This window comes from Halorarius halobius, from assembly GCF_024298865.1.
Lineage (GTDB): Archaea > Halobacteriota > Halobacteria > Halobacteriales > Haloarculaceae > Halorarius > Halorarius halobius.
This window is the reverse complement of sequence record NZ_CP101162.1, coordinates 57,672-112,975: the sequence shown is the minus strand read 5'-3', so window position 1 is coordinate 112,975 and position 55,304 is coordinate 57,672. Positions and strand designations below refer to the sequence as shown.

Genomic DNA, 55,304 nt, shown 5'->3' with positions numbered 1-55,304 from the left:
GCCGCGACGAGCGTCAGCTGATCACCGTGGCGCCCCCGCCAGCGTGAACGGCCAGTCTGGGTCGAGCCGCCGCGTGAACGACTGTTCCGCGGCGGCTCTTGGCCTTTGTAGCCAGAACAGACCTCGCCAGATTCGTCTACCTGCGTCGGTCCATCGATGGTCTGGTCGAGTAGGCCCCAAACGACGGGGAAGCCGCGCTGAACCACGGCTTCCACCTCTCGAATCGCGGTGTGAACGGTTCTGTAGGCTCGATCGAGAAACGGCGCGATCTGGTTGATACTGAGCAATGTATCGGCGTAAAGCGTGAACGCGAGAAGCACCTCACCGCAGGAGAGGTGCTTCTCGTGGAACGGCGTCCCATAGGTGTAGACCGGCTTAAAATCGCAGTCACGGCACCAGATACGGTCGAGTTGTTCCCACGTCACGATACTCTGGTGACCGCACCGTGGACAGGATGTATTCTCCCAAAACTCCTTGAGTCGCCGCTCGATGCGGGCATCGAGCGGCTCCGTGTCGATCTTGATGACGCCCAGCTCAATCAACTGGCGAAACAGGCTCCCGAACACTGGCTGAGCAGAAGACATATCGCCCGATTAGCGCCGGCTCAGTGTAACTATACGGTCTTTCCACAGCTTTGCACAAGAGCGTCGAGCGTACACGTCGCCTGCACCGACAGTTACGCCATATGTTCGACGGTCACCGACGCGGAGTGTACTGACAACTTTCCCGTCCGAAAGCGAGAGGACAGTTACTGATGCCGGCACTGGATCGTGACTGTTCGAGGTTCGGACGATTCGCGTCGGGACGTAGAGCCGACTCCGCACGGGATCAATGGCCGGCGTTCCGGATACTTCGACTTCGAGGTCTCGTGACCAGCGTTCACTGCCGTCGGTCGTGACCGCGGTGATCTGCCGGTCAGCGGCGAAGTACACGGCGTTCTCGTGGACGACAGGCGGCGTGTACGGCCAGCCACCCGAGGTGAGGATCTGCTGGTCGTCGGGCTCTGGTGCGCCGCTGGCGACCCGGTTTACGTTCCTCGGGCCATTCCCATACGACCGCCAATCGCCATCGTGGAACGGTGCGGTGTCCGAATCGTTCCGGAGGGTACTGCAGCCGGCGAGTGTGCTCGCGGTCACCGTGCCGACAGCTGCGAGAACAGCTCGACGGGACCAGGGCTGAGATGACTTGGGACGTGGTAATCCGGACTGCGTGGAGGGGGGATCTGCAGGGGACACACTCGGCTGGTCAACTGATTGTGAGAAGTGTCTTGTGTCTTACCGATGCTCGATGGGTTTCGATGAACGATGAACACCAGGTAGTTCGTACTGGAGATACCCGCTTCCACTACAGGCGGCCGCCACCGATGAATGCGAGGCCAAGGCTGCCGAGGAGAATCAAGCCACCAAACACAACATCAGGTAGTGAGAGGATCTGATCTCCGAATACGCCCACAATTACAAGGGTCATAGCTATAGTCGCTGGAATCAAATTCGAAGCAAGTTGCTGCAGAAAGACTCGTATCGACCAGTATCCCATCTCTAGGTGTGACGTGAGAGTCGCTCCCAGTGGCCGATTTCCATCAGGATTCTCAGCTGGAGTGAATCCAGTGAACTCGTCGAGCGAGACAGTCACGACTTCGCCAGTATGGATACGTCGTTCGTTAGCGTCCGCGACGCGGAGAAGGGTCACAGTCCCTTCGTCACTTCCCACAACGCGATAAATGCCGTCGGAAATATCGACGTTCACCGGTTTGAAGTGTTCGTGCGGATCGGGATGGGTCATCCTTGAGATTGGTCTCGCTCAGTGGCGGGTGAGTCTTCTGTCACTCGCGCGTGTTCTCAGACGCAGGTTACGAGTCATGTCGTGTTAGCCGGTGTGTAGGTATATAGCCGATAGATCAGTCGTACGACGGCGAGGAGGATAATCACCTCAAAGACGACGGGAAGATACGATGGGATATCAGTGATGACGATGAGGACACCGAGCGCGATTGCTGCCAATCCAATTCGGAGGACGGTGTTTCCTGCGATGTCAGCGACGACTCCGTCGGGGACTGGCGACGTCTTGTCGTACCCCGCCAAGAGGAACGTCCATCCGCGGAACTTGATTAATGCTCCTGCGGTCAAGAGCAGTACACCGACCCCGAGCCACTGGAGGGCCATGGAGGGCAACCCAAACATATCCGTGATTTGTCTACAACGATACTAAAACTCTCACAGTAGGGAGTCTTTTGCTGATCGGAGTAGAACGGCACTCTATGGCGGCGTCTACACGGTCTGCGCTGGGTCAACCGAACGCTGAACGCCCTGATGGGGAGTACGCGTTCGTCGCAGGCCTCTACGTAGCCGCCCTCGCCGCCCCAGCACTTGTCCTCGCTGTGTCACGGGTCGTCACCGACGCTGCAGTTCTCTACATCGGCTTGCTCGTCGCCGTGACGGGTGTGACCGGTGTCGCTGGCTTGGTCGTATCACGGACGCCCGGGCTGGCTGTCATCCTTGGGCGCCACGATGCCGTCTGGTTGCTCGTCGTGTTGCCGTTCGGTTGGTTTGGTGGCGTATTCGGTGGGGCTGCTCTCGGTGTCGAACCACCTGACATCGCGGCCCCACTCGCGGTGCTCGGGACGGCTGGCGGGATGCTGCTCGGCATCACGCTGGTCGCGATGAGTCGAACACGACACGCGAACGCTGCCCTCGAGGACGTAGTCAAACTCGTGGAGTGGGAAGCGCGGTGGCCACGTCGGTGGCGGCGGATTGCTGGCGGCGTCTCGATCGTGGCGTTCACCGCCAGTACCCTCGGGATCCTTGCTGCCTTCGTGTTCGACTCCGAGTGGGGATGGCGGTTGTACTACTTGCTGTTCGTCGGCGTCGTGCTGATGAACGTGTTGAACCCGCGGACGTTTCGCGTGACGGATGCCGGACTCGTCGTCGAACATCCACTGCAGCGTCAATTCCGACCGTGGTCTGCGTACACGAGTTATGAACTGTCGGACGAGGCACTCGTAATCCGGTCAGCCGTGTGGTGGCGACCGTCACATCGCTGTGATCGAGCTGATATTTCGGATGTCGATGCCGTGCGGGCTGCGCTAAACGAGATGCCCCTAGAGGGCCGTTAATCTACTGTCTAGCAGCGATCACCACAATCGAGTTCCGATAGGAGAATAGTGGTCCAAATGCCCGGTTGGAGAGCAGGAGCTACATGTTCTGTGAACCACCTTGAGTTCGCCACCAGAGGTAGCGCCAAGCGAGTAGACCACCAACCGTTGCGAGGATGTACACGAGGAAGAGAAGTGGTGACCAACTTTCAACCGAAATCAAGGCGATACGGATACGATTAGGTCATCACGGACTAACGATTCGCTGACGAATTCGATTCAGTTGGGCGTGAATCAATTCGAGAGACGACCAGACGGCGTAGATGAAGAGCCCGATAATGAGCCACGCTCGTAGCAAACCAAACCAGTGTTCCGGGCCGTGCATACACCATTTTCAGATGCGGAATATTTGTGTCTTGGGTGATGCTGGATTGGAATCCGGACATAGCTTCTTCCAGAAAGAAATACCGACACAGGACATCGACTCGCTTGCCGGATACCTTACTCACCGAGCAGTCGGACACCGAGGAACACGAGTATAGTGACGGGGAGGAGATAGGCAAGGAAAATTGCCAGAACTCCGATTGTGGTAAGTAACGGCCCAGATCCGCCAGATCCGGTTTGGATGAATACCAAGATGACGAACCAAAGTGTTGTCAATTGAATAATGGTGGAGTCATCCATATCAAGCGACCGGATATGCAACAGATACTGACAAATCTCTTTTGATGAGTTGCAACCACTCTTGGCAGGCAAGACTGGTTGTCCCTCACTAGATATGTTCCCTTTCGCGTATTGAACGGACCCCTTCAAGAGAGGGACGTGGTGAACCCAGACCAGCCACTATCCGCACCGCAGATTTATCTTGGTTTCCGTCCTCGCTCTCAAGCATGGCCCTCCACCCGATGCTCTTCGTACCGCCGATCGTGCTTCTCACGATGGTTGTGGTCTTTGGTGATGCGCATCGACGAGCACTTCCGGTTCGAACGAAGGTTGCGTGGACGCTCGGCATTGGCATCCTGAGTCTCATCGGATTCGTCATCGTGTTCTCGTTCGATAGTACGTTGTATCGTCAGTACCTCCTGCTGTTGGGCAAACCGCTGGTCGTTCGGACGCCGTACGAGTTACTGATGTGGCTACTTACTGTCGGCACCGCGTTCAGCGTAGTGCTTTGTCTCATCTTTGCGGTTGGCACCCGGATTAGTTCGCATCAGACCACGTAGTTTCCTCAATAGGACGACTGCTCTCGGGGTGATTTTTCGTTCAAGCGGGGGTGGCGGATTTGATAGTCGGACGGCCAAGCAACCACCAGGCTACCACGAGAAAGATGATACCCGTCGTGCCAGTGATAGCCAGCGGTGTCGGGTTATCTGTCGGGGAGACGAGGGGGCCGCCGACGAATGCGCCGAAGCCGAGTGAGAAGATACTGATGATGAGACAGACACCGCCGAGTGTCTGCACCCAAGCTGACTGTTCACTATCAGTGGCCCGAAGTTTCCGCGTGAGTCCCGCGCCACCGATAGCGAGCACGTACAGGAACAGCGGGAATGCGATCGGGTAGTACGGGGTAAGAAACGGAAGTGCGACTTCGACGAGATCGTAGGCGACAATCAGGAGATAGGGCGGGATCTGTACGGGCTGGAACGGAATGAATTTCAGGAGGTACAGCGCGACGATGAGCGCGTAGGCGATGGCGACATCACGACCGAGGAGGATGTTTCGGAGGGTGTGACGGGAGACCATAGGTGACCGTAGACACGGAGAGATTGTAAACCTCGGTGACGTTTGAGTTACCCGTACAGTTACACTGCCGGATCGTACACATCTGGGTGGAGCTATGAAGAAGGTCCTTGCAAGCATTGGCATCGGGAATGCCACTGTCGATACCGTCCTGCCCTCCGAAACTGTCCGTCCAGGTGAGACTCTCGACGCCGAGGTCCACATTACTGGCGGGGACGTCGAGCAAGAGGTCGGAACGATCAGATTCGAACTCGAGACGCGGTATCTGACCGACGATGGATACCAGGAGACCGATATCGATCGCTTCACGCTGACGGACGGCCTGACGATCGAGCCGGGGCAAGAAGAGACACGGCCGGTCACGATCGACATCCCGTACAGTACGCCGATAACGCTCGGGCAGATCGACGTATGGGTCGAAACAGAACTCGATATCGACCTTGCCGTCGATCCCGAAGATAAAGACTACCTGGAGGTCAAGCCGACACCGCGTCTGCAGGCAGTCTTTGACGCGATGGACGACCTCGGACTCTCGCTCCGCACGGCGGAGTGTGAAGCGGATCCGTACGGGCGATACGCCTCCAGACAGCGTTTCATCCAGAAATTCGAGTTCCGCGCTAACAGTGGTCCCTTCCACGGATCACTGGATGAGATCGAGCTGGTTGCGCTCCCTGACCGTGAGAGCCTCACCGTGTTCCTCGAAGTCGACCGTCGTGGGGGGCTACTGAGCGAGATGGCGGAAACGGACGAACGAAAGACGAGCCTCACGATCGACTCGACTGACGTTGGCCAGATTCGCGAGGAGCTACAGACGACGATCGAGTCAGCTATCTAATCCACAGGGTCGCCAATACGCATCGGTTACAGTTGATTCCCTCTACTCCGCCCACTGTGACTAGAAATATTCCGCGACGGCGTCTCCTTTCTGGAGTGGCGACAGCGGTCTGTGGGAGCCTTGCCGGGTGTAGCGGACACATACCCGGGACGGAGCCCGATCAGATCGATGCCGAAACAACGGTCGAAAACGAGCGGGTCCTGTGGCGGTATCCGCCACGCGAAGGAGATACGGACGGAATCGGGTACGCAGCTGTCGAGGTTGAACAGGTGATTCAACGCGAATACAGCACGCCACTGTTACGACTCAATTTCAATTCCACGGTAGGAGGACTAGCTTCTAACGAGCCGTACAAGGGGTATCGTCCGGATTGGTTCCGATTTCGTGTGTGGCCGTCGATGTCGTATGAAGGCCCGCTCCAGTACCAGTTTCGCGTGGAACCACCGGGGCAGTGGAAGGAATTCTCTGCGTACTACGATTTGGCGGGGTCGGTTCGACGGTCGATTATCGAACTCCAGGACGTGGAGACGTAGGGAACGATCATCATTCCGGCCGTGTTCGACCCCGGGATACAATCGCTTCCCAATCGGCTCAACTGCTCATTTACTGTCCAGGCGTCTCGTCCAGGACTGGTTGGCAGAACAGTGCGTGTCTCAGATCAAGCGACGCTAGATCTCAAACAGGAGTGAAAAGCTAGTTCGCGTCGTTGATGTAGAGGCCGTATCGGTACAGCGTGTTGTCGTACCAGAGATGGTGTCCGTTCGAGGCAGTCTCGACCTGTTCGAGATCAAGCGCGTCAATTAGATTCGTATACTCCGTCGAGAGCGGAGTCGTTTCTCGATAGGGGTCTCGAGCGATGACCTGTTCGAGTAGCTGTTGAACGGGCGTGTCGAGTTCGGCTGGGTCGAGTCGGGTATCGACTCTGGCGGCGAATGCAATGTCCCGAAACGCGTCTGTCGTGGTAGCGACTTCGATAGCGAGTGCCGTGTATGCTGGTTCGTAGAGGCGTTCAGTCGTAACATTGATTCGGTACGCCCAGTGGTTCTCGGGATCCATCGCGACGATTTGCCCATCGAGGTCGTCCGTTAATCGACTGTTCAGTTCGTACGGCCGCCGCAGCACGTACGCGTCGTCACGGAGGAGCTCGGCACTCCCGCTTTCCCCGTTTGTGACGGTGTAGCTATGGAGGATTTTGATGACGCGGCCGACTGGCTGGGCGAGTGAGTCGACGGTCGGAGCGTCTTCGGGAACTTGATCCTGTGGGATAGCGGTGACACGAACCAATGGTCGTGCCATTCGCTGTTCGCCAGTGACGACGATTTTCGTCTGATAGTACCGGTCCTCGTGAGCGACGTACGCATCCTCGGGAAGTGGTTTGTAGCCGTAGGTCGTGTGCCGACCGTCGGGAAGGATGGCCGATAATGCGCGGTGAGCGGGCTGGTCGTACACGCCGTCTCCCGGTCGATAGAGAACGTATTCGACGAGCGGTTGTTCGATCCGGTCGAGTGAGAGACTGTACTCTTGCGTTGAATTCGCGGAGGAACCCGGTGTGAGCGATGCACAGCCTGCGAGCGCTGTGGCGACCGTTGTTCCGGCGAGGTGGAGGGCCGTTCGCCGATCGAGGACCATATTGCACGTTTCCGAGTCCACGATGTCAATCTGTCGTCTGATTCGTCTTCGATCGACATCATACGTCCGTCACCCCTCTCTGTCCAATCTCGCCAGCTCTGGAAGCTGTAAAGCGTGGATCCCTTACTCTCAACGAAGCTCCCGTAGAGAAGTAGCTCTGAAGGCGTGGAAATGGCTTATCAGGATGGCACAAATCAATAGCCAGTATGTCTGGACAGAGTGTTTCGAACACAGCAACTCGGGCCATGAAAGCGGGTGGTCCCCCAGCCCTTATCACTGCAGGTATTGGTGTCGGCGCAACCGGTATCGCCGGTCATGGGATCGAGACGAAAACTGATCCCATCGCCAGCGGAGCTGCGCAGACGATTGGTGTTGACCCACAGTTTGGGCCGCATCTATTGTTCATCCTCGCCGTTCTGGTCCTGGCCGTCGCGTTCGTCGTTCCCGGCTTGTTCGAGGATCATCGGTACTAGAACTCGAACGCACCGACGATTCTATACCGCTAGTGCCCACGGGACCTGTCGGGTAGGAACTAAATACGTCTTCCTTGTATTCTGCCTATGTCCCTCCAGAATAGTGCCAGTGCTTCCCACCGTTCCAATCATCCGTTCGCAGTAGAGCTCGGAATTATTACCGCACTGTTGATCGGAGTGTATCTGTGGCGGGAACTCGTCCGCGAAGCCCTGACCGCAGTGTTTGGCACGCCACCAGTAATCGGTGGGATGTTTTTCAGCGCGCTCGTGAGCGGCGGAGTCCTCCTACTAGGACTGATCGTATTCACTGGCGCGTACGCCATGTTCCGAGACATCGATATCGGGCTCCGACTCCCGTCGCGAAACGATGCTACTCTGGCCGGAATAGCTGTTCTCGTACCTGTTGTTTGTGTGGCGGTCACCAAACTCGTAGGTACTGTGACCGATGTCCCGTATAATTCACTGACCAAGACCTCGGTCGCCGCTGACGCGCCTGTGTTGCCAGTCCTGCTCATCGCGGGACTCGGATTGATTGTCGGTGTGCCAGCGCTGGTGGTGATCTGTCAGGTGCTAATACAGGGGAGTTTTGAACAGGTCGTCAGTGCCAGCGCAGCGATCGTTCTGACAACTGCAATGACGGGATTCGTGATGGTGAGCAACACTGGAGGACTAGCGACCGTCCCCGAGTTAGGGAAACTCATCGGTGCCGTCGTATTCACGCTCTCACTCGGCGTGGCAGTGTATGCGAACGAACGAGTTGATCGTAGCTGGCTCCGGTATCTCGGGGTCGCTCCTGTTCTATTGGTGACTGCAATCATTATCCTCTCGGGGATTGCTGAGATTGAGACGATCGCTGGCGGGCTGTACGCAGCCACGCAACTCGCTGTCCTCGGTGTCGCGGCCTACACGTACGACGAAACGGAGTCGCTCTTCGTACCGGCTCTGGCGTATGCGAGTCTCCTGCTGGCCAACAGGACCGTTGTGTTCGTCTTTGAGGCAGGTATGCAGAACTGGTGACTGTCTCCCCTAGAAAGGATCAATACGGTAACCGTCGATATCCATGCGAAAGGAATACGCTACACTCGATGTGCTCCGGGGAGCATCCGTTGTCGCAGTTGCGCTCCTAACGATCATCCTTCTTGCTCTTCTCCCCGCCCCCGGCTATCGAACATCCCGCCTCGTATTGTTCATCATCACCATCTGTCTTGGGTGGATTGGGGCAGCTGGTGCGGTATTCAACCGATTTCGTCTCTTGCTGATCGGTGCACTTGGGCAGTTCCTTCTCGGGTTCTGGAATTTCACGATCGGATTGGTGATGCTCCCGACAGGGGCCGTTCTCCTCGTCACTGCTCTCCTCCTCCGTGAAAATGCAGACACCTGAGTCATATCCCCCGATTTATCCACCTCCGTTTCGGTAATGCGATTGTGAACGTGCTACCGTGGCTGCTCAACTGGCCACCCCGCCCCGGCGCTGTCATTGCGTTCCTCTTTGTGACGGCGTTCAGCGTTGGGACTCTGGTGCTGTTCACTCCGGTCACAGACCAGATTAATCCCGACGAGGCCACCGTCGAGGCTTCAAACGTCTCTGTCTACCTGAATGACGAGATCACGATGCCGGATATCGAGAACGGCACCGTCGCAACGTGTGTTGCGAGTGGAACTCCCGGTGACCATCTCACAGTCCGTGCCGATATCCTCGTCGAAACCCCGATGGAAGGCAGTAACACCTCCCCGTACGACATCGAAGTGAGTCTTGGTAACGGTTCGATGACCACTACCGAACCCGTTCAGCAGACAGGTCGGGAGCGAGTGGATGTCTTCTGGGTGGTCAGTGACGACGAATCACTCTCAGTCGGCGATACAGCCGATATCCATATTCGGCTACGTGACTCGGATAGCGTCGTCGCGACCGCGACTCGGGCAGTCACCGTCGAGAAAACCCGTCGTTCGTACGACTGTGAGTCCTGAGTGGGGCACCCACTTGGTGCCTGATCCGCCTACAATTGGCGTGGCTGCTTTTCTGTTCACACAACGCGTCCGTCCACACAGCGATTCGTTCCGGAGAGGATTGAGTCTGTCAACCGGTGAGTATGGTTGCGAAGCGATCATCTAGTCTGTTGATTCAATGGCACCGGTGAACTACTCCGCCCTGCTCGCTCCCTCCACTCGCTCGCTGAGGAAGGGGGCTTAGCGCCTATTTTCAGCTAAAGGCATAACACTCGATGAACCCTACTCTGAGGTATGAGCCTCAGTATCTGGGAGGTATTTCAGACCCTGTTTCGATGGGGCGAGAGTACAGATGAGGAGCCCAGTGAAGAGGCAGACGAGGGTCGCTTTGTTCCATCGCCGTTGGACCTTTCCGTACGAGTCGCCCACGGCGGGTCGGACGATACCGTCGTACGTGAACTCTCCAAGGTAGACGAACAAGCGCGCGAACTCGAGAATACGCACCGCGACAACTAACTCCTCTGTACGTTGTAGTCGGACACAAGATACAGGCCGTTGTGGGGTGTGGTGGCACCTATGGAACAGTCACGCCCTGATAGCGATAGCGAGGAAGACGATGAAAAGAAAATCAACGAACGACTGGATCGCATCGTCAACTTCCTTGCAACGTACCTCCCGTGAGGCTCTTTACACCCCGGACGAGGTGAGTGCTCGATTCTAGTCGCTGCTGTCTGTAACCTCATTCCTCAGTCAGTCGACGGACACGATCGATTCGGTCCCCAAGAGAAACGTTGGCTGAAAGTGGATTCGGAAACCGTCGACGTGTTGGCTCGATCGCGTGAAAATCGGCATATCGAGTGAGAGCGTCAGAGAGCCCGGCTGTATCGACCTTCTCAGCGGCGTAGTCATCGGCTGCCCGGATCTGTCGCCGAGACAGCCAGAACCCGATGAGTACCACGCCGATCGAAAGGCCAAGTAACGGCCAGCGTGGCCCGACGCCGGTCAGAGACGCGATGAGGGCGATGCCGGCAGCGACCACAGTGCTCACCCTGATTTCGAAAACGTGCGTTTCGAGCCGTCCTGCCTCGATCGCCAGGAGTGCAGCTGCAGTCTCATCGTCGAAGATATCCAGAAACGTGCTCGTGAGGAACAGGCGGCGATAGTTCGGTGATCCACGGACGAGTGAGTTGGCTGTTTCTTCGTCGTCTGTGTCGAGGATTCGGACGTCCCGAACGTCGAGGCCGGCTCGAGAACAGAGCGTCGCAATTCGATTCGCAACATCGTCGGTCGGTTCCTGTGTCGATCGGAGCAGGGGAATGAGCCACGGGGAGGCATAGAGGAAGATAACGGCGATAGCCGCGAGTCCCACTACCAGGACAAGGGGCGAGGCTCCAGACGGGATTACTTGGAGCGGTGCGATGACGACCGCAAGGATAGCGCTCAAGCCGATGACGTATCGACTCATCTTCCAGAGCGCCGCGCTCAGTGACAGTTCCACATCGCGCACGTCGCGGACGCCGCGTATCGTGGGTGCGTAGACTGCGAGCCAGACGACACCCGTAGCGAGGAAGCTACTGAAAGTGGCGAGGAGGCGGCTGAGGAACTGCGGCATAGCTGGAAGAAGGGCAACGATTGCGGCACCGATCCCGAGGAACGCTAAAATGCCGTAGGACAGTAACGTGAATGGAAAGAGTACGGCTCCATACAGCAAGCGGTACTTTCCGACGGGATTCGAGAGGCGACGGACGACAGCACTTCCTACTGCTCCGACGAGCCCCCCGACGAGAACGAGAGGGACGAGTGCAGCGACTGGGGGACCGAGTGAAGATGACGTGGTCTGGAGGGCGAGCATACAGATGGGTTCCTGAAACGAGCGCAAAATTGTGTCGAAGAACAGAGCGGTGATGCAGACCGATTCAGGAGCCCAAGGTGGTAGAAAGATGTCCCTAGTGCACGACGCCGCGAATCAACCGTCAAGTACGATTACGGATCGGTCACGTTGCACTTTCCGAGGGGGTGTTTGCAGATACCCCTCCGTATGATATCAACAGATATTCTATCGTAGGAAGCTCCCCTCGAAACGATGCAGCGTCGCACGCTCCTCGGGCTGGCCGCCAGCGCTGGGACAGTTGGCGTCCTGGGGGCTGCGGTTACGGTCGCTGACCAACCCTCCGCACCACCAGCCACGTACGCCGAGGAGCCGGTACCTCCCGTGCAGGAATGGAACAGTCCCGTCGTGACCACCGACGAGACGACAGCGGGGAGCAAGAGGTACGGAACCGTCCGACAGCACGCATCGGTCCTCGATCTCGAACCGACCGGTCGGTACGCCCTCGTCACCAGGTATCGACTCATCCCGGGGTCAAACTACAACGCATCAAGCGGGTGGAAAGCAAACTCGCTGACGGTCGAACACGCCTGGCGCTCGGGAACGCTTGTCGGCCATCCCGGAGACGTCGTTCCCGACAACGAGGGCGACGCCGATTCGAACCTCTATGTAGATACCAGCCGGTCGACGGGACGGTACCGGTGGCACCTGACGTTTGACGCCGCGACGGGAAACTCCCACACCGTTCGCTTCGCGACTGTCGTGGACCGTGACAAGGAACCCGAGGCAGGCGATACTCTCGCTGACGCAACGTTCGGAGCGGGGTTCACGGAAGGATTTCTCAGGGCCTCAGAGCGGGATATCGCGACGACTCGCCTCGTGATGCGAGAAACGAGCGAGTAGAGAAATCGAGAGTACGGAGCGATACAACCATTGAGAGTCAGCAGGACAGACTGCTCGGTGCTAGCTGTTTACCAGGGTGGTTTGCCTGACCGTATGGCAGAGTGACTGGAACGACTGTTAGTTGCGAACGCTTGAACCGATGCACCGAACAGTCGTCCACCCGCCCTCCAGCGGTAACAGTGAGTCAGTCTGACAGCACGACAAGTGTCCCGCCACTGTCGTCAGTACTCCAGTAGACGGGGACGTATAGCCGGCTACCGGCAGCAACAGCGTCAAAGCTGACATTGCCAGGTTGATCAACCGTCCACCGTATCTTGCCGGTTCGACGGTCAACAGCGTAGGTCGTTACACGCTCGTCAAGTTGGGGCTTCTCCGTCGTCACGATGACCGATTGCTCCGTCACGAGGGGACGCGTTCGAAGATACACACCATCGTCGGCAGCGAGGGGTGTGCGCCACGTCTCGGTTCCATCCGTCGCTTGGTAGGCAACGAGATCGCCCGCTGCAGTAGTGACGAACAGTCGGGTACTGTCGGTCGCGACGCCGGACGACGTGGTCACCTCCACCGTCCAGACACCCTCACCGGTCGCGACGTCGACAGCATGGATCTGATTACTGCCCGGAACGTACACCCTCTCATTCGCCACGGTCGGCGTCCCGAAATTACTGTCAGATTGGTATATCCACTCCGAGATGCCACTGCCCTCCCGGGGGTCGATTGCAACGATGCTCCCGAGGACGCCTGTCGTGTAGAGGACGTAACCGCCGCCGACCGCCGGGGGAGAGAAAGAAGCGCGGTCGTCGCCAGTCTGGTAGACCCATTGGTCATGGCCCCGTTCGTCAAACGCCAGTAGTTCGTCGCCAGTGGAAATGGCGACTTTGTTCTGAAAGCCGACAGCGGCTTCGTTGACTGAATTACCCGTCTCGTGTCGCCACCGTGGACTACCGTCCCGCACGGCGAGCACGAATATCCCGCTCTCAGCAGCGTTCCCGACGTACACCGAACCATGATAGATGATCGGCGGACACCCGGAGTAGCCACCGCCGACGCTTGGCAGGTCGCGCCGCCACACCTGGCTCCCGTCGTCCATCTGGAGTGAGAACACCGCGCCGCCAGTGAATCCGTTGGACCCATTCGACTCAGACGTGACTCCTCCATGGACGATGACCCGGTTGCCGACGATAGCCGGTGGCGCCATACTCCCAGTGAGAGTAAACGTCCAGTCTTCGCTCGGGTCGTCAATGCGGATCTCTGGGACGAAGCCGGTATGGCGCGTGTTCCGGCCGTACTGGGGCCAGCCAGCGGCTTCGGAGGATAACGGCTCAGTTGTACCGTCCGCAGTCGACGACCACTCACTGCCGAGCAGGCCGTCAACGGTTGCACAGCCTGCAATCGATACAACACCGACTGTACCGGCTGTGGTGAGAAATTCCCGGCGTGAGTGGAGGGCCATGCGTTAGAATTAATCAATCGACAGTTAAGTACTCGTTCTTGTGGCGTAGATTGGTGGTAGTGAACCTCGAACCGGTCAGGTTGATCGAAGCCTCGGTATCAGTAAGTTCCCGTTCCTCAACGCTGGAGTGATTCCCGCAGCTGTCGGATTCCTGGGTAAGCCTGGTCCGTCACAGCCAAAATCTGATTTGGAAGTCAACGGAACAGACGGGGAGTGATCCTCAATCCACGGTATCCTCGGTGAGTCGCGGATGACGAGTGTTCCGGATCCGCTGACGTTCTTCGAATTGCGTCAGGAGGGCGTCGGGCACGACTCCATCGCGCCAAGGGCGGTGCTGATCTGGTTCGTCTCGATCGTGAAGAAGAGACTGAAGCACTGGTTGGTTCCCCAGTCGTCGACGAACGATTCCGCATCCGCTGTCGAGTACGTCGTCTCAAGGTCACCGTCGGTCAAGGCGACTGAGACCGAATACCGCGTTCGGTCACCCATCCACTCCTCGATAATCGTCGTTCCATCGACGATATTCCCTGTCCGCCCTGCAAGGTCGTGCGTGACATCGTATACTCCTTCACCACGCTTCTCGACCGTCACGTGGATTGACACCGAATTCTGCCGACGGTTCATCACCCCGATCTTCCCAAGCCCGACCTCGGGGCTCTGCTCACCCACGCAGCCAGAAAGCGTGGCCACGCTCACACCGAGTGTCACGAGTAGCGTGCGTCGACGCATACTGACGGACTCAGACCCACTCTCTGATCGGCGGGATGATCTCGAGCGTCGCAGCTGCGAGATAGACGCCAAAAGCGAGCACTCCGATCCCGATAGCGACCGTCCCGAGAGAGATCGACGAAAATACGGCCTGTATTCCTGCGATGACGAGGACGAACGCGATTCCGAGCAGCAACACCGTCCCGATCACGTCGAGGAGGGCATCCTTGACGGCGTCTCGAACCACCCTGTAGAGCGCGGCTTCATCGAATCCGGGGTCGAAGGAGTCGCCCCCGTCCGTCTCCGTTGGTCGTTGTGAATCGGGGACCATATCGAACGTTGTTCTCACGCCAGATGAAAAACCTCCCCTCACTAGGGAGATTCTTAAGAATGGCTTGACTCGATTCTGTACTGAGTGACGTAACGGTGGAGCAATTCGACGGGAGTGCTGGCTTGCGCGTCGTGTTCGTTGCTGCGTTAGTAGGTGGTATCCTGCTTTCGGCAGTCGGAGCTCCTGTCAGTGCTCGACCTCCCCCGCATGCGGTCTGTGGCGTCTGTAGCGACACACTCGTCGATGCTGCCGCCGAGAACGGCGTCGCTATCGATCTCGTCGAGAGTTCGCTTTCCATCAGGATCGATCGGTCCGGAGCCGGACACTGGACTGCACGAGTGACGCTCACCGGGTCCGGCATCGAAACACTCCAGGAGAACCAGTCGTTACGCGACAGGGTTGTCCAGCGGGTGTACGAACGCGGCTACGTCGCGGTAGAGGAGCCGACGTCGCTCACGACGTCGATGAATGGGGAGACACTGGTCGTCGAGTACGAGGTACCCGATATGGCCCATCAGAGTGCGGGTGGCGTCTACGTGGTCGATTTCTTCTACTGGCACGGCGGCGAGGCGCGGTGGTTCTATCTCGCTGCAGACTCGATGACGATGCGGGGCCCGCCGGGAACGGTCGTGTCGCACGCTCCAACTGATTCGACGCCTGACAGTGATGTCGTCACGTGGGACGGAAGCGACCAGCAGTACGACCCACTTGGCGTTCAGAGTCACGTCGTGTTCGCACCGGACGACGGTGTCGTCAGCACTGTTGCGACGACGCTTGGAATCGGCGTTGACGTCGCCCAGCTAAAGGCACAGGACCTCGGCGCTGCCGTCGCTCCCTTCGCACTTCTCGTCGCCGTGATCGCGCTTCTGTGGCGGTTCGGATACCGGCTGGCCGAACTCTCACGATCACAGCTGATCGCGCTCGTGGGGGGACCGCTGGCCGCTGTCGGGCTTATCGCAGCGACCGTCGAGACACTCGTTGGCGTTTCTGGCCCGTTGACCGAGCAGCTGGGAGATTTCCTGTTCTATCTGATCTTCGTCGTCGTGGGGACTGGTGCCGGACCGGCGCTCATTCTGGGCGGACCGCTCGTCGTCGGCCAGATACTGCTAGCGAGACGTCTCCTCGGGGGTGAGGCGGATACGACGGAGGCGATGGAAGCAGTGACGCGCCTGCTTCTGTGGCCGACGGCGACGGTTCTCGCCGCACAGTGGCTGCTCTTTCCTGTGGCCGCGGCGGGCGCAGCCGGATACGACACGACATACGGGCTGGTGAGCCTGGTGTTGCCGCCGCTGTACTTCCTCCCACTTGCAGTGACACGCCAGTGGGGGATGCCACTTCGTGTCGCGCTCGCCACCGGCCTCCTTTTCTCGCCTCTTCTAGTCGTATTCGCACTTGCACCACATACGGGGATGAATCTCGTGAGCGTGTCTCTCGTGCTACGATACGTTCCGTGGAGCCTCGTGGTTGCTGCGATCGGGGTACTCGCATACGCGGCAGGCTATCGATTGGTCGCCACCGAGAGGAAACGCGGAGAACGCGTTGGCTGACTGCCTTCTTCGCGGCGTTCAACCGGACGCACGGGCACTACCTCCGGTCTCAGCGGCCTTGTTGAAACCCTCTTGTCGTCGTGCGATTTCGTATAGCGTCCGGTTTCGGCTGGTTCTGTCGAGAACTGTCGGTAGAAGACCTTTCTCCAATGTCATCAGAGAAGGGTTTCAACAGAGCCGTCTCAGCCCCAATCCCAGGCGTCTTCTCGGGACAACAAAGAAGCCAGAAGAGCCCCCATTCGAACGCATGCCCTCCAGACGAGCCGTCGGTTTCAGCCTCGCTATTGGCGTCATTTATGCGGCCGGGGTGCTCCTCGTCGCTCTCAGTCTCGGCTATTCGATCGGGCCATCGCAATATTCGCTCGGTGGCCTCCTGTGGCGATATGGTGGGCTCGTCGTCGTCGCAGCAGTTCCGGTCTGGCTCGCTGTTCGATTCCGGCTCATTACCCCCGTGGTTGCGCTCGTCCTCACAACGGCCTACGTCCTCGGAATGGAACTCACGCCTCCTGGACCAACGTTTCGCGACGTCGCCGAACTGGAACGACTCGCCGAGCCGACCGGCATCCTGGTCGTCGAGAACGGGCTCTACATCGTCCGCTATATGGTCAACGCATCGGTCTGGACGGTCGGGTTCCTGTTCCTCGGACTCGTCGAGTACGTGATTCGAGATATGTGGACACGAGTGCCGTCAGTTTCGGGATCGCTTCCGTGGTTGTCAATTCCAGCTCCACGACGACGAGCAATTGCTATCGCTTCTGTAGGCGGTCTTCTGCACGCCGTTGTTATGGTGTGGTACGCTGCTCGGCTCGGGGTAACGCTTTCTGGTGGCTTCGAATGGCTGTTGTATCTGTTCGGTGCCGTTGGCATGTGGGTGCTCGCGGCGGTTCCACTCTACTTCTTAGTCCGACATCGCCTGATCGCGCCAGCGACGCTACTGACGGTGTTCATCCTGATCGACGTGCAAGCAGAGTTCACGGCGAGTGTGGAGGATCCCCACGCACTCTACTTCGGCGGCTGGTTCCTCTACTTGGGGATACTCCTCATCGTAGCAGGTATCGAATACGGTCTTCGCCGCCTTGACGTGCTTCAGCGATTCGCTTCCGAGGTCTGAAATTGTATTGTGGTTCTATCGGACCATCTCTCATAGGTACTCGACGAGTGTGACCTACCCACCGGTGTCCTACTGATACCGTTTCAAAACCAACAGCCCAGCGAAGAACGCAGCTGCCGCGAACAGCGTCGAAACGAACGCCGTACCCCAGAGCAGTACGCCGCTCACGTCGGCTTGATACGTGACGATTGCGCTGACAACTACAGCGACAAGAATAGCCGAGTACACCTCTAGATCACTGAAGCTCCTCAGCTGCTCTTTCAACACGTACTGAAGGAGAAGACTGTCTGTGAAAAACGTCACTCCCGTTTGATCACAGGTCCGGCTCGTCCTCGCTGAAGAAGTTCGACAGCACGATCATCTTGACGCGCTAGTTCTCGCCGCCGAGAGTCCATCGGCCGACGTCATCGACGATCACCATCGATTCGGATCCAGAGGTCTGGGTCGGCCGGGATTCAAGACGAAACACGAGCCAACCAGCGATGCGGTCTCCCGGTCCGATTGTCCCGTCAGCGGCCGCCTGACGCGTGTCGTAGTTTGTGTACGTGGTTCCGTTCGTCCGGAAGTTTCCGTCGACGTAGACCTGATTGCAGTTGTGCGACGGTTCGCCGAAATTTTGTGCGCTACACGTTGGCGCAATCACTGTGATATCGCCGACGGATGTGCCCGGAAGTTGCCGTCGCGTCTCACCCCGGTTTTCGACGGAGACACGCACCAAGAGGAGCTGCCGGCTGTCGCCACCGTGAACCCTCTCATCCTCAATTTCAGCTATCTCGGGTACAGTCCGAGCGTCTGTGACAGCCACAGCAAGTCCGTTTGCAGTTACTGGTTGACCGATTCCGACGACAGGTAAGGCGATTACGGAGGTGATAGCTAGACTCGCACCGAAGAGGACGCCGAGAACGAGAAGGGACCGTACCGCGGTTTCCGTCAGCGGCGATTCAGAAGGAACCTCGGGTAGCCATCGCTCAGTATCGACCACTCCTGTCGGTCGCACTACCCAGTACCAGAGTGGCGTTCCGATCGCGATAGCGAGGCCAAATGGGACGAACGTCTGTACCAAGAGCCGTGAGGTGGCACTGACAGGAAAGATGAGTGCGACGCCTATCACGGAACCGGCGAGGCCGGGGAGGAATCGAACCTCCCGAAACGGACCCAGAAGGTAGTCGCCTGGGCGGTCAAACCAATCCCAGACTGGGCGTCCGAGCCAGTACCAGATGGGGGATGCAACTCCAAGCCCGGCTGGTATCAAGACGAGGAAGATGGCAACGAGGAGACGATCGTCGCCATACCCGAGCTGCCAATTTCCCCCAAGCAGTATGCTGAGAATGCTGCCAAGGAGGATCACACCGCCGAGTGCTCCAACTGCTCCGCGAAGCACCCGCATTTCGGCGGGCAGGTAGCCTCGGAGGGTGCGGATCGGGGCTGGCCACCTGTCTCTATCCATTCATCTAACTACTCCGAACAATTCGGTAAATCTCTTCGGGCGCTCAGGCGCTGTATGCATACCAGAGTAGCAGCATCCCGAAGAGACCGAACATCGCCCCTGCGTACAATGCAACAGCCTGCCCGTCTCCCGGCGGAAGAATCACCCAGAGAACCGGGCCCAGAGCGATCATGCCGAGACCGAAGAGTCCGGCGACGAGTCGTTCCGTTCGACCAATCGTCGAGCGTGCCCGCCTCGAAGACTCCGTGCCCGTATCAATCAGCTCCGTGACTACATCGACGTAGTTGGAAGGGAGGAATATGAGACGAGGCGCGGTCGGGACACCCCGTGTATACGAGAGCCAGCAGACGGCGAACGTACCTACGGAACCCATCCGAAATCCGCTGACTGCTTCGAGCGGAACCTCGGTGTCGTCGATGACGAGCGTTCCAACCGCTGGCTCAGCGTGACCACTCGTCGGAAACGCTGCGGTAAGGACAAGCGGCACCCAGCTGGCGATGAACACCACGAACGGTGCAGTTGGATGCAGCTGCGCGCTCCCGAGAAGGATGAGTGCGCCACAGACGCTCCCGATGACGAGCCCGCGCCGCGAATATCGGTTCCAGAACGGGTCGGTGAGATTCGTCTCGAGTAGTGCCGGAAGATAGCGACGGGAAAGCAGCGCCAGTATCGCGAAGGCGACGATCCCGACTGCCCGAGCGAGGTCACCATCCAGCACCGCCGAAACGACAAGCCAGAGTAACAGCCCACCGGCGAGGAGTGCGATGCCACCGAAGATGCTGGGACACACGTACGCGAGGATCTGTAAGAGAAGGGAATCCGTCACGTCAAGTTCCCAGTCAACTGCGACGGCACCCGGATCGGAAGTGGACTGCGCCATCATCTCACCCAGGAGTGGACTTGTGAAACGAAGAGGAAGAACGCAATCATACCCAGAATAACGGCTGCTGCCTCTTGTGTATACCTGAAGCGAACGCTCACAAGCGACGTTCCCACGCAGCGTAATTCATACCTTCCCCCGGTCGATGGTTCCTCACATGCCCTCCATCGAGTCGTTTTCGACGAAACGCGGTACAGCGCGCTTCACCGAGGACGCCGTTCACTTCGACGAGTCGGCTGTCGGGTACATTCGGTCGCTCTACCGGGAGTACTGGAAAATTGACATCCTCCTCGCGCTAAAGCGCGAGGATTCCCACGGTACCGCACCGCTGAGTTGGGGTGTTTACGGTTTGTAGTCGCCTTGGAAGCCAACTACTGGCTGTGCCAACCAGCCGTTACTCCTATCCCGGGAAGGGATTCGGAGATACTTTTGCTACCTGCACCCCGTGTTCCAGCACAGAAAGGGGTGCTTTCTGCGTGGAATCGAGGAATCCCGATATTGTCCGATTAGCAGGGCGGGCAGGCCGCCTCGGTTGATTGTTAATACGGTGACTCATTACGTAAAACATCCGTTCGGGGCGGCCAACGTGGCTTGTGTACGAGTTGTCGGATTCATCCCCGCGCTAAAGCACGGGGCTTTCTCCTTGTACTTCTGTAACACGAATTTGTGGTCACGCTCTGTACTGCTGAAATTCAATCCAGCACAGTGAAACGAGCCCAGCTAGGCCGAACGCTGTCGCAAAGAACACGACCTGGTTATCCAGAAACCGAGACAACCCGAAGAAACCAGTCCTATTGATGTATCCGAGCCCAAAGAAAAGTCCCACAACGACAGCGGCAGCGCCTATCCGCAACCCCAATTCTCGCAGGAAATTCTCGAAGGACAGATCGTGTGCCATACAGTACGTCCGTAACTGCTGATATTTTGGTGTGTTGCATCTCAGATGCCCCGACGTGGGGGATTCGGTCGGTACGCTCCAAAACGGCCCTGATCTCGCTGACTGAGTCCGGAACGATTTTTGACGGCCGTGCCAGTCCCGACGAAGAGCAGTCCGAGCGCACCGAGAGCGTATATGGTGGTCTCGGCAGGTGAGCCCGTTACGAGCATCGCGGCACCACCGACGAAACAGAGGAGGCCGGCGATAAGTAGCCCATTACCGAGTTTTCGAGCCGTATCTTCGTTCATTGAGTATCTAATGAGAGTACGGGACAAGTCACGGTAGTCGTTTCTAAGATAATCTCACAGGCCTCTGTCGAAACCGTCAATGGCTGACGATACCGTCGTGCGAGATACAGCGCGTGAATGCAGCACAGACCCACCTCATTACAATCTATCTGTCTCAGTTACGGGAGCGTTCCGTCCTCCGCGTAGCAATTGAACCGGAGACTCGCGGTCGCGATTTGCTCGCCTTCCGAACTAATCAATGAGGCCGTGTACTCACCATGAACCGGTGGAGGACCTAACGGTACCGCATATAGTTCGCCACTGCTGGATCCGAATACCGAGTAATCTTCGGGGTCAAGACTGCTCATCCCACGATCATTCATGAGCGGAACCGAAGCAACGAGGGTGTCGTCACTATCTCGTATCCGTACTGTGTGATACAGCTCACCGGAAATAGCCTGCTCGGAGACCAGTATCCCGAGAGCGATCTGTTCGTCACCTTGTATTGGGGCAATCTCACGGAGGTGTTGCGAGCCGCTACCCACTCCTTGACTGGAACACCGAGCGACGGTGTCGTCGTTACCGAGACAGCCAGCGGTCACGCTCAAGATGCCAGCTACACCCGCAATCAGTTCACGTCTGGAGGGCACAAAGCGTGCTGTGTTCCCACGAGTTGTAATACTACGGGTACTACGGCACTCGTGCGCTGGATTTGCCACGGTGGTCGAACATTGTCCGGCCCCGTTGAAATACTCTGATGACGACAGAAATGGCGTACTACATAGAGAGCGTATAGTTAGCAGTCTGCATACTACGGAGACGCCAACCGGCAGACGGTCACCCGCGTAACGATCCTCATCACACTCATTTACGGCGTTTTTACTCTCCAACTACCCATTGCTGTCATCGCAGCCTGCGTCGTCTACCTCACCGCGTGGCTCACCGGCTCGGACAGCCCACTCAACGCACCTGACACGCAGGTCTTCCCGGTCGAATCGACGGCTACCAACGAATTCGACTATAGCGAGTGATTCGGCAACCTACGGGCTCTTAGAGGTTCTCAATCGCCGGATGTGGTACGTGGTTTGTTCAGTGATTCCCCTGTATTGAGCACTCAGTGTAGTCCAAACTAAGTAATTCCTCGGTGCTGACTATGCGCCCTGTATGCAGCAAGGCCTCGATAAACTATCATACGCCGAGAGTTTTAACAGCGCCTCTCACAGTGAGTTTGTCGAGTCCGGATCTGAGTCTCGCTCAAGCTGCTCGTACACGTAGTACGAGTAGACAACAGTGATTCCCGCGGTGAGGAGCGCCGGCACGATGAGGAAATAGACAGCATAGTCACCGAAGAAGAGGCCGATGAGCGCGATGAGCGCAGTCAGTTTAAACAAGCGACCACCGAGGTGATGTGTTCGAGCCCAGACTTCGTCGCTCGAGAGCGTCCATGGCGTCCGGATGCCGACGAACCAGTTGCGTTCGGCGTGAGTGAGGAGCACTCCAACGTAGTAGAACAGGCCCGCGACGGCCGCAAGGACGAGGAGCGTGAAGTTGAATTCGTAGCCGAGATTGAACGCGATGACACCGCCGTGGATGACAGTCATAAACACGACGAACACGACGACGAACCAGTCATACACCGGGCGGAATGAGACGATGTTCTCCCGAAGCGGGCCGATGCGCGGGATGGCCGCGAAGACGACGAGAAGGACAGCGGAGATCGCTGGAAAGAGTGCGAGTGCTGCTGGCTTCGACATCGTTCCATCCGGTTGTCCAGCGGCGTTCCAGTGTGTCGCCATCCGTGTGGGGAGTTCTGGTGCGGCGAGCACACTCATCACACCGGAGATGACGACGACTGCCGCCGCGATCAGAAACCGTCGACGAGAATTCATAGCCGATGATAGACGCTCGACTCTGATGAAGCGGTCGGTTCAACGGCTCTCTACCCACTCTTCGTACACCTGACCGTCCACGTACACCGACTGAATCGGGTTTCCCGCATGGTATTACGAGAATCCGCTCTGAATACGCGGTATGGTTACCACAGTAGAACAATACGGCACTGGTGGGGGAATCCCGATTGGAGCAGGAATCGGTGGAACTGCGGCGATGATCACCGGACTCCAATCTGAGTTCGCGGTCCTAGCTGGATTCGGTGCCGCAGGCGGGCTCGTAATCGGTGGCTTTGCAGGCCGATTCGCTGACGCAAATCTGGATCAGACAAACTGGCAGTATCGCCTGATTGGGTTCACTCTGTTTGTCAGTATCGTCGTTGGAGCACTTCTCGGGGGGCTCTCGGCGTGGATGGTTGATCGATCACTTACTACGGGATTGTTCGCTGGAGGCGCGACGGGAGGTGTGTTCAGCATCTTCATGAGCGTGATCCTCATCTCTGCGGGTCGCAAATAATCCGCGTCTGCGTCATCGGCACGCCCACCGTAGGCTGACGATCAAACTCTTGACTTCGCAGGAGAGTGGGTTTAGATGAGTTGTCGCATGACCACCTATATCTGCTGAGCAATCGACATCCTCCCTAATTGGATCAATGCCCGCTATCGAGACCTCCGCCCTGACCAAACAGTACGGTTCGACGATAGCCGTTGATCAACTCAACCTCTCTGTCCCCGATGGCACGGTGTATGGCTTCCTCGGCCCGAATGGGGCCGGGAAGACGACGACGATGCGGATGCTTACCGGCCTCACGACGCCGACTAGTGGGTCAGCCACCGTCGCCGATGTCCCAGTCACGGATCGGGATGCCCTCCGGCCGCATATCGGGTATCTGCCCGAAGAACCTCCGCTGTACGAGCAGGCCACTGCCTACGAACAACTGGAGTACGTCGCTGGACTCCGTGACCTCCCCGAGCAACAGACGAAGGAACGAATCGACGAACTACTCGGCCGTCTCGACCTCTCGCCGGATGACGCGGCGACCCGCATCGCGGATTACTCGAAAGGAATGCGACAGAAAGTGGCGTACATACAGGCAATCCTCCACGACCCTGACGTCGCATTCCTCGACGAACCCACGTCCGGACTTGACCCGCGAGCCGCACGGACCATTCGCGAACTCATCGGCGAGCTCACCGACCAGGGCACCACGGTCTTTCTCTCGACGCACATCCTCCCCGTCGTCGAAGCAGTCGCCGACACCGTCGGGATCCTCTACGATGGCCGGCTCGTCGCTGAAGATGCCCCCGACCAACTGACGCAGCGTGCCGAGACTGGCGAGACGCGGACGCTCGAAGAGGCCTTCCTGGAAATCACGAGTTCCGATCCCGCCGAGGACGACGCGGAGGCGACACATGGCTGAGTCGAAGTGGCCGCAGCACGCACTCCGGGTCGGCGTCTTCGAATTCCGTCGTTCAGTCAGAGCAATCTGGCAGGATAAAGCGAGAGCGTTCCTCATGGCAGCGGGACTCGTCTTCCCGTCGCTCATGCTCGTCGGGTTCATCTACCTCTTTTCGGGAGCGATTCGAAACGTCGGAACAGTTTCACTCCCGCCGGTCGCCCGTGGAACAGTCGCGCTTCTGTGGCTGTTTGGCGTGTTTATCGCCACCCAGCGTGTCGTTTCTGCCCGGCCACGCATCGACGCCGAACCGCTCATGCTCACGACCGTCTCTGCCAGAACGGTCGTTGGCGGACTACTGGTCGCCGAGACACTCCGCGTCCTCGCGTATCTCGGGCTTCCAGTCCTGGTCCTGACGGGCGGCGTCGTCTACCTGTTCGGCTCACTGGTGAGTATTCTCCTGATACCACTCGCCGCCCTCCTCCTCGGTCTCACTGCTGTCCTCGTTGGGATGGCTCTTGGCTACGCGATCGCGCTAGTGATCGCCACCTTCCCGTTCGTCGCCCGCCACAAAACGGCCTTGGGCGGGATTGCCGTCGTCGTTGCGATGGGAGGCTACCTACTCGTGACACTGCCACAGTTCGGCGCGGTCGGACAGGAGTCGCTCGCCATTCTCCCGGTCGGATGGTTCGTCGATCTCGCCGTCATCGGCAGCCCCGTTCGAGGATCGATGACGCGAGCGGGCGTCGCTGTGGGCGGAAGCCTACTCGTCGTAGTCGGCGGAATCGTACTTGTCGAACGTGAGGCGACTCGACTCTGGTTCACAGACCCTGTCAGCGGTGAGAAAGAGACAGACGTAGACCCCGAACATACCACGCCCAAGCAAGATGGGACTCGAACGGCGTTGGCAGACGCGATCGCACCGCTTGGGATTCCGCGGGGAATCTCCCAGCCCACCCGCCGGGTCGCCCAGTGGACTCTCTTACGAACGCGACGCGATCCCCGGCGGCTCAACTTCCTGCTGTTGCCCGTCGTGATGGTGGGCAGTGGCTTGGTTAGCTCGGGAATGCAGGCCGTATCCCCCTGGATGGTCTTCGCGCCTGCCGCTGCCGTCCTCTTGCCCTGGATGGCAGGCGCGACGTTTGCCATGAATCCACTCGGAGACGAAGGCACAGTTCTCCCCGTCACGCTCATCTCGGTATCGGGGACTGCCTACGTCCGCGGACTGATGCTTCCCGGCCTGTTGTTCGGGGTTCCGGTCGTTGTACTCGTGACCGGGGGTACGGCACTCGTCGGATCGTTCGAACTGCCGGTCACGATTGGACTCTTGGGAGTGAGTCTCCTGACGACCCTCGTCGCCGTCACAACAGCGCCAGCTGTCGGGCTGTGGTTTCCGCGGTTCAGCGCGATCAGTATCGGACAGAGTCGTGAAGTGATCCCGCCACGGTTGCTGACGACCGCATTCCATTTCCTGGGTGTGACGATTCCAGGAGCGCTTCTGGCGGTACTCCTCCTCGAACCACAACTCGCTCGAACGCTCATCGCGGGCCTCATCGGCTTCCTCCCGGCTGCGCTCCTGCAGCTAGCTACTGGTGGGGGGAGCGGAGTCCTCTCGGACGTGGGGGCGTGGTTTCACGGCATCGGAACGGCTATCCAGTCCATCGGGACCGACTCGTTCCGACTCACCACTGGCAGTCTCCTCGTCGTCGGTGCTGTTACCGTCGCCATCCTCTCATACTGGGTCGCGTTGCGACGATTCGATAGCTACTCGCCACCGATGTGACTGGAACCTCTCGGATTTGCTGTGAACGTTCAGTCGTTGAGACTGGCCGTCGCAATACATACTGTCTTCGACTTCCTCGCGGGCGAGCCTCGCGGTAGGCATCGCATCATCTACTATCAGACGGATGGCTGTTCGATCACATAGCCACACCTACGGACCAGTCGTTTTGGAACGAAGCGGAAAGCGTCCCGTCCGTCGGACGCTCGGACAGGATATATAATCAAGATGGTCGAAGCATCGACCGTGACCGACAATGGGACTCGAGGGGCGGGGTGACGCCGAGACGACGGGTGGATCCGTCAGTCCAGTCCGACTCTTCGGTGCAGGTGTTGGCGCGAGCCTTGTCGGCATCGTCGCGACGATCGTCGTGGCCGCGAGCGCGTCGAACGTTCTTTCGGACGCGATAGTTGACGCCGGAACACTCACCGCCGTCGCTGTCGTTGCACTCCCGGTCGGCCTCGCTCTCGGTGTCCGGTATCGCAGGCAGTGGCCCTGGCCAGCACTCGTCGCGGGCGGGCTCACTGGAGTGTTCCTGTTCGTCCGCGGCCAGGTCTTTCTCGCTCAGGGAGACCCGGTCTCGTATCCGCTACTGTTTGGCCTTCCGGGCACTGCCGTCGCGGTCGGAGTCACGCTCGGGGCTGGCTGGATCGGTGCCCGGCCGCGAGTCAGCCGTGCGTTATCGCCGTCACAGCTTTCACCGCTCGCTCGTGCGGGACTGATTGTCGCCGGTGGCTGGACGGTGATCGAACTCCTGTTCGGGGTGGGTCTCGGGGCGACGGTCGGGACCACCCTCGATAACACGTTCGTCGGAGCCCTCGTGGCGACGGTCGTCGGCTTCCCGGTCGCCGCGCTGTTCGCGGTCCGGGCCGGCCGTCGCGTCGGCATCGACCGCGAGAAGTGGGATTACCGGACGACCGGCCGTATCGTGGGCGCGGGGATAGCAGCGGGAGTGGTGACGACTCTCGCCGTGCAGGGTGTCGGCCTCCTCGTCGCGTCACTCACCGGGACGGATACGACAGTCGCGGCGTTCGGATTCCTGCTCACCGACCTCGAAGCCGGGTTGTGGGTGTTCGCACTGTTCGCGTTCGCCCATGGGATCGTTGCGCCGGTGACGGAGGAACTGGCCTGGCGCAGCGTCGTCCAGTCGGCACTGGTCGAGGCGTGGGAGCCGGCGGTCGGCATCGCCGTCACAGCGATACTGTTCACGGCCAAACACGCGGTGCTCGACGCGTCGCTCGCACGGGTGCCGACGGTGCTGGTACTCGCGGCCGCCCTCGGACTCGTCCGACACCGATGGGGAACGACCGCGAGTACGGTCGTCCACGCGGTCGTCAACCTCGCGAGCGTCGCCGGACTCGCGCTCCTCGTGTACGGGTGATGCGGTTGCTGCCGTGGTGGCTGTTTCCAGTATCGGGTTGTCGTTCGGTGCCGTCTGCCGAAGGGGTTTCCCAAACGCCTACCTGACTCGCGGCGGTCGTGTCGTCCATGTCGAACGTCGACACCCGTCGCGCTGGCCTCGTTCGTCCAGTCGCGGAACTGGTGGGGCTCACTATCGTCGCGTTTCTCATCTCGGTGGTCGCCGGTGTCGCGTTCATCGTCCCGATGCTCGTGCTGGGATACGGGATCGAAACGACGATAGTCCTCATCGGGTCCACGGCTGCGGGCCAGGTCGCATTCCTCGTCGTCGGATACGCCTACTGCAGGCTCCGTGGCGTCTCGGTCACCATCGCACGCCCGTCAGGCCGACAGCTCCTCGTCGTACTCGGCGGAACCGTCGCCGCGCTGGTGGTCGCGACCGTGCTGTCGGTCTTGCTGACCGTTCTCGACCTACTGCCACAGTCAGTCATCGGCGACATCGCCACGCGGAATCCGACGTTCCTACTCGGATTGGCTGCGCTCTCGGTGGTCCTCGTCGCACCCGCAGAGGAGTGGCTCTTTCGCGGTGTCATTCAGGGCCGTCTTCGGCAGCGGGTCGGGCCAGTCCCAGCGATCGCAGGGTCGAGTCTCCTGTTCGGGTCGATGCACCTCGCGAATTATTCGGGGGCACTGCTCCCGGTGTTCGCGGGCGCAGCACTCATCGTCGTCGTCGGCTGCGTGTTCGGTGCACTGTACGAATACACCGGCAACCTCACAGTCCCCATCGTGACGCACGCGACGTACAATGTCGTGTTGATGGGACTCTCGTACCTGTCGATCTAGCGGCACAGATGCCGACCAGCGTCAGCATCTCCCCGAAGAAAGCCCACCTAATTTTGTATAACTCACCGTTGAGACGCGTGTATGTACCTTCGACCCTGGATCAGCGGTACTGTAATCGCTGTCTTTACCGGTGGGGCAGCGAACGTCGTCTTCGGTGTCGGTCCGCGACTCGCCGGACTCTGTGGTCTCGTGTGGGGTATCGTCGGGTGGACGGCCATCGGCTATCCAGCAGGCTTTTCGGTCTCGTTCAGGGGACTAGATGGACGTGATCGCTGGCTTGAGGGAATGAGCCTGCTGCTCATCGCCTGTGCCTTCGCAACGATCAGAGTGATTCCGGTACAGGGAGGGACGGCGTCCGTCCTCTACGTCGAAACGCTCGGGTTGAGTATTGGATTAGCGACACTCGGAGCGCTTATCGAGACCCACAATTGAGCCCAGCCAACCGGATCCTAGTTACTCGGATTCCACGGTTGTCGTAACGGGGCGCTTGCCTCGGAGGTAGCTCCGGAGAAACGCATAGCCGAGTCCGAGTGTCGCACCGAGACTTAGTACACCGGGACCGACACCGAAGGAGATCTCGGTTGGCGTATTGGTGAAGGAGAACAGGTACGTGATCGTACCGGGGGTACCGACGGTAAGCGACTCAACACCGAGCAGCGACAAGAGGATCGGGCCGCCAATTGCTAACAGGATTAGGCTCCCAAACACAGCTACAGCAGCACCAGAAAGAGCGTCCCAGACGAGTGTCGTAATCGAGAGTGATCGCGGACGGTCAGCGCTACGCCCGAGAATTCGAACGCCATCTTCGTGATCCACTATTCGGATATGGGAGGGATAGCTCAGTACCATCAACGTCATCCAGATGTCCGCGACCGCTCCCGCAGCGTTCAACGTGAGCGGGACGATCAACCAGCCCCACTCGAAGGCGATCATGAGAGGCACCCCGAGGAGCGTCAGGACGACGAGCGGCGTTAGGAGAACCACCACGAACTGGTTCCGCGAGAATTCGTGATCCGTCGTCGCATACGCGTATGGCAGAATGAAATGCGCGATTCCGACACCATAGCGTGCCTTGCCACCGTAGTACCGAATGGCGAGCCCGTGAAGCCACTCGTGTGGAACGATAAAGACGGTCGCCAGAATCACGATAACCAGCACGTTCAACGCGTCAGTCCACCACCCGATACCCGGCGGCGCAAACTGGAAGCTCGCTGGATGTCCTGTCATAGCCTGGTAGAGAGAACTGAACACTGCCCAGCCGACGATCATCCCGAGCGTGCCGATCGCAGTCATCTGGATCGTGAGTCCTCGCGTTAGTTCGAGATCCGCGAGGACCGTCTCTGAGTCGCCGCTGTTACCGGCAGCCATACTGAACAGTCATGTCAGGTATACTCTTGAAATATGTCGTAGTCGGCTCGAAAGACCAGATAGTACGCAAACGGAATCGAGAGAAGTGTCACACCCCCCACGTAGAACAGGACGGCACTAGGGTCTCGAAGAAAGACACCTGCCACGATTCGAGTCGCGATACTGACCCCGAAGATGATGATGCCGAAACGCACGAACGATTCATCCATACACGAGAGACATATTCGACGAGTCATCGGCTATTGCGACGTCTACCAGAACCCTCCTGTAGGAACGGGTTCGCATAGGTGACCCGTGTGAGTGAATCTACGCGGACGCAGACTCTGCAATCTCGATGTACTGAGACTCCCATTCACGGCGGGCTTCGATTTCACGGCGCCCGCGGCGCGTGAGTGTATATACGTTTGTCCGGCGGTCTTTCTCCCCTTTCTCGACGAGCCCCTTCTCGACGAGGGTATCAAGGTTCGGGTAGAGACGGCCATGATGGATCTCCTTCTCGTAGTAGTCCTCAAGTTCCTCCTTGATAGCGAGACCGTGGGGCTCGTCGAGGCCAGCAATCACATACAGGAGGTCGCGCTGAAATCCCGTCAGGTCGTACATTGTTCCAGCCGTTGATAGCTTGTGTAACGACATACGTCTGTTGCTCGTGAACGGGGCAAGCAGGGCACGTACTCGCAAATCAACACCTGTACGTTTATACAGACGACGGAAGAACAGCCCATGCGTATGGCAGACCTGATCGTCAAATCCGCCGTGAAGGAACAGCTCGACGAGATGAATGTGGCTGCAGATTTCTACGACGCCCTCGATGAGGACGTTGCCGAACTGTTGGACGACGCAGCCCGTCGGGCCGAAGCAAACGACCGGAAGACGGTCCAGCCCCGCGACCTGTAATATCCCAGGTTTCACCGACTGACTCGTTACTTGAAGAGAGCTCTGCAAGGGGTATCCTCAGAGAAGAGTGGGGTGGTTACATCCCAAAGACACCAGCAAAGACGGTGAACAGCAGTCCGCCCATCGAAGCGCCGATCATCGCAAGTCCCCACATGATCCCGTGATAGCCGCGGGTCCACGTCCGTCCTCGAGGCGTCCCTGCGGCCCATAGCGCGGCCCCGAGCGAGAAGCACGCAAGGCCGATGTACGAGAGCATCCCCGACGCAGCCTGAGCGATCGAGAGCAACCCAGCGCTACCGGCCGACCCGTAGGGCCAGCCAGGCGGGAGAAACCCGGAGCCACCCATCACGAACGCGACGAGGTCGTAGAACGCGGACAAGCCGATAATCGCGACCAACGCTGCAGCCGAGCCGGTGATCATCCCACGATATCGAACTGCTCTTCGAGAGTTCGCCCTCGCGGTGAAATAGCCGATGAGCCCGACAACTAGCAGGATGAGTGAAAGGTATCGGGCCGTCACCTCGGCGACTGTGTACAGTCTGAACGCGGGGTCAACGAGGTCGGCAACCGACGGCATCTGAGAGAAGAAAGCGGACTGAACACAAGTACTCTCACAGAGTGCGCGATGCGCACAGTTGCGGCGTGCGACGAGCCGATGGGAACGAACTATAGGAATTAGCAATAGAATCCGTACATTCAATCTGTGTGATCTCTGCTCGCTGTCAGAAACGCTGGGCGAGATACGGCGCGCGAATGCAGTAAGGTCAGCAGTCGCTTATCGAGTCCCTCACACCATTACGACCGAGGGAAATACAGTGTGTTCACCCCACTTCGACTCAATTGGAAACGAAGCGGAAGTTCCGACCAGCTGTACAGTGGTGATGTCCCCGTCGCGAGTCAGGAACGCCACGAAACTATGACGAAAGAGAGGACGGTGAGGGCGACTGTCGTCAGCCAAACTGCCTCTATCTCCGATCTAACCAAATGAGTGATGAACAGCCCGCCGAGAAGATATCCAAAGGGGGCAACCACGATCGGAAGACACATCGCAACGACCGGATCGATGTCAGAGAGCCTGCTAGTGAGGCGGCCCTTGAAGACGCTCATACCACTCGGATCGTCCAGGGGATACTACAATCTTCGTTCTCAGTCCCGGAGGTTCCGGCTATTCGATATGCAGAGTGCGTAGAGGTTGTCTGGGACTTTCGCAGATACTATTGATCGGGTGCTGCATCCACCCTCTGTTTCGGTCACGACGAATACAACACATTTGGAATCAGTCACATTTGAACGTCCAAGGACTCGCACTAATCCCAATAGAGCCGATCACCACAGAGCAACGACCGATGTGGGATTTCCGTGGGAACGGCCTCTCAGACCCCGAGAACGACTATATCGGAGTCACCCAATCTTGGAAGGAGGGTGCCCCGATCAGGACTGGCACCGACCGTACGATGCACAGGGATGGACATCGAGGAATTGCGCTCCTGTTGATGCTCCCACTGACAGGACTGTTCGGAATCGTCGGCTTCGCCATGACGATGGTCGCGGTGGCGGTCTGTCGCCTTCCAGATCTCGACCACGACCACGATTGGCTCCCCCACCGCGGGCCGACGCACACCGTCTGGTTCGCGCTGGGCGTCGGCGCGGTCGCCTGCGCAGGGCTCTACGTCGGCCTGCTGGCGGCGCCGGTCGATCTCCCTGCATGGCCCATTGCGTTGCTCGCCGGGACAACAGTGTTCCTCGGGATCATCTCACATTTGCTGGCGGATGCGCTGACCGTCGGTCGCGGTGATCACACAGTTCGTCCCTTCCGACCAGTGTCCCCGCTTCCGCTTCGGTTCGGACTGTTTAGGGCCGACTCGAGGGTATGGAATGCAGGGTTCTTAGTCGGGGGAATCGTCGGTCAAGTACTCGCATTGTGCTGGTTTTACTTCCCGGCGATACTCTGAGGTTCGCACTACCGCCTGCTCGCCGGCCGCTCCCGCATGAATCGCATCCACAGCAACGCGAAGATCCCGAAGACCAGCCACTCCGCGAATATGGCTGCGTTCGAGATAGCCGCGCTCAGGTAGCCGAATACCCCGGTCGCCCCACCAACGAACGCCGTCTGTGACACGCCATATCCGTGGGCGTCGAGATAGTAGGTCGGACGCGAATCGCGCCAGTGGTCACCAGCGAAATGCGCTCGGACGATCGTCCCTGTCACGTCGACGGTCGCCCGACCATCCGCGCCAGTTGTGACACTGTCTACGGCTGCCCCGTCGAAAGTGATGGTACGCCCGGGAAGCGGGAGGCCGGTCGCGCTCGTGAGGAACACCTCGGCTGTCCCCGCAGACTGGTTGACAGTGACGGTGAGCTCGGATTCCCGATAGCGGGTCACACTCACCGACGTATCCACAGGAAGCCCCCACACGTCACTTGCTTCCGCCGTGACCGATTCGCCGGTCACCTGGTCGGTGCTCTTCAGGACCCCGGCGAACTGGTCGTAGAGGTACGTCGGTTTCGTGTTCTGCGTCGCGACGATCGAACTCGGGAGCGGCGTCGCCGGAACGGACCGATTCCGGGCGACATACGTTCGGTTCCACCAGATGTGCTGGTCGGCAGGCTGGTCGGCGAGTACGCTCACATTCGCCGGACTCATCCGATAGTGAAGCATCGCCGGATACGTGCCCCGATAGGAGTGTGACGCCTCGATTGAGGTGGTGCTACCGCTCGTTCGCTCTTCGACGTGGGTGTTCCGCGAGACCGAATAGAACCGCCACGGAGCGGTCACGTACATCGTCTTCTCGCCGATCTGTACCTCGACGTCCTCCCACGCCGCGGCGCCAGCGGCGAGGCCTTGCTCGCCGGTCCAGTTGACCGAGACCACGTCCCGGCCGGGCCGGTCGTACACCTGAACGTCCACCGAGAGGTCGTCGCTGTTGACCGTCTCGATGGGCACAGTGTACTGGAGCTCGACCGTTCGGTTGGTCACCCGGGTCGAGTCCCACTCCGAACAGCGGGCGCTCGACACGCCGTAGTGTGTCTCCAGTTCGGTTTCGATGTGGAGCGTCGCCGTGAGATCGTACCGTCCCGGTGGGAGATGACGTGGGGCAGAGCTGGTGAGGTTGACCGTCGTCCACATTCCTGGGCGAGCATAATCGAGACTGATGTTCCCGGCGGTGACGTTCACCACCTCTGCATCTGAATCGAGCAGCCGGTAGTCGGCCCATCGAGTAAGCGAGTAAGTGTTGTTCCCGATGGTACAGGACCCGCTTTCGCTGTAGTCCGACGGCACGTCGATCCGGTAGTCCCACGGAACGTAGGTGTACAGCTGCCAGCTCGGGGTGACGTATCGACCGTCGTGCCACACGCCAGGGATGACGTCGATGTTTCCCACGTAGGCATCCCGGACCAGTTCATGGGAGCCGGACCGCCACTGGAGGCCGACACTCGCGCCGTCCGTCGTCGGGAACACGTCGCTCCCGTTGCGGGTCGGGACCGAGGATGTACTTCGAGCGGCTGCCGGACTGGGTGCCATCGCAGAGTGCTGGAGGAGCCCTTCGACGATCTGGATCTTCCGGTCGATCACCGTGCTGTAGTACGACGAGAGGACGAGCGCCTCGTCTGGGTTGGTGACAGTGAGGTTGCCGTCGACGCGCTCGACCTCGGCGTTGTACACCGGATTCCACCAGCCGTTCGGGTGGCGGACCTCGACCGTATAGCGGCCGTCGGTACTCGTCGCCCGGGAGGGGTCAGCCGAGTAGAGCGGGAGGATCCGGAACTCGGTGTTCCACCAGTCCGTGAGCGGCGTCCAGCGGTCGCGATAGGGAACCTGAACGAAACCGTGGAGTCCGCTCTGGTACATGTCGGATTCGTTCGCGATGACCAGAGCATCCCGCGACTGAATATTCGAGTCCCACAGCTGGACTGGCTGGGTGACGACCGTCCTGTTGACGGCTGTGATGCTTCCGTTGTCGGCGTACTCGTAGACGCCGACGGTCTGTGAACTGCGTCCGGGGTCGGGATCGTTGCTCGCGAGGACCCGGAACGTATCGTCGTAGTGTTTCTCGACACCTGGCTCGGGATTGGGAATGACGAGCGCCCCTGCGGCAGCACCGATGACCGCGCTCGAGACGATGATGAGTACCATCCCAAGAACTGCTACGGGAAGGGAGATCAGACGGCCTCGAATCGGATCAACGACAACCCGAATTCGGTCGCAGATACACGGCCACAGCGAAGCTCTCGTCGATGGAGACGTATCACGCACTCGACCGCGACGCCTATCCGAGGACATACTGCAGAAGGTCGACGAAGGTTCCGAACGCAGTCCCGACGACGAACAGGCCACCTCCGGAGAAAGCCATCCGTCGCCCCCACGCCCGGCGGTATCCGCTGTGGCTTCCCAGCCACGCCATCACTCCGAGAACCAGCAGGACGAGGCCGGCCATGGAGAACACGGTGTCCGTCCACGCCGGAAAGTCCAGCATCGAACCGAAATCAACCGCAGCGAGGACGAACGCAGAGAACGGGTACTGGAATACGGTCGTGAAGGTCACGACCACTGAATCGGGCGGCCCCAGCGGCCCGAATATGATTCTTGGCGAGTGACCGAGACCAGCGAGTGGAACCCATCCCTCGATCGGGACGGTGAGCGGTCCCGCGATCGGGAGGAGTCGATCCAGGATGGTCGCGACGAATCGAGTGGCGAACGCCGGGATGGTGAGGAGCAGGAGGAGCGGTGACATGATACTGTTGTCTGGAGCGACGCAGGACCGGCTCAAAAGTTCGCTCAGAATGCGGAAATCGCAGGGTTGCGGCCGACGCAACGTTGCGCACCTCTACAATAAACCAAGATACTACCTCGTTCTGCCGAAATTATCATTAACCGACAGAAATCTCGTACGAGATACAGAGCGTCAGCATTTCGAGATTGCTTCGCGTCCCCGACGCAAGGACAATCAGAATACAATGCACTCTCGTCCAACTGTAAGGCAATCTACGTTATGTGAATCACGAGTCCCCAAGGATTTTCCTAACGTTCGTAAGTAGTCGAATTATGTCAGGGACTGGTGACGCTCCGAGTGATCTGTTACGTGAACGAGCAGGCCAGAGCCGGCTGAAACTGTGGTTCCTCCTCGAAGCCGACCGCTGGCTCGTTACCGGGATTCTCTTGGCGATCGTGTTCGGCACACTGCTCGGCGTGGGGTACCTGTATCCAACTGCTGAGAACGCCATCCGAACCAGCGACTCGGTGGATACGCTGTTTCAGGGACTTCTCACAGCCACGATCACGGGCGTCACGCTCGTGCTCACATTGAACCAGCTCGTCCTTTCTCAGGAACTCGGGGCGGTCAAAGACCAACGCGAGCGTATGGAAGGAGCGATGCAGTTCCGACGGGATGTGGCGGACGTTATCCAAACACCGGTGAGTCCCTCGCGGCCCGCCCAGTTTCTCCGGGCACTTGTTCAGATTTCGGGCGAGCGTGCCGAGGAACTCCGTGACTCAGTGTCGGACACCGCCGATGAGGAACTCGAGATGGAGGTCGAAGACTTCACCGACAGTCTCGTCGAGAACGCCGACCGCGTGTCTGAGGGACTTGACGATGCCCGGTTTGGTGAATTTGACGTGATCTCCTCGGCACTCAATTTCAACTATTCGTGGAAGATCTTCACCGGACGGCGCATCCACGAGCGGTATCATGATACGTTGGATGAGTCGGGAGTCGAGGCTCTCGACCGGTTGATCGAAGTGTTACAACTGTTCGGTCCTGCTCGTGAACATTTCAAGACACTTTACTTCCAGTGGGATCTCATCAACCTTTCACGACGCATCCTCGCAGCATCAATTCCAGCATTACTCGTGTCGGGCGGCATGGTTCTTTTCTTCAATGATGCGACCTACAGTGTGGTGATCTTCGATATCGAGACACTCGTGTTCGTCATTGCGGCCGCAGCGACAATTTCTCTCGTCCCGTTCCTCATTCTTCTGGCGTACGTCGTGCGGATCGCAACGGTTACCAAACATACGCTCTCGATTGGGCCGTTCATCCTTCGTGAAACCGACGACGTGACAGAGGTCGAATGGAACCACTGAGAGTGATGCAATGAAGGATCGTAATTAGCCCCTAGTGACGTACGGGCAGGTCCGAGGATCCGCCATCATGACCGTCAGTCCTGGCGATAACGAACGGTAGTCGTGTCACTCACGTCGCCGAACCGCTGCTATGAGCTGGCTTTTTGGAAGCCATTCATCGGAGAGGCTGGGAAGCCCCTCCCGGTTGCAAATCTGTTGGTGGTAGTCTTCTAGCTGCTTCGCTAATCGCTCGTGGTGGTCAGTATCGGCACCTATATTTTCAATCCCCCTTTCAAGTGAGTGAATCTTGTGTGCAAGCTGCATGAGCGGTTGTGCGGCCGCAGAGTTCTCGAACAGAATCGCGTCGTCCGTTTCGCGGGTGATGGTTCCAACGAACATTATGGCGGTGGTTCTATTCATGGATCCACCCTTCTCGTCGGCCAACCATTCCGGCAGTTGAATGAGAAGCTCATCAGGATCAAGGAGTCCCAACAATTGCCATAGCTGCCGAGAATTCCGTTCGTTGAGAAGTCCACGGTTCCGGGCTTCTTCGAGCGAGCCATCGTCGTCAGTGAGCGTCTCTGAATGCCACTCACGGACGAATGCGTCGTAGTTGGCGTACTCGGTAATCAGATCAGCCACTCTATTACAAGAGAGGGCGCAGCAACATTAATTCACCCACCAACCCCGACGACTGTCTACCTCTAACGGGGCAGTCTGAAGACACCTGAGACTGTCATGTGCCTCTCACGATCCGGGCAGGTAGAGCCGAAGTACCTCCCAGCCGTCAAATTTCTCGTTTCGTGACTCATATACCATCTATAGTGTCTCAAGTGCCTGCAATGCCGGTATCGTAGAGAATGCCACACGCGTCACACCGGACTAGCGTCTCCGAATCTGGTATTGACTTGGGAGAATCACCGAGACTGGCAGTGATGTCGCCGAGATGCAATCCGAGATCGGTATACGCGGCTGCATCACAGTTAGGACAGGTCATAGGGTATGGATCTCGGCGAGAGGACATAGAGATGTGGATTCCTTCCGTGAGACATGAAGGGGAGTTATTCCAGTGGAAAACCAACCACGACCATGCCCCACTACGAGGCTTCCTTCGAGATAGACTCGAAGACCGATGCGTACGCCGCACAACGCCTTCTCGAACAGGTATACGATACAATTCGGGAAGAATCACGAAGCGTTCGAGAAGGGACGGAGGACGCCGATGAACTCCTGCGAGAGTTCCAGACGCTCCGAGACGCAGGGAAGCATCGAACGCCAGGGAGACTGACCATCACCTACGAACAGTACGACGGCAACTTTGAGCACTGATTCGTAGACGCTTCGTTGGGACCAACCTGGCGACCTCTGAGAACCTCAGTGTACCCGTGGTTTGTCGACAGGACGAACACGGCCCCTCTCGTCCGCCGACTTCACCGAGTTTTCACCTTCTGCGGTCGGCCTCGATCTGGACTCACTCTGACTGTTGTCTATTGGTGGAGCGAGGCGGATCAGTATCGGAGATGCGAAAGGCATCGCGTTCGCCCCGCTTAGTGAGTTCCCGCTGCGGGAACGGGATTTTGATATCTTCTCGTTTGAACGCAGATTTGACGCTGTGAATAACGGCTTGAAGCGACTGCCACTTTCGCTGGGGTGTGGGGTTGTCTATCCAGAACCGAAGTTCGAGTACGACCGCCGAATCATCGAATCGAATCGGGAAGACCTGTGGCGCGGGCTGAGTCATAATCTCGTCAAGGTCTGCCATTGCCTCGAGCGCGATCGCTCCCGCGCTCTCTGGGTCCACGCTATAATCGACCCCGATTTCGACACGGTGTCGTAGTTTTCCTTCCACACTTCGGTTGATGATCGTTCGATTCCCGACGGCCTCGTTCGGGAGGACGACGTGCTCGCCGTCGAGGTTTCGAAGCCGGACGTGATTGACCGTGATTTCGGTAATGAAGCCTTCGTGTTCACCGATTCGGACCCAGTGGCCGACATCGAACGGTCGTGAGAGCATCAGAACGAACCCCGCGAGAATCGACGCGAGCGTACTCTGAAACGCCAAGCCAAGAATAATCCCGAGGACGCCAGCCCCCAACAGGAGATTGCTCAGTTGGAATCCCCAAAGTGAGAACGTTCCAAACACCGCCACGGTGTAGAGTACGATCTGACTGACGTAGAAGCTGACACGACGCTGATGCTCCGATATCGCTCGATTCGTGGAGCGAGTTCCGCCCAGAAGTATTCCTTTTAGAATACGTGTGGCGGTGTACGCGGCGACAAAGAGGACGACCGAAAGAAGTGCACGGACACCCGTATCGACACCGACCTGAACGAAGCCCGCGATCTCGAGCGCATCAGTCGTCGCATTCCACCTGTTCAGCAGGACGAAGGCGACGGCGGTGGCCAGTACGAGGAGAAGTCCCGCTCGCGTGATTTCGGCAATCACGGATCGAACACGAGACTGAAGATATTTTCCAAAGTACCAGATCACTCCTCCGAGGACAACTGCGACTGCGATGATCGCCAAGGAGTCATCAAACGGAGGGCTGGACTGGATCAGGACGTGAAATGGCGGGACAAAACATGACGGTACTCCCATGAGAGTTCCAGACGCGGGCTACTTTCATAAAGAGCGGGAACTGCCGTGTTTCGCACCGTAAACATTGTGAGTCTCTACTTTCAACGAGCGGGCAATAGCGAGCGATTTGGAAGGGCTAGTCCATACTCTATCGGCATCGTGGTTGTCCGCGATACCTGAGCAGTCTGGACCGCAGAAGACCAGTGAGGTATCCACCTCCTACAAGTGCCCACACGCCCGTGATTGACTATGGTGGATTTGTTCTCCCTGGGCGGACTGCTTCTCGCGTTCTTTCTCGTCATCATGAACGGGGTTTTCGTGGCTGCGGAGTTCGCGTTCGTCAAAGTCCGGCCGACCCAGGTCAACGCGCTCGTCGAACGCGGCAAACCGGGGGCAGCACTCGTGCAGGACGTCATCCAGAATCTGGACGACTATCTGGCGGTCAGTCAACTCGGTATCACGCTCTCCTCGCTCGGTCTCGGCTGGATCGGCGAGCCGGCTGTGGCAGCGCTCATCGAACCCGCCCTCGGTCAGGTGCTTCCTGCGGGAACGGTCCATCTCGTGGCGTTCGTCCTCGGATTCGGATTCATCACGTTCCTCCACGTGGTGTTCGGCGAACTCGCGCCGAAGACGTTCGCCATTCAGGAAGCCCCACGTATCGCGCTCCTCGTTGCCCCACTCATGAAGTTCTTCTACTACGTGTTCGTGCCCGGCATCATCGTCTTCAACGGGACGGCCAACTACTTCACCCGCCTCGCCGGCGTCTCGCCAGCGTCTGAAAGCGAGGAAACCCACACCGAAGAGGAGATTCGAATGATCCTCACGCGGTCCGAGGAGACGGGACACATCGACCTCGACGAGGTCGAGATGATCGAGAGCGTCTTCGAGCTCGGGGATACGATAGCTCGAGAGGCCATGATTCCACGCCCGGATGTCGAGACCGTACCTGCCTCGATGTCGCTTCCGGACCTTCGATCGGTTGCCGCGACGGGAACCTACACGCGCTATCTCGTACTCGACGAGGACGGCGACCAGCCGCTCGGGTTCGTTCACGCGAAGGACATCCTGAGAGCGAGTGAAACCAAGACGGGTTCGGGCGATTCGATAACCGCACGTGACCTCGCCCGAGCAGTCCTTACGGTCCCGGAAACGCGTCGGATCGACGCGATCCTCGCCGACTTTCAGACGCGTGGGGAAGGTCAGATGGCCGTCGTCGTCGACGAGTGGGGCGTCTTTGAGGGTATCGTGACCATCGAAGATATCCTCGAAGAGGTTGTGGGCGATATTCAGGACGAATTCGATACCGCCGCACAAGAGCCGTCCATCGAGAAGCGAGACGACGGCACGTACGTCGTCGACGGAGGGGCCTCTATTCAGGACGTGAACGATCAGCTTGACACTCGGTTCGAAAGTGACGATGTCGAGACGATCGGTGGACTAGTCTTCAGTCGCCTCGGCAGAGTTCCCGAAGTGGGCGATCAGATCGATACGAACGGGTACGTCCTTCAGGTGGAGGCTGTCGATGATACTCGAATCGAACGGCTCGTGATTCAGGAAGCACAGGCCGTACAGGAAACGGACGACGAGTAGATAACGAGTCTTGTTCGGGACGGGAACGAAACGGAGCCAGCGCGATTCGAACGGTCGTAATCCGGAGTGTCTGATTAATCACTGCGGACAGGATTATCCCCGTTCGACCCCTACTATATCCACTGACCATGCCCGCTCAACAGCCCTCCACGTCCGAAGGTGACTCGCGCCGGAAGACGACTCTCTTCTGTACCAGTTGCGGTCACGAGAGCGATGTCATTGGAGATTGGATCGTTCAAACGGTGAACGGTCGCCAAATATACGACTGCCCAGTCTGTAACACGACTATCACAAAGCGTCTCCGAGAACTCCCGCTAATGGCCCCGAATGACTAATCCAATAAATCATTAGTACGTCGCCATACGCGGGATTCCTTCGAGGGGAACGTGAAATCTAAATCCCGCTGTCTGCGTGTTTCAGGAACCGGGCGTAATGCTTCAAACCGGTACGGTTCTCTCAGCAGCTTCGTAGTCTAATTGCTATTGCTCTGGGTGGATACCAGTTCAGAAATGGAACAAAGTCACACTGTGTCGCCTTTTGGGCGACGACGTGAAACTTGAATTAGGCGCGGACGACGTTCGTTGCGCGGGGGCCCTTGGGGGCCTGTTCGATGTCGAAGTCGATCTCGGTTCCTTCCGTCAGATCTTCACCGCCAACGTCCTCCATGTGGAAGAACACGTCGTCGTCAGCATCCTCAGTCGCGATGAAACCGTAGCCGCCAGTGTCGTTGAAGAAATCAACCTTACCGTTTGCCATTGCAACTATACACAGATCCACCATACGGTTAAGTATTCCGTATTCGTTTTCCTATTGAGATACATTCCAAACAAACATACAGATAATACTCGAATGAGTGGTCGGTCGACTATACGTCTGGTTCTACGAAGAGGGCGCACCTGATTCGTCAGAACGAACGGGGCCTTCCGACGAAGCCAAACATCTCACATTTGGAGATTTGGTCCTCGATGCCTCCGAGGACCACTGGACGCTTCCTTGAACGAAGTGAGTATCTGAACCCCTACTTGTACGCGCTTGAGTCTTCAGGAAAGTCACTCCACTACCGCCGTTGAACGGAGGGCTTCGGCCCCGCATTCCGGGCACTGATCGTGGTTGGAATGAAGCCGTACATCACATGCCTCACACTGGTAGTTTGCATTCTCCTTGGCAGTCTCGGTAGCGGTTTGCTTGAACTGTTCTACCTGCCTCCCGACTCGTCTGAAAAGTCCCATCTGTTCCTGAAACGTACGGCAACAAGGGTGATAAAACGTTCTCGAGGTCGCTGGTTTCCGAGAAGTGTCCTCGCCCTCCCGTCATTTCACAACAGACGATGTCTACAGAATCGATTCCGCAGTGTCCCTCCGGCCCTAAATTGACGACACCACGCACGGTCAGAGAGCGGTACTGAGGCGTCCCTCCACACGACACAAGCGTGCATTCCTCTAAGATTCATACAGTGGTGCGAAATCTTATTCCCGGACAGATGCTCCGTTAGGACATGGACGATGTTTTCGTTGGAAGCCTCATGTCGTCGCCGGTTCACACAGTAGGTGCCGACACGTCACTTCGGGATGCCGGAAGGCTGATGCTCGAACATGGTATTGGCTCGGTCATCGTCGTTGACGAGAACGATCAACTCGAAGGAATTCTCACTGCAACTGATTTCATCAGGATCGTCGCAGAAGGTGACCTCGATCCGAACGCGACCGTCGAGAGATCGATGAGTACGGACGTCACCACAATCACCGCAAACGAACCGATTCGCAGCGTCGCAGATTTGATGCTCGAACATGGCTTTCACCACGTCCCGGTTCTCGATGAGGGGGAAGTCATCGGTGTCATCACGACAACGGACCTGACGGCGTTTATCTCTCGTGGAGAGGAACCAAGTCCGGGCGATATGACTGACCAGTGACCGATATTCTGGGAGTTCCACGCGTTCTGCTGGGCTTCTCGAACTGACAGTCACTCCGTCGTCCACGCAAATACCACTCAGCAGGCTTGGTTAAACGCGCTAATTCAGGCGTATTAGCGGTGGTATTAACGAGACCTCGTTTCGGTCCCGCAGAATGGACCTTGCGGTTGGACCGACCGTGACGCTGAGTCCGACAACTCACCTGTGCTCCCGAGTCTTCTAGTCGGTCACCGTCGCACATCCACACCAATACTCTCACAAGTAACCAATCCCTGGAGACGACAACCACCGTTTGCGCCGCTCTCACGAGCCTCTAAACAAGGCTCCACTCAGCAGTCGGCGGGTACACATACCAGACCTTTTCCCGAGTAAGTGTCTCTATTTGGTGTGTCCTTCTCTACAATTTCGCTGGCGGTCCAAGGCCTTGACTTGACGTCTGTAACGACCGACATGCTCGTCGTTTTCGCCATTATCCTGCTCGCGCTTGTGATGTTTGCCACTGAATGGGTCCCGATCGACGTCACTGCGATTCTGGTGATGGTGTTGTTGATCGTATTCGAGCCATGGACGCAGATTTCTCCGCGAGAGGGAATCTCGGGATTTGCCAATCCAGCTACGATCACTGTCCTGGCCATGCTCATCCTGAGCACGGGAATCAATCGAACCGGCATCGTGCAGTTGATCGGCCGGAAGATGGCTGCATTCGCTGGGGCCGATCAGCGCAAGCAACTCGCCGCGACGGTCGGTGTCTCCGGACCGATCTCGGGGTTCATCAACAATACGCCAGTCGTCGCAATTCTGGTCCCGGTCATTAACGACCTTGCGCACAACGGAAAGACCTCACCGTCGAAGCTGCTCATCCCGCTGTCGTTCGCATCGATGCTCGGCGGCATGTTGACACTCATCGGCACGTCGACGAACATCCTCGCAAGTGACATCGCAGCCCAGCTCGGTGCGGAGTCGCCCGGGCTCGGGTTGCACGCGTTCGGAATGTTCGAGTTCACCAAGCTAGGTGTCATCGTGTTCGCGGTGGGCGCAGTCTATCTGATGACGGTCGGCGTTCGACTGCTCCCCGAACGAATCCCCGCTGACGAGGACCTCCTTGAGGAGTACGCCCTCCAGGAGTACCTCGCAGACGTCGTAGTTCCGGCGAACTCGTCATTTATTGGTAAAACGGTCGAGGAGGCACTGGGAGACGACGAACTCGACATCGACGTGTTACAGCTGATCCGATACGGCGAGCGCTTTTCGGAACCGCTCGCTCGCAAGGAGATCCGCGAGAGCGACACGCTCCGGCTCAGGACGAACCGGGAGACGCTCGAACAGATCATGAGCACGGAAGGCCTCACATTATCGGGCGGCCCTCGGACCGATGACGACCTGTATCCGGATGAGGAAGAACCGGTCCTCGTCGAGGTTGTTATCCCGTCGGGGTCGTTTCTCGCCGGCGAGACGCTTGCGAGTTCGAACTTTCGACAGCGCTACGACGCGAACGTCCTCGCCTTTCGAACCCGCGGTGACGTCGTCCGAGACCGGTTCGAGGAGAGCCGTATCCGGGTCGGTGACACGCTCCTCGTGCAGGCACCGCCCGATAGCCTCACTCGACTCGTCGAGAACGAGGACTTCATCGTCGCCCACGAGTTCGACGAGGTGACCTATCGGAGCGAGAAGATCCCGTTCGCAGTGGGAATCATCGCCGGTGTCGTCGCATTGCCAGCACTAAACCTTCTCCCGATCGTCGTCTCAGCACTTGCCGGCGTAGTGGCAATGGTCTTCACTGGCGTCCTGAAACCGACCGAACTCTACTCGTCCGTCGAGTGGAACGTGATCTTCCTGCTCGCCGGGGTTATCCCGCTCGGTATCGCCCTTCAGCAGACCGGGGCTGCGGCGCTGCTCGGCGATGCAGTCGCCTCAACGGCGACGTTCTTACCAGCAATCGGTGTCCTCTGGGTGTTCTACGTCGCGACTGGATTGTTGACGAGCGTCATCAGTAACAACGCGAGCGTCGTGTTGATGATTCCTGTCGCGGCCAGTGCGGCCCAGTCGATCGGCGCGAACGCGTTCGCGTTCGTCCTCGCCGTGACGTTCGCCGCCTCGACAGCATTTATGACGCCGGTCGGTTACCAGACGAATCTCTTCGTCTACGGGCCTGGTGGCTACAAATTCTCGGACTTCCTGCGGGTTGGGGCCCCGTTGCAGTTGCTGCTGTCGGTCGTCACTGTCCTCGGGATTGCATTCTTCTGGGGTGTCCGTGTTTGACGCGGGTGGTCTGACTCAACAGCGAAATACGACCTGAGAGCGTACGTGGACTCCGATTCCAGAGCGTTCTCTTGACCGTGGGTCTACTCGTCCATTGTGAAAGTGCGGGTCGGTCATCTTCACCGTATAGACACGCTCTCTCAGGATGTACGTGTACTCGTCGTCGCCATGATGAATCTGCCAGTGGTCCTCTCAGTAGTTGAATTTCACATCGTCGATCGCTTCTGAGACAGTGTTATCCACGCCTTGATAGACAATCGTCGCCACAAACAACGGTAGGAGAGGGACGTGTATAACGTGGGGGGTGGAGGGCCAATCACCACCTGAAAGACAGAGTGGTTGACCACCACGACCTTACCCGGCCCGTTGCAGTTTCTCCTGAACGAGATCGGTCCCAAGTGTTAATGCCTCGCGCACCAACCATGCTATATGGTACCGAACATCGAATCAGATTCTGAGCCAACGCTGTACGTCTGTCGCGACTGTGGAGACGGTATCGAAGATCCCGAGGACGCGCTCAGCTGTCCGGAGTGTGGTGGGCGGTTGGTGAACAGCAGCGTTCCACACGACGACTGAGAGGCAGTCGTACCCATCACGCTCCGTGTACGAGCCCGTACCCCAGAAGCCACAGCACGGTACCGACAGTCGAGACCGAGCGAATACGCTCTTCTCGTCTCAGAACCATCACCAGCATGGGTCTCGACCAGAGCGACCGTACGAACGTTGATTGCCCCAGCCGTCCACAGAGGACTATGGCCGAATTTCCAGACGAGCGACAACTCGTGCTACGGGCGCGTTCCCGGTTGGACCAGTGGACGAAACGTGCTCGAATGGAGGCGTACGCCGAACTGTTCGAAGGCGACGACCCCCTCCTCTCCTCTGAAGATGTGCAATTGCTCGATGCGCTCGACTCGGAACTGGAGCGAGAGGGCGGCGATGGTGTCTGGGGGACCGATCAGTACGGAATCCACACGGCGGGGACCTCGAGTTCGGATACCTCACTCGGCGTCGTCTGTGTGTACCACCCGCAGATCACCAAAGACTCCATCCTTCGGGGAGCAGACGAACTCGACGACGAAACCGAAGAACGGCTCAACGCCGCACTCTGGCGATATAGTGAGCGCGTTGCGACGCTCATCGAAGAAGACCTCGACGAGTTTATCCGCAAAACCCAACGTTAAGTCCCGATCAGATCCACCTGCGGGTGATCGTACGCATCTATTTTAATCCGGCGAGAGAATCCCATCGTCGACGGCGCGGCGGAGATCACACGCTGGCGACTGACGTGATCCCGACCACTCAGAAGCAATCACTATTCTGCCTCCGCGACTGGGGGGAAATACCCAGCGGCAGGGAAGCCATCGATAGGTGGACTGGACTTCGTGTATTCACCCGCCGAGCCACCACCCATAGAGCTGTGCCTGCTCATCAGCGTCGGGACGCTTCTTCGACTGTCCGTATGTCTTCCCCTTGAGCAGCTGGCGTTCGACCGCGTTTGCGGCAAGTCGAAGGGCGTGAGAGGCACCGTACCCCTCCCCATCAGCCGTGAAGTAGCCACGGTCGGTTACCAGTCGAATCCGCGCCAGCACCAGCGGGACACCCCGGCTCTGTTCCTTGTGCTCCTGCAGTTCGATGCTAGCCTTGATCACGCTCATCTCACCGTACTTCGAGGTCATGCGCTCGATCAGCGCAGAGACGTCGTCGTAGTCCATCCCCTCCAGTAGGTCGAGGCCGAACACCTGCACGGCGTTCCGGTCATTGCGCTCCCAGGTGAGTGCCTCGATGACGTCCGTCTTCGTGATGATCCCGATCGGTTCACTGGTGTCGTCGGCCGTGACGACGAGCGAGGAGATCTCTCGCTCGAACATCGTCTCGACAACCTCGTCAAGCGGTGCGCTCCGCTCTATCGTTGCGACTGCATCAGACATCAGGTTCCGGACCGGCAGGTCGAGCATCCGGTCGGCGTCGCCCTCGCGCGCGCCGAACCCGCCACGGTTCTGCCCCCCGCCACCGCGGCCACCGAAGCCGCTCGACGAACCGCCCTGGCTCTTGGTGCCGCCCCGCGTCGTGAACTTGATGACGTCGTACAGGCTGAGCATCCCCACGAGGTCGTCCCTGTCGACGACCGGGAGATGGGCGATACCGGCGTCTCGAAGCATATTGAGCGCTTTCCCAATCGTGGTTTCAGGGCTCGCACTGATCAATTCTGCCGTGTAGGCGTCTTCGACAGTCACTGCGGCGAGAAACGGGCGAACGGCCTCGAGGATGGCATCGCCGGTCACCACACCGACGACACGGCCGTCGGCGTCAAGTACAGGGAGCGTTTTGGCGTCGCTGCCGATCATGAGCCGCGCGACGTCGCGGACGTCCTCGGTACGGTCGACAGTCGGGACGTGCTGGACCTGTGAACCGACCTTCGCAGACGGCTGGTTGGACGAGGACGCCAGCTGTCGGCGACTAACGACGCCGCGATACTCGTCGCCATCTGTTACGACGACGGCATCGAGTTCCTGATTCTCGAATGCCCCGGCGACTTTCGAGAGCGGGGTTCCGATGTCGAACTCGATGAACTCCGTTGAAAGAATCTCGGAGATATCCATGGGTAACTCTCTAGTGAGAGGGCCGCTGGACGGTTATGCCTGTCCCACCCCTGATCGTCGGAGGCGATTCTTCGCTGGCTTCCTTCTCGGAGATACTGGAGCAGTTCAGGTGCTTGGCTCCGTTGACATCCTCCCCGACCTGAAGGGCTCTGAGGGCGGGGTGTTAGCCCTGCAACTTCGAGAAACACACAACACACCAGTGAAGCCGAGCGGAATCAGCTCGAAATCCGACGACACGTTACCCTGTCGGCGTCACTCAGTACCTGAATGGATAGTGAAATGTCCGCGGATGACTACTGTGAGCGGGAGTCGGTGTCGGTCAGTCCGCTGAGTCCCGACATCGGCGATGCGCCAGCCATGATCGCGCTTGCGGACAGAATTGCTGCGGACAGCGCTACGAAATCCCCGCTCGGGGAATACCCGGCCAGGCCAGCACCGATCTGCACGATGAACACGGTGACGAAAAAGCTGAGGATGGCGAACACGAGCATGACGATTGCTGCAATGATGCTACTGACCAGAACACCGAACGAATCGAGGAAACCCATCTCTTAGATCACGTCACAGGTAACACCAACCCCATTCAGATATAAGTGTGGTACATCGGTTCGTATACATTCACATTTGACAGATACAGTTAGGTAGCGTCAACTGTACGCTCGAATTTCTGTATGGCGTCGTCGCTGCCTGCGACGAACACCTCGTCCGTTTGGCGAACCCTCGTCTCCTCGTCAGTGAGGATCTTGCCCGCTCGTGCGATACCGACCACTGTCCAGTCGCGGTCCGGATCCTGACGAATCGTCGCCAACTCTTCACCCACGAACGAATCCCCCGATGCCCGGACGAGCCGGATCTGGTTCACGGGAGACATCACACGCTCGCCGTGGGCCTCGGCGGCAACCAATCTGGCACACACGCGCTGGACGGAGAGCGTGTAGTCGGCGCCGGCCCGGACGGCGGCGGTGGCCTTCTCTGCGGCAGTGACCCGAGCGAGGATCTCCACATCCGACGATAGCGCCCGTGCCATCGCCACGGTCAGGAGGGCCGTCGCATCGTCATCGACGGTTACAATAAGTGCAGTCGCCGCTTCGATGCCCGCCTTGCGGAGCGTCTCCGGCTCAGTTGCGTCGCCGACGATATCGGGCGTGACGTCCGGATTCAAATCAATGGTGGTTACGGTCGTCTCCGTGGGGAGGGTTTTCATCGCGGCGGACCCGCCCTCCCCCAATCCGGCGATGACGATGTCGGAATGCGTCGTATCACTCGGGTGCCGCACTCCAGCGACCTCCCTGGTGAGGTCTGCGATCTCCGACACTGGACCGGCTACGAGGAGCACTGTGTTCGGTGTAAGTCGGTCCCCCGGTTCAGGGGGAACGCGTAGTTCTCCGTTGAACCAGCCGGCGACGAGAGTTAGATCCGGATGATCGGCCACCGGGGAGTCGCTGACCCGGACGCCGTGTAACGGGCTGTCGCGACGAACCAAGATCTCTCGGATGCCCATTTCGTCGCTCTCGACGTCCGGATCGACCGCAATAGGTGTGGTCGCCTTCTCGGCCAACTGTTGCCCGATGAGCGCATTGGGAGCGACACTTCTGTCGACGCCAATTTCCATTAGTGCCGCCTTGCGCCGGGTAGAGGCAGTAAAGCTGACGACGTCAAGGGCTTCGTTCGCTTCCAACGCCGTGAGGACGATACTTGCGGTTCGGTCTCCCGCGTCAGTGATGAGCAACTTTGCGTGCTCGATCATGGCCCGATCGAGATCGTCCCGGTCCTCGGGATCGCCGTGGATGACTTGATAGCTATCGTCCGAGAGTCGCTTCGCCTCGTCCTCCTCCGACTCTATGAGGACGTACTGAACGCCCAGCTCTTCGAGCTCGTCGAGCATGACCTCCGTGTTGCGCTGGTACTCCGCGAGGACGATATGGTCGTTCTTGGCGGACAGACGATCATCGAGTTCGAGCGGGGCCCGCTCGAACAAGGGTATGACGAGTATCCGTAGCGTTACGAAGCCGATGCCGACCCCGGTGACCTGCATCGTTATCATCATAAGATTCATCGCGGGCGTCGACCACGGGGAATCAGACCCGTATCCGGTCGTCGTCATCGTCTCGACGACGATCTGGGCCGAGTGGAACAACGACTGCTGGTTGCCCTCGAAGTAGCGCATCCCCACGTTGTAAAGGAGCGTATAAGAGAGGATGACCGTGACGAGACCAACGACGTAGACGAGAAGGAGTCGCTGTCGTCGGGTGAAGCGCTTTGGGGGAAGTTTATCTACTAATTCATAGGGTCGCATAGACCGTCCGTCAGCTTGGCGGGGCCGGTACTAAAAGGTGGACGGACGCCACGGTCACAGCTCGTCCGCTTCCTCGGCGAGGTTGGCGTTTTCCGGACGAATCTCTTCCAGTGCCGTCTTGAAGTACGCCTGGGTAAGCACGATATCCTCGACGGCCGCTGCCACACCCTCGGTCTGGGCTTGGACGTGTTCACGAACTGCTATCGTCGCCGCCTCTCGACACACCGCCGCCAGATCGGCACCCACGAAGCCATCGGTTTCGGCTGCCAGGTGGTCAAGATCGACGTCGTCGGCCAGCGGCCGGGACCGAGTATGGATCGCCAGGATTTCGCGTCTGGTCTCCTCGTCCGGCGCTCCGACCTCAATCGTGCGCTCGATGCGACCCGCACGCGTGATGTCGTCGTCGATTGAAGGGACTAACCACCGTATTCATACGCTTACCAGCGTACGAGTCAGATATGAGTACATACTCGATAGTGGTACCGTCGCTTCTCGCAGTCGTGATTCTGTTATCATTGAGTGCGTTCTTTTCCAGCAGTGAGTCAGCGATCTTTTCGCTCCCAGATGAATGGATACAGACCCCTCCCGAAGACAGTACACGGGAAAGCCGTACACTCCAACAACTCCGCGCGAATCCGCATCGACTCCTTGTCACGCTGCTAGTCGGGAACAACCTCGTCAACATCGCTATCACCAGCATTATCACACTCCTCGTTGCACGGTTTGTTCCCCCTGGTTTCACCGTCGTGATAGCAACGCTCAGCGTGAGCGTGCTCATCCTCGTCTTCGGCGAAATCGTGCCGAAATCCTACGGACTCGGGCATGCGGAGTCGTGGAGTCTCCGCGTCGCTCGCCCGATCTCATACGTCGAACGAGCGTTGGGCCCACTCGTTGCGGTGTTCGATATCGTCACCCGGTGGCTGACGACACTCATCGGGGGTGACCAACACATCGAGAAACCATATCTCGACGACTGAGCGATCGTACCCTCCGCAGATCCTCAATTTCGATTCGTGAATCGATCCCAAGACGTTCCGAACTACCGTCAAATCCCACGTCTGGGGTGAAGCGACGATGACCGGAACCTGATAGAATCGTGTTATTATACTACGAGCTATGTTCAAACTGGTAACGCTGTTACAGACGACGCCGACTGCCGACGGCGTGGCGGTCGAATCGGTTATTGAGGAGTTTTCCAGGAGATCGTTGGAACGCTCCCCAAACTTCTTTCTGGGCTGATATTCCTGTTGCTCGCCTATACTGTGATCCGTGTAGTCAGAATTGTCCTTCGATCCGGCCTCACTCTAATGTACTCAGCGGATCAGAAACTCATCGTCAATCTCACGGTCACCGTCGTGAACATCTTCCTCTGGTTCGGGGCCGGATTAGTTTTGTTAAAGATCGTCGGCATGGGAGATATTGCCGCGAGCCTGGGCACTGCGACCGGATTCATCGGTCTCGGCATCGCGTTCGCCCTCAAAGAGATGATCGCCGATACGGTCGCCGGCGTATACCTGCTTCGAGATCCGGACTTTAATGAGGGTGACTTCGTCACCACTGCGTCAGTCACCGAAACAGTGACCGGTATCGACTTGCGCAAGACGCGCATCCAAAGCGAAGAGGGTGATCTGATCGTCGTTGCGAACCGTGACGTCGAAAAGAAGTGGGTGCTGGAGACCGTCATAGAGCCCGAGGAATCGTCGCTTCCCTCTGGATCAAGCTAAGATCAAACCGATCCCCAACCTCTACTTTCCTTCAACAGGAAGGTCACTCGGATCGTGAATGAGCGGGCCGCTCCTGGACAGTCAATTCTCCAGAGAGATTATGTTGGCTAGTCGTACTCAGGTCAATCCCCGCAGACAGACATCGCTCCGTTACCGTCTGGCCATAGAGGGTGTAATCACCAAACTCACGTTTCCGATAGCGGATTTTAACACACTCTCTTGGATTTTCCACTAATCCCCGCCCCGGACGACGTGACCGTACTTTAACAGGGCGACGAACACGACCCCGCCGACTGCGTTGCCTATCGTGGCAAGCGCGAGAAACACTACGTAGTCCATCACCGAAATCAAGGGTGAGAGAAAGACGCCAAACAGCACCTCGACATTCCCCGCAATCGAGTGGGGGAGGTGGAGGATACCGATTACGGCCGTGACGATCCAGATGATAAGGAGACGGCTCGTCGTCTCTCGAGCTGCTGTAACCAGCCACGCCAGCAATCCCATAAGCCATCCCGCAAGCACGCCGGCGATGAATAGCCACGTGAAACCGTGGTTGACGAGTGAGAGAGCGATCGTCTCGAATGCCTCCGGAGAGGCGACCCCGAGGTCGGGCAGCAACGTAACGATGAGTACGACGAAGGCCACCCCACCGACGATATTGCTGACGTAGACCAACCCCCAGAGACGGCCGAGTTCCGCAAGCGACGCTCGTCCGTCGAGGACCGGCATCACGGCCACGGTGGTGTGTTCGGTGAACAGTTCTAATCGTCCCAAGATGACAAACATGAATCCGACAGAGTAGGTACTCGCGAGTAGTAGCTCCGTTCCGAGATCTCCGTACCCACCCGATGAGAGGGTGAGCATCACTGCCATCAATAATGGTCCAAACCCGATGTCGAGACCGGCAGAGAATCCAGACAGTACCAACCCGTTCGTCTCTCGGTTTATTTCGTGGAACCCGCTTTCAATCAACGAATTGAGGACCTCTGTAACTCCCATCGGGTCGATCGTGTCCTCACTTTCCGGTCCTTGTTCCGTCACGTACTTCCTCCGTGTACGTCGCTCCAAAAGTATATTGACCGACGTGAATTAGACTTATCTACGTGGCCAGTTCGGGAGAGTTCTACCCTGACGAGGGCAGAATGAACGGCCTCCAGTGACCGATATGCACGGTGTATCCATCACGAGAGTTTGTGAACGGCTGTAGACATCATTGCTCCACTGAGTGCGGGAAGAGCCATTCACGGCCGCTGGTCCAAACGAACCACGCCCCACTCAGTACGGCGTATCCGCACTATTCCTCTGCTGTCGCGGACGACCGCGGTTCCCTTGTGTCCCGACTACCGTGGTGACGGGCACGCTCAACGACGGTCGGGAGATCACGCCGACGGCGGATCAGGAGTGCGACCCCGAGGAAGAGATACACACCGCTGAACAGCAGTAGCCCCTCGAAATCCTGAAAGAACGGGAGGAACTGGAGTGCGAACAGTCCGAGCAGTGCAACTGCCTCACGGACGCTGATCTCGAAGTTGACGAGGAGAGCCACTGCGAAGAAGCTCTGGGCCGCGGTGATCCAAATCTCGCCGGCCTGTTTCTGGCTGAACTGGAGGACGCCGTACTCGCCGAGCGAGAGGCTGTAGACGACGACGAGTGTCCCGATGAGTAGCGTCCACTGATTGAGCTTCGAGGAGATCAGCGCGTTGAACGCCGATGTCGTCCGCAGTTTCTGCACCAGGTACGCCGTGGCGATGAACTCGGGGCTCTCGCTGGCCAGCGGAGCGACCCACTGGATCATGAAAAACGACGAGACGCCGAGCTGTGGACCGAGTGTCTCCAGGCCCTTTGCAAACGGCTTCACTGCGATCAGGATGATGAACGCCGAGTACGCGAACATTACGAGCACCGCACCGATGCGTCGTGACCGCGCCAATCCCTGGAGATACCCGGCGACACCCAACTGCGGTTCGTGGGTCGACTCTCCCCGCAGGATGACGACGACGTAGGCAGCATACAGACCAACCAGGATAATCGCGTCGAGCGCGTCGATACCGTCGAAAAACGGGATAAACAGGGCGTACACCGTCGCTGCGCCAAGAAACAGGATCTCGATGCTGATCCGGGGCTCGAGTTGCACCGAATCCCGAAGGAATCCATCCCGCCGAATAACGGACTCATCAGCGGTAACTCGGGCGCGATAGATGGCGTACAGCGCGATCAGTGACCAGCCGAGGCCGACGAGAATGCGGTTCGCGCCGGTCATGTTTGCGACGGCCAGGTTGGCGGCGGTCTCCGAGGCCGGCGTTCCCGGTGCCGCGCCGGCCTCCCAAGCGTAGAGTGCGTCAACAGCGTATTCCGGTGCGACCGCGATGATCGCGAGGACGGCCAGTGCGAACGATCGTGGGACGTCCATCTCGGCCGTTTCAGCACCCCAGGTCAGCACGAACGCCGCGCCGATGACGGCGACGCCGCTCACGAGGATGACCACGGCCGTCGGAAGCGAAGGGACAAGCCCCAGGCCTCGAATCACGAGCCACGGGAGCGTGAGAGAGATGACGCCAGCAAGTGCCAGCAGTGGATGACGGATCCGACGGCCCATTGCTCAATTCAACAGAGTCCCGATAGTTATCCATTCGGGTGATTCCTTACGCATCGACCACAGGACTATCCGGCTAGAGAGGCAACCTTCGGGAATGGCAGACGATAAGAACGGCCGGGATAAGCAAGCCCGTGACGCGGACAGACGGCAGCGAGAGCGCGACGTTGCCGTGGAACTGGAACGTGGGGACGAACCAGAACCGCCGATTGACTCGGCAGCTCTCGACGAGTTGGATTCGGAGCTTGAATCGCTGGAGTTCCCGGTAACTGGGTCGGAGGTCGTCGCGGTGATCGGTGACCGAGACATCGAATCGGACGACGAGAGCTACACTGTCGAGGAACTAGTGCCGGCGATAGACTCGGAGACGTTCGACTCCCCGTCTGCCGTCCGAGTGCGAGTCCAGCGGCCGACAGTCGCTGCGGCGATGAAACGGGTCCTCGAAGCGGCCGAAACGCTCCCGAACACAGATCTCAGCGAGTCACAACGCGACGCCTACGAAAAGACGTTTCGGGAGCTCAAAGCGATCGACGCCGATGACGATGATGAGGGCATCCGGGCTGTCACCGACTGGATCGTCAAGCGAATCCAAGAGAACGAAACACTCCCGGGATCCCGCGCGGTACGCCAGCACGCAGCGACGTTTTGCCGGACGAACGGATACGAGATCCGGAACGACGAGTGGCTTGGCATATAGACTGCCGGCTAGCAAGGGGCCGTAACCGTCGCTAGTGGGCCTTCAGTCGTGGTCTGCTATATTCCTGCAATAGACCGTCTATCGATCGTGTCTAGCAGTTCAGCGTTGAAGCGGCACTAGCTGGGGGAACTGAGATGCACTCTATACTCAGCAGGATCGCTAAACTTGTCACTGTCTAATGATTTTTACAAGCCCACTACGCCAGATGCGACACCCCGTCTGGTTCGTCGATGTCGACGAACTCACTCAGTTCGCCTGAGGCCCACTCGTCACCGGGCTTTGGACTCCACCAGTTGACCTTGTAGGCGCCCGGAGCACCGTGGTATCAATGCAGGCGAGAACGGCCTCCTCGTAGCCGCGTACCTCTCGAGGCTCTT

At 58.5% G+C, this 55,304-nt stretch carries 61 protein-coding genes and 1 pseudogene (2 of these 62 cut by a window edge); 31 read left to right on the top strand and 31 right to left on the bottom strand.

What is annotated here, in order from left to right:
* From NL112_RS20260 to NL112_RS20245, 4 genes are all read right to left on the bottom strand, one after another.
* Positions 1–584: the 5' portion of an IS1595 family transposase gene (locus tag NL112_RS20260; RefSeq protein WP_255152919.1), read on the bottom strand. 394 nt of this gene lie to the left of the window's left edge; 584 of the gene's 978 nt are visible here — the first part of the coding sequence; the start codon lies at positions 582–584; the stop codon falls past the left edge of the window.
* A 9-nt stretch (positions 585–593) separates the two neighbouring features.
* The gene (locus tag NL112_RS20255; RefSeq protein WP_255152918.1) at positions 594–1,136 is read right to left on the bottom strand and encodes a hypothetical protein; all 543 of its coding nucleotides are present in this window, start codon (positions 1,134–1,136) and stop codon (positions 594–596) included.
* A gap of 208 nt (positions 1,137–1,344) precedes the next feature.
* A complete protein-coding gene (locus NL112_RS20250) occupies positions 1,345–1,782 on the bottom strand; it encodes a hypothetical protein (protein WP_255152917.1) in 438 nt (145 codons plus the stop codon).
* A gap of 74 nt (positions 1,783–1,856) precedes the next feature.
* Positions 1,857–2,162 (bottom strand): DUF3784 domain-containing protein, encoded by a 306-nt coding sequence (locus NL112_RS20245; protein WP_255152916.1) that lies wholly within the window; start codon positions 2,160–2,162, stop codon positions 1,857–1,859.
* 95 nt (positions 2,163–2,257) lie between these two features.
* Between NL112_RS20245 and NL112_RS20240 the strand changes: the two genes are divergently transcribed.
* Entirely contained in the window at positions 2,258–3,112 is an 855-nt protein-coding gene (locus tag NL112_RS20240; protein WP_255152915.1) for a hypothetical protein, read from the top strand.
* Positions 3,113–3,981: 869 nt separating this feature from the next.
* Positions 3,982–4,314 carry a hypothetical protein gene (locus NL112_RS20235; RefSeq protein ID WP_255152914.1) on the top strand — a complete coding sequence of 111 codons (333 nt, stop codon included), beginning with the start codon at positions 3,982–3,984 and terminating at the stop codon, positions 4,312–4,314.
* 40 nt (positions 4,315–4,354) lie between these two features.
* Here NL112_RS20235 and NL112_RS20230 read toward each other — a convergent pair whose 3' ends face one another.
* Positions 4,355–4,834 (bottom strand): hypothetical protein, encoded by a 480-nt coding sequence (locus tag NL112_RS20230; RefSeq protein WP_255152913.1) that lies wholly within the window; start codon positions 4,832–4,834, stop codon positions 4,355–4,357.
* Between the two features lie 94 nt (positions 4,835–4,928).
* Here NL112_RS20230 and NL112_RS20225 point away from each other — a divergent pair, with 94 nt between their 5' ends.
* Complete coding sequence (locus NL112_RS20225; RefSeq protein ID WP_255152912.1) at positions 4,929–5,666, top strand: sporulation protein; 738 nt, start codon at positions 4,929–4,931, stop codon at positions 5,664–5,666.
* 693 nt (positions 5,667–6,359) lie between these two features.
* Here the strand turns inward: NL112_RS20225 and NL112_RS20220 are convergent.
* On the bottom strand, positions 6,360–7,295 hold the full coding sequence (locus NL112_RS20220) for a hypothetical protein (protein WP_255152911.1): 936 nt from the start codon (positions 7,293–7,295) through the stop codon (positions 6,360–6,362).
* A gap of 206 nt (positions 7,296–7,501) precedes the next feature.
* Here NL112_RS20220 and NL112_RS20215 point away from each other — a divergent pair, with 206 nt between their 5' ends.
* The 5 genes from NL112_RS20215 (at position 7,502) to NL112_RS20195 (ending at position 10,231) form a co-directional block, all read left to right on the top strand.
* Entirely contained in the window at positions 7,502–7,768 is a 267-nt protein-coding gene (locus NL112_RS20215; RefSeq protein WP_255152910.1) for a hypothetical protein, read from the top strand.
* Between the two features lie 87 nt (positions 7,769–7,855).
* Entirely contained in the window at positions 7,856–8,785 is a 930-nt protein-coding gene (locus NL112_RS20210) for a hypothetical protein (RefSeq protein WP_255152909.1), read from the top strand.
* A 43-nt stretch (positions 8,786–8,828) separates the two neighbouring features.
* Entirely contained in the window at positions 8,829–9,149 is a 321-nt protein-coding gene (locus NL112_RS20205; RefSeq protein ID WP_255152908.1) for a hypothetical protein, read from the top strand.
* Between the two features lie 44 nt (positions 9,150–9,193).
* Positions 9,194–9,736 (top strand): hypothetical protein, encoded by a 543-nt coding sequence (locus NL112_RS20200; protein WP_255152907.1) that lies wholly within the window; start codon positions 9,194–9,196, stop codon positions 9,734–9,736.
* A gap of 273 nt (positions 9,737–10,009) precedes the next feature.
* Positions 10,010–10,231, top strand: coding sequence for a hypothetical protein (locus NL112_RS20195; protein ID WP_255152906.1), 222 nt, complete (start codon positions 10,010–10,012; stop codon positions 10,229–10,231).
* Between the two features lie 223 nt (positions 10,232–10,454).
* On the opposite strand, the gene NL112_RS20190 is transcribed toward NL112_RS20195, so the two are convergent.
* Positions 10,455–11,567, bottom strand: coding sequence for a peptidase (locus NL112_RS20190; RefSeq protein WP_255152905.1), 1,113 nt, complete (start codon positions 11,565–11,567; stop codon positions 10,455–10,457).
* A 231-nt stretch (positions 11,568–11,798) separates the two neighbouring features.
* On the opposite strand from NL112_RS20190, the gene NL112_RS20185 reads away from it, so the two are divergent.
* Complete coding sequence (locus NL112_RS20185; RefSeq protein WP_255152904.1) at positions 11,799–12,446, top strand: hypothetical protein; 648 nt, start codon at positions 11,799–11,801, stop codon at positions 12,444–12,446.
* A gap of 184 nt (positions 12,447–12,630) precedes the next feature.
* Here NL112_RS20185 and NL112_RS20180 read toward each other — a convergent pair whose 3' ends face one another.
* From NL112_RS20180 to NL112_RS20170, 3 genes are all read right to left on the bottom strand, one after another.
* The gene (locus tag NL112_RS20180) at positions 12,631–13,899 is read right to left on the bottom strand and encodes an outer membrane protein assembly factor BamB family protein (RefSeq protein WP_255152903.1); all 1,269 of its coding nucleotides are present in this window, start codon (positions 13,897–13,899) and stop codon (positions 12,631–12,633) included.
* A 291-nt stretch (positions 13,900–14,190) separates the two neighbouring features.
* Positions 14,191–14,595 (bottom strand): hypothetical protein, encoded by a 405-nt coding sequence (locus NL112_RS20175; RefSeq protein ID WP_255152902.1) that lies wholly within the window; start codon positions 14,593–14,595, stop codon positions 14,191–14,193.
* Between the two features lie 43 nt (positions 14,596–14,638).
* Positions 14,639–14,938 (bottom strand): hypothetical protein, encoded by a 300-nt coding sequence (locus NL112_RS20170; protein ID WP_255152901.1) that lies wholly within the window; start codon positions 14,936–14,938, stop codon positions 14,639–14,641.
* A gap of 95 nt (positions 14,939–15,033) precedes the next feature.
* Between NL112_RS20170 and NL112_RS20165 the strand changes: the two genes are divergently transcribed.
* Both NL112_RS20165 and NL112_RS20160 read left to right on the top strand, forming a co-directional pair.
* Positions 15,034–16,485 (top strand): hypothetical protein, encoded by a 1,452-nt coding sequence (locus NL112_RS20165; protein WP_255152900.1) that lies wholly within the window; start codon positions 15,034–15,036, stop codon positions 16,483–16,485.
* A 247-nt stretch (positions 16,486–16,732) separates the two neighbouring features.
* Entirely contained in the window at positions 16,733–17,596 is an 864-nt protein-coding gene (locus NL112_RS20160) for a hypothetical protein (protein WP_255152899.1), read from the top strand.
* Between the two features lie 69 nt (positions 17,597–17,665).
* On the opposite strand, the gene NL112_RS20155 is transcribed toward NL112_RS20160, so the two are convergent.
* The 3 genes from NL112_RS20155 to NL112_RS20145 form a co-directional block, all read right to left on the bottom strand.
* Positions 17,666–17,863, bottom strand: a complete 198-nt coding sequence (locus NL112_RS20155; protein WP_255152898.1) for a hypothetical protein — start codon at positions 17,861–17,863, stop codon at positions 17,666–17,668.
* A gap of 103 nt (positions 17,864–17,966) precedes the next feature.
* Positions 17,967–19,043: a DUF4352 domain-containing protein gene (locus tag NL112_RS20150; RefSeq protein ID WP_255152897.1), complete on the bottom strand. Its 1,077-nt coding sequence runs from the start codon at positions 19,041–19,043 to the stop codon at positions 17,967–17,969.
* 43 nt (positions 19,044–19,086) lie between these two features.
* The gene (locus NL112_RS20145; protein ID WP_255152896.1) at positions 19,087–19,926 is read right to left on the bottom strand and encodes a hypothetical protein; all 840 of its coding nucleotides are present in this window, start codon (positions 19,924–19,926) and stop codon (positions 19,087–19,089) included.
* 154 nt (positions 19,927–20,080) lie between these two features.
* Here NL112_RS20145 and NL112_RS20140 point away from each other — a divergent pair, with 154 nt between their 5' ends.
* Positions 20,081–20,278 carry a hypothetical protein gene (locus NL112_RS20140; RefSeq protein ID WP_255152895.1) on the top strand — a complete coding sequence of 66 codons (198 nt, stop codon included), beginning with the start codon at positions 20,081–20,083 and terminating at the stop codon, positions 20,276–20,278.
* Positions 20,279–20,593: 315 nt separating this feature from the next.
* Here the strand turns inward: NL112_RS20140 and NL112_RS20135 are convergent, their stop codons facing one another.
* Positions 20,594–20,821: a hypothetical protein gene (locus NL112_RS20135; RefSeq protein WP_255152894.1), complete on the bottom strand. Its 228-nt coding sequence runs from the start codon at positions 20,819–20,821 to the stop codon at positions 20,594–20,596.
* Between the two features lie 1,483 nt (positions 20,822–22,304).
* Complete coding sequence (locus NL112_RS20130; protein ID WP_255152893.1) at positions 22,305–22,976, bottom strand: SdpI family protein; 672 nt, start codon at positions 22,974–22,976, stop codon at positions 22,305–22,307.
* Positions 22,977–23,118: 142 nt separating this feature from the next.
* Here NL112_RS20130 and NL112_RS20125 point away from each other — a divergent pair, with 142 nt between their 5' ends.
* The 6 genes from NL112_RS20125 to NL112_RS20100 all read left to right on the top strand — a co-directional run bounded on the left by NL112_RS20125 (position 23,119) and on the right by NL112_RS20100 (position 28,787).
* Positions 23,119–23,493: a hypothetical protein gene (locus NL112_RS20125; RefSeq protein WP_255152892.1), complete on the top strand. Its 375-nt coding sequence runs from the start codon at positions 23,119–23,121 to the stop codon at positions 23,491–23,493.
* A gap of 136 nt (positions 23,494–23,629) precedes the next feature.
* Complete coding sequence (locus tag NL112_RS20120) at positions 23,630–24,397, top strand: ABC transporter ATP-binding protein (RefSeq protein WP_255152891.1); 768 nt, start codon at positions 23,630–23,632, stop codon at positions 24,395–24,397.
* Positions 24,390–26,156 (top strand): hypothetical protein, encoded by a 1,767-nt coding sequence (locus tag NL112_RS20115; protein ID WP_255152890.1) that lies wholly within the window; start codon positions 24,390–24,392, stop codon positions 26,154–26,156. Before NL112_RS20120 ends, NL112_RS20115 begins: the two co-directional genes overlap by 8 nt.
* Before the next feature lie 253 nt (positions 26,157–26,409).
* Entirely contained in the window at positions 26,410–27,534 is a 1,125-nt protein-coding gene (locus NL112_RS20110; RefSeq protein ID WP_255152889.1) for a CPBP family intramembrane glutamic endopeptidase, read from the top strand.
* 107 nt (positions 27,535–27,641) lie between these two features.
* On the top strand, positions 27,642–28,355 hold the full coding sequence (locus tag NL112_RS20105; protein WP_255152888.1) for a CPBP family intramembrane glutamic endopeptidase: 714 nt from the start codon (positions 27,642–27,644) through the stop codon (positions 28,353–28,355).
* A gap of 81 nt (positions 28,356–28,436) precedes the next feature.
* Complete coding sequence (locus tag NL112_RS20100) at positions 28,437–28,787, top strand: hypothetical protein (protein ID WP_255152887.1); 351 nt, start codon at positions 28,437–28,439, stop codon at positions 28,785–28,787.
* A 21-nt stretch (positions 28,788–28,808) separates the two neighbouring features.
* Here NL112_RS20100 and NL112_RS20095 read toward each other — a convergent pair whose 3' ends face one another.
* Together NL112_RS20095 and NL112_RS20090 are read right to left on the bottom strand one after the other, a co-directional pair.
* Positions 28,809–29,723: a DUF3267 domain-containing protein gene (locus tag NL112_RS20095; RefSeq protein ID WP_255152886.1), complete on the bottom strand. Its 915-nt coding sequence runs from the start codon at positions 29,721–29,723 to the stop codon at positions 28,809–28,811.
* Positions 29,724–30,029: 306 nt separating this feature from the next.
* Positions 30,030–30,323, bottom strand: coding sequence for a PadR family transcriptional regulator (locus tag NL112_RS20090; RefSeq protein ID WP_255152885.1), 294 nt, complete (start codon positions 30,321–30,323; stop codon positions 30,030–30,032).
* 126 nt (positions 30,324–30,449) lie between these two features.
* On the opposite strand from NL112_RS20090, the gene NL112_RS20085 reads away from it, so the two are divergent.
* Positions 30,450–30,617 carry a DUF1931 domain-containing protein gene (locus NL112_RS20085; RefSeq protein WP_255152884.1) on the top strand — a complete coding sequence of 56 codons (168 nt, stop codon included), beginning with the start codon at positions 30,450–30,452 and terminating at the stop codon, positions 30,615–30,617.
* A 76-nt stretch (positions 30,618–30,693) separates the two neighbouring features.
* Here the strand turns inward: NL112_RS20085 and NL112_RS20080 are convergent, their stop codons facing one another.
* Entirely contained in the window at positions 30,694–31,194 is a 501-nt protein-coding gene (locus NL112_RS20080) for a hypothetical protein (RefSeq protein WP_255152883.1), read from the bottom strand.
* A 320-nt stretch (positions 31,195–31,514) separates the two neighbouring features.
* Positions 31,515–31,724, bottom strand: coding sequence for a hypothetical protein (locus NL112_RS20075; RefSeq protein WP_255152882.1), 210 nt, complete (start codon positions 31,722–31,724; stop codon positions 31,515–31,517).
* 239 nt (positions 31,725–31,963) lie between these two features.
* Between NL112_RS20075 and NL112_RS20070 the strand changes: the two genes are divergently transcribed.
* Positions 31,964–32,569 carry a metal-dependent hydrolase gene (locus NL112_RS20070; protein WP_255152881.1) on the top strand — a complete coding sequence of 202 codons (606 nt, stop codon included), beginning with the start codon at positions 31,964–31,966 and terminating at the stop codon, positions 32,567–32,569.
* A gap of 8 nt (positions 32,570–32,577) precedes the next feature.
* Here NL112_RS20070 and NL112_RS20065 read toward each other — a convergent pair whose 3' ends face one another.
* Both NL112_RS20065 and NL112_RS20060 read right to left on the bottom strand, forming a co-directional pair.
* Positions 32,578–34,953 (bottom strand): Ig-like domain-containing protein, encoded by a 2,376-nt coding sequence (locus NL112_RS20065; protein ID WP_255152880.1) that lies wholly within the window; start codon positions 34,951–34,953, stop codon positions 32,578–32,580.
* Entirely contained in the window at positions 34,886–35,350 is a 465-nt protein-coding gene (locus NL112_RS20060) for a hypothetical protein (RefSeq protein WP_255152879.1), read from the bottom strand. Before NL112_RS20060 ends, NL112_RS20065 begins: the two co-directional genes overlap by 68 nt.
* 311 nt (positions 35,351–35,661) lie before the next feature.
* Between NL112_RS20060 and NL112_RS20055 the strand changes: the two genes are divergently transcribed.
* Positions 35,662–36,699 (top strand): DUF7972 family membrane protein, encoded by a 1,038-nt coding sequence (locus tag NL112_RS20055; protein WP_255152878.1) that lies wholly within the window; start codon positions 35,662–35,664, stop codon positions 36,697–36,699.
* 105 nt (positions 36,700–36,804) lie between these two features.
* On the opposite strand, the gene NL112_RS20050 is transcribed toward NL112_RS20055, so the two are convergent.
* Entirely contained in the window at positions 36,805–37,320 is a 516-nt protein-coding gene (locus NL112_RS20050; protein ID WP_255152877.1) for a hypothetical protein, read from the bottom strand.
* Between the two features lie 447 nt (positions 37,321–37,767).
* Here NL112_RS20050 and NL112_RS20045 point away from each other — a divergent pair, with 447 nt between their 5' ends.
* Positions 37,768–38,007: a hypothetical protein gene (locus tag NL112_RS20045; protein WP_255152876.1), complete on the top strand. Its 240-nt coding sequence runs from the start codon at positions 37,768–37,770 to the stop codon at positions 38,005–38,007.
* Between the two features lie 142 nt (positions 38,008–38,149).
* Here the strand turns inward: NL112_RS20045 and NL112_RS20040 are convergent, their stop codons facing one another.
* Positions 38,150–39,124, bottom strand: coding sequence for a mechanosensitive ion channel family protein (locus NL112_RS20040; RefSeq protein WP_255152875.1), 975 nt, complete (start codon positions 39,122–39,124; stop codon positions 38,150–38,152).
* A gap of 381 nt (positions 39,125–39,505) precedes the next feature.
* Between NL112_RS20040 and NL112_RS20035 the strand changes: the two genes are divergently transcribed.
* Together NL112_RS20035 and NL112_RS23050 are read left to right on the top strand one after the other, a co-directional pair.
* A complete protein-coding gene (locus tag NL112_RS20035) occupies positions 39,506–40,846 on the top strand; it encodes a hemolysin family protein (protein ID WP_255152874.1) in 1,341 nt (446 codons plus the stop codon).
* A 128-nt stretch (positions 40,847–40,974) separates the two neighbouring features.
* A complete protein-coding gene (locus NL112_RS23050) occupies positions 40,975–41,181 on the top strand; it encodes a DUF8106 domain-containing protein (protein ID WP_491543655.1) in 207 nt (68 codons plus the stop codon).
* 226 nt (positions 41,182–41,407) lie between these two features.
* Here NL112_RS23050 and NL112_RS20030 read toward each other — a convergent pair whose 3' ends face one another.
* Positions 41,408–41,602, bottom strand: coding sequence for a cold-shock protein (locus NL112_RS20030; RefSeq protein WP_069449925.1), 195 nt, complete (start codon positions 41,600–41,602; stop codon positions 41,408–41,410).
* Between the two features lie 739 nt (positions 41,603–42,341).
* Between NL112_RS20030 and NL112_RS20025 the strand changes: the two genes are divergently transcribed.
* From NL112_RS20025 to NL112_RS20010, 4 genes are all read left to right on the top strand, one after another.
* On the top strand, positions 42,342–42,758 hold the full coding sequence (locus NL112_RS20025) for a CBS domain-containing protein (RefSeq protein ID WP_255152873.1): 417 nt from the start codon (positions 42,342–42,344) through the stop codon (positions 42,756–42,758).
* A gap of 387 nt (positions 42,759–43,145) precedes the next feature.
* Complete coding sequence (locus tag NL112_RS20020; protein ID WP_255152872.1) at positions 43,146–45,017, top strand: SLC13 family permease; 1,872 nt, start codon at positions 43,146–43,148, stop codon at positions 45,015–45,017.
* A gap of 429 nt (positions 45,018–45,446) precedes the next feature.
* Positions 45,447–45,593, top strand: coding sequence for a rubrerythrin-like domain-containing protein (locus NL112_RS20015; protein WP_255152871.1), 147 nt, complete (start codon positions 45,447–45,449; stop codon positions 45,591–45,593).
* Between the two features lie 176 nt (positions 45,594–45,769).
* A complete protein-coding gene (locus NL112_RS20010) occupies positions 45,770–46,198 on the top strand; it encodes a DUF7539 family protein (RefSeq protein ID WP_255152870.1) in 429 nt (142 codons plus the stop codon).
* A 207-nt stretch (positions 46,199–46,405) separates the two neighbouring features.
* Here the strand turns inward: NL112_RS20010 and NL112_RS20005 are convergent, their stop codons facing one another.
* The 4 genes from NL112_RS20005 to NL112_RS19990 all read right to left on the bottom strand — a co-directional run bounded on the left by NL112_RS20005 (position 46,406) and on the right by NL112_RS19990 (position 50,159).
* Positions 46,406–47,617: a CBS domain-containing protein gene (locus tag NL112_RS20005; RefSeq protein ID WP_255152869.1), complete on the bottom strand. Its 1,212-nt coding sequence runs from the start codon at positions 47,615–47,617 to the stop codon at positions 46,406–46,408.
* A 293-nt stretch (positions 47,618–47,910) separates the two neighbouring features.
* Complete coding sequence (locus tag NL112_RS20000; RefSeq protein WP_255152868.1) at positions 47,911–48,165, bottom strand: hypothetical protein; 255 nt, start codon at positions 48,163–48,165, stop codon at positions 47,911–47,913.
* Between the two features lie 89 nt (positions 48,166–48,254).
* Entirely contained in the window at positions 48,255–49,913 is a 1,659-nt protein-coding gene (locus NL112_RS19995; RefSeq protein WP_255152867.1) for a potassium channel family protein, read from the bottom strand.
* A gap of 54 nt (positions 49,914–49,967) precedes the next feature.
* Positions 49,968–50,159 (bottom strand): hypothetical protein, encoded by a 192-nt coding sequence (locus NL112_RS19990; protein ID WP_434084210.1) that lies wholly within the window; start codon positions 50,157–50,159, stop codon positions 49,968–49,970.
* A gap of 212 nt (positions 50,160–50,371) precedes the next feature.
* Here NL112_RS19990 and NL112_RS19985 point away from each other — a divergent pair, with 212 nt between their 5' ends.
* Positions 50,372–50,890: a DUF21 domain-containing protein gene (locus tag NL112_RS19985; RefSeq protein ID WP_255152866.1), complete on the top strand. Its 519-nt coding sequence runs from the start codon at positions 50,372–50,374 to the stop codon at positions 50,888–50,890.
* Between the two features lie 330 nt (positions 50,891–51,220).
* Positions 51,221–51,637 (top strand): mechanosensitive ion channel domain-containing protein, encoded by a 417-nt coding sequence (locus NL112_RS19980; protein WP_434084209.1) that lies wholly within the window; start codon positions 51,221–51,223, stop codon positions 51,635–51,637.
* Between the two features lie 231 nt (positions 51,638–51,868).
* Here NL112_RS19980 and NL112_RS19975 read toward each other — a convergent pair whose 3' ends face one another.
* Together NL112_RS19975 and NL112_RS19970 are read right to left on the bottom strand one after the other, a co-directional pair.
* Positions 51,869–52,636, bottom strand: coding sequence for a formate/nitrite transporter family protein (locus NL112_RS19975; RefSeq protein ID WP_255152947.1), 768 nt, complete (start codon positions 52,634–52,636; stop codon positions 51,869–51,871).
* Between the two features lie 295 nt (positions 52,637–52,931).
* A complete protein-coding gene (locus NL112_RS19970) occupies positions 52,932–54,233 on the bottom strand; it encodes a calcium:cation antiporter family protein (RefSeq protein ID WP_255152865.1) in 1,302 nt (433 codons plus the stop codon).
* 94 nt (positions 54,234–54,327) lie between these two features.
* Here NL112_RS19970 and NL112_RS19965 point away from each other — a divergent pair, with 94 nt between their 5' ends.
* Entirely contained in the window at positions 54,328–54,927 is a 600-nt protein-coding gene (locus tag NL112_RS19965) for a DUF5789 family protein (protein WP_255152864.1), read from the top strand.
* A 196-nt stretch (positions 54,928–55,123) separates the two neighbouring features.
* On the opposite strand, the pseudogene NL112_RS19960 reads toward NL112_RS19965, so the two are convergent.
* Positions 55,124–55,304 (bottom strand): annotated as a pseudogene (locus tag NL112_RS19960) (DUF7567 family protein) (its annotated part continues 31 nt past the right edge of the window); the annotation flags it as partial.

What these genes read in the sequence shown, in the direction of transcription:
- NL112_RS20250 (WP_255152917.1), bottom strand. Translation starts at nt 1,782, where the DNA reads ATGACCCATCCCGATCCGCACGAACACTTCAAACCGGTGAACGTCGAT.
- NL112_RS20245 (WP_255152916.1), bottom strand. Translation starts at nt 2,162, where the DNA reads ATGGCCCTCCAGTGGCTCGGGGTCGGTGTACTGCTCTTGACCGCAGGA.
- NL112_RS20240 (WP_255152915.1), top strand. Translation starts at nt 2,258, where the DNA reads ATGGCGGCGTCTACACGGTCTGCGCTGGGTCAACCGAACGCTGAACGC.
- NL112_RS20235 (WP_255152914.1), top strand. Translation starts at nt 3,982, where the DNA reads ATGGCCCTCCACCCGATGCTCTTCGTACCGCCGATCGTGCTTCTCACG.
- NL112_RS20230 (WP_255152913.1), bottom strand. Translation starts at nt 4,834, where the DNA reads ATGGTCTCCCGTCACACCCTCCGAAACATCCTCCTCGGTCGTGATGTC.
- NL112_RS20225 (WP_255152912.1), top strand. Translation starts at nt 4,929, where the DNA reads ATGAAGAAGGTCCTTGCAAGCATTGGCATCGGGAATGCCACTGTCGAT.
- NL112_RS20220 (WP_255152911.1), bottom strand. Translation starts at nt 7,295, where the DNA reads ATGGTCCTCGATCGGCGAACGGCCCTCCACCTCGCCGGAACAACGGTC.
- NL112_RS20215 (WP_255152910.1), top strand. Translation starts at nt 7,502, where the DNA reads ATGTCTGGACAGAGTGTTTCGAACACAGCAACTCGGGCCATGAAAGCG.
- NL112_RS20210 (WP_255152909.1), top strand. Translation starts at nt 7,856, where the DNA reads ATGTCCCTCCAGAATAGTGCCAGTGCTTCCCACCGTTCCAATCATCCG.
- NL112_RS20205 (WP_255152908.1), top strand. Translation starts at nt 8,829, where the DNA reads ATGCGAAAGGAATACGCTACACTCGATGTGCTCCGGGGAGCATCCGTT.
- NL112_RS20195 (WP_255152906.1), top strand. Translation starts at nt 10,010, where the DNA reads ATGAGCCTCAGTATCTGGGAGGTATTTCAGACCCTGTTTCGATGGGGC.
- NL112_RS20190 (WP_255152905.1), bottom strand. Translation starts at nt 11,567, where the DNA reads ATGCTCGCCCTCCAGACCACGTCATCTTCACTCGGTCCCCCAGTCGCT.
- NL112_RS20185 (WP_255152904.1), top strand. Translation starts at nt 11,799, where the DNA reads ATGCAGCGTCGCACGCTCCTCGGGCTGGCCGCCAGCGCTGGGACAGTT.
- NL112_RS20180 (WP_255152903.1), bottom strand. Translation starts at nt 13,899, where the DNA reads ATGGCCCTCCACTCACGCCGGGAATTTCTCACCACAGCCGGTACAGTC.
- NL112_RS20170 (WP_255152901.1), bottom strand. Translation starts at nt 14,938, where the DNA reads ATGGTCCCCGATTCACAACGACCAACGGAGACGGACGGGGGCGACTCC.
- NL112_RS20160 (WP_255152899.1), top strand. Translation starts at nt 16,733, where the DNA reads ATGCCCTCCAGACGAGCCGTCGGTTTCAGCCTCGCTATTGGCGTCATT.
- NL112_RS20150 (WP_255152897.1), bottom strand. Translation starts at nt 19,043, where the DNA reads ATGGATAGAGACAGGTGGCCAGCCCCGATCCGCACCCTCCGAGGCTAC.
- NL112_RS20145 (WP_255152896.1), bottom strand. Translation starts at nt 19,926, where the DNA reads ATGATGGCGCAGTCCACTTCCGATCCGGGTGCCGTCGCAGTTGACTGG.
- NL112_RS20140 (WP_255152895.1), top strand. Translation starts at nt 20,081, where the DNA reads ATGCCCTCCATCGAGTCGTTTTCGACGAAACGCGGTACAGCGCGCTTC.
- NL112_RS20135 (WP_255152894.1), bottom strand. Translation starts at nt 20,821, where the DNA reads ATGGCACACGATCTGTCCTTCGAGAATTTCCTGCGAGAATTGGGGTTG.
- NL112_RS20130 (WP_255152893.1), bottom strand. Translation starts at nt 22,976, where the DNA reads ATGAATTCTCGTCGACGGTTTCTGATCGCGGCGGCAGTCGTCGTCATC.
- NL112_RS20125 (WP_255152892.1), top strand. Translation starts at nt 23,119, where the DNA reads ATGGTTACCACAGTAGAACAATACGGCACTGGTGGGGGAATCCCGATT.
- NL112_RS20120 (WP_255152891.1), top strand. Translation starts at nt 23,630, where the DNA reads ATGCCCGCTATCGAGACCTCCGCCCTGACCAAACAGTACGGTTCGACG.
- NL112_RS20115 (WP_255152890.1), top strand. Translation starts at nt 24,390, where the DNA reads ATGGCTGAGTCGAAGTGGCCGCAGCACGCACTCCGGGTCGGCGTCTTC.
- NL112_RS20110 (WP_255152889.1), top strand. Translation starts at nt 26,410, where the DNA reads ATGGGACTCGAGGGGCGGGGTGACGCCGAGACGACGGGTGGATCCGTC.
- NL112_RS20105 (WP_255152888.1), top strand. Translation starts at nt 27,642, where the DNA reads ATGTCGAACGTCGACACCCGTCGCGCTGGCCTCGTTCGTCCAGTCGCG.
- NL112_RS20100 (WP_255152887.1), top strand. Translation starts at nt 28,437, where the DNA reads ATGTACCTTCGACCCTGGATCAGCGGTACTGTAATCGCTGTCTTTACC.
- NL112_RS20095 (WP_255152886.1), bottom strand. Translation starts at nt 29,723, where the DNA reads ATGGCTGCCGGTAACAGCGGCGACTCAGAGACGGTCCTCGCGGATCTC.
- NL112_RS20090 (WP_255152885.1), bottom strand. Translation starts at nt 30,323, where the DNA reads ATGTACGACCTGACGGGATTTCAGCGCGACCTCCTGTATGTGATTGCT.
- NL112_RS20085 (WP_255152884.1), top strand. Translation starts at nt 30,450, where the DNA reads ATGGCAGACCTGATCGTCAAATCCGCCGTGAAGGAACAGCTCGACGAG.
- NL112_RS20080 (WP_255152883.1), bottom strand. Translation starts at nt 31,194, where the DNA reads ATGCCGTCGGTTGCCGACCTCGTTGACCCCGCGTTCAGACTGTACACA.
- NL112_RS20075 (WP_255152882.1), bottom strand. Translation starts at nt 31,724, where the DNA reads ATGAGCGTCTTCAAGGGCCGCCTCACTAGCAGGCTCTCTGACATCGAT.
- NL112_RS20070 (WP_255152881.1), top strand. Translation starts at nt 31,964, where the DNA reads ATGTGGGATTTCCGTGGGAACGGCCTCTCAGACCCCGAGAACGACTAT.
- NL112_RS20060 (WP_255152879.1), bottom strand. Translation starts at nt 35,350, where the DNA reads ATGTCACCGCTCCTCCTGCTCCTCACCATCCCGGCGTTCGCCACTCGA.
- NL112_RS20055 (WP_255152878.1), top strand. Translation starts at nt 35,662, where the DNA reads ATGTCAGGGACTGGTGACGCTCCGAGTGATCTGTTACGTGAACGAGCA.
- NL112_RS20045 (WP_255152876.1), top strand. Translation starts at nt 37,768, where the DNA reads ATGCCCCACTACGAGGCTTCCTTCGAGATAGACTCGAAGACCGATGCG.
- NL112_RS20035 (WP_255152874.1), top strand. Translation starts at nt 39,506, where the DNA reads ATGGTGGATTTGTTCTCCCTGGGCGGACTGCTTCTCGCGTTCTTTCTC.
- NL112_RS23050 (WP_491543655.1), top strand. Translation starts at nt 40,975, where the DNA reads ATGCCCGCTCAACAGCCCTCCACGTCCGAAGGTGACTCGCGCCGGAAG.
- NL112_RS20030 (WP_069449925.1), bottom strand. Translation starts at nt 41,602, where the DNA reads ATGGCAAACGGTAAGGTTGATTTCTTCAACGACACTGGCGGCTACGGT.
- NL112_RS20025 (WP_255152873.1), top strand. Translation starts at nt 42,342, where the DNA reads ATGGACGATGTTTTCGTTGGAAGCCTCATGTCGTCGCCGGTTCACACA.
- NL112_RS20015 (WP_255152871.1), top strand. Translation starts at nt 45,447, where the DNA reads ATGGTACCGAACATCGAATCAGATTCTGAGCCAACGCTGTACGTCTGT.
- NL112_RS20010 (WP_255152870.1), top strand. Translation starts at nt 45,770, where the DNA reads ATGGCCGAATTTCCAGACGAGCGACAACTCGTGCTACGGGCGCGTTCC.
- NL112_RS20005 (WP_255152869.1), bottom strand. Translation starts at nt 47,617, where the DNA reads ATGGATATCTCCGAGATTCTTTCAACGGAGTTCATCGAGTTCGACATC.
- NL112_RS20000 (WP_255152868.1), bottom strand. Translation starts at nt 48,165, where the DNA reads ATGGGTTTCCTCGATTCGTTCGGTGTTCTGGTCAGTAGCATCATTGCA.
- NL112_RS19995 (WP_255152867.1), bottom strand. Translation starts at nt 49,913, where the DNA reads ATGCGACCCTATGAATTAGTAGATAAACTTCCCCCAAAGCGCTTCACC.
- NL112_RS19985 (WP_255152866.1), top strand. Translation starts at nt 50,372, where the DNA reads ATGAGTACATACTCGATAGTGGTACCGTCGCTTCTCGCAGTCGTGATT.
- NL112_RS19980 (WP_434084209.1), top strand. Translation starts at nt 51,221, where the DNA reads ATGTACTCAGCGGATCAGAAACTCATCGTCAATCTCACGGTCACCGTC.
- NL112_RS19975 (WP_255152947.1), bottom strand. Translation starts at nt 52,636, where the DNA reads ATGGGAGTTACAGAGGTCCTCAATTCGTTGATTGAAAGCGGGTTCCAC.
- NL112_RS19970 (WP_255152865.1), bottom strand. Translation starts at nt 54,233, where the DNA reads ATGGGCCGTCGGATCCGTCATCCACTGCTGGCACTTGCTGGCGTCATC.
- NL112_RS19965 (WP_255152864.1), top strand. Translation starts at nt 54,328, where the DNA reads ATGGCAGACGATAAGAACGGCCGGGATAAGCAAGCCCGTGACGCGGAC.